The organism is Paenibacillus filicis, assembly GCF_038070315.1.
GTDB classification, from domain to species: domain Bacteria; phylum Bacillota; class Bacilli; order Paenibacillales; family NBRC-103111; genus Paenibacillus_G; species Paenibacillus_G filicis.
In genome coordinates, this window is record NZ_JBBPCC010000032.1 from 1 (window position 1) to 57,671 (window position 57,671).

The window sequence follows — 57,671 nt, forward strand, 5'->3', positions numbered from 1 at the left end:
AGCCCCCCTCAAGATGAGATTTCCCAGTATGTAAGACCCCTTGTAGACGACGAGGTAGATAGGTTCGGGGTGGAAGCGCGGTAACGTGTGGAGCTGACGAATACTAATCGGTCGAGGGCTTATCCAATAGGTTTATGAAGGTAACCACTTCGTAAGCAAGCAGTTAAACAGCATTCAGCATGCTAAGTTTCGTATCCAGTTTTCAGGGCACAAACTCTGACTATAGGCTTGGAGAGATACCCAAGTGGCTCAAGGGGACCCTCTGCTAAGGGGTTAGACTGCGCAAGTGGTGCGAGGGTTCGAATCCCTCTCTCTCCGTTGATTTCTTATAACATGGCGGCGTAGCTCAGCTGGCTAGAGCGTACGGTTCATACCCGTAAGGTCGGGGGTTCGATCCCCTCTGCCGCTACCATATCCTTATTTCAGGTAAGGATTTATTTTTATGAAGGTCTATAATGTGGAGGCTTAGCTCAGCTGGGAGAGCATCTGCCTTACAAGCAGAGGGTCGGCGGTTCGATCCCGTCAGCCTCCACCATCTAATTTCATATGCCGTTGTAGCTCAATTGGTAGAGCAACTGACTTGTAATCAGTAGGTTGGGGGTTCAAGTCCTCTCGACGGCACCATTTCATGAGGAGCCGTGGTGTAGAGGCCTAACATGCCTGCCTGTCACGCAGGAGACCGCGGGTTCGAATCCCGTCGGCTCCGCCATGAATTACTTCCTGTGTAAACGGGATGAGAACCCCATGGGTTCGTCGAAGCTTAAGCTTCGTTAGCATTACTACGCAGTCTCGGAGTATAACGGAGAGTATCCCGTCGGCTCCGCCATGAATTTACTTTGTCATATCTTACATACGGCTCGGTAGCTCAGTCGGTAGAGCAGAGGACTGAAAATCCTCGTGTCGGCGGTTCGATTCCGTCCCGAGCCACCATAGTATCACGGAGGCTTAGCGAAGTGGCCAAACGCAGCAGACTGTAAATCTGTTCTCTGACGAGTTCGGTGGTTCGAATCCATCAGCCTCCACCATGTTCTTCGAGCCATTAGCTCAGTTGGTAGAGCACCTGACTTTTAATCAGGGTGTCGTAGGTTCGAGTCCTACATGGCTCACCATATATGTAAATGACAAAAGTCCTTCTATAATGAAGGACTTTTTTTATTAGCTATATCCGTTACTGACTCCCAGCCTGTCCCGAACGTCTTGCATGAGTGCAGGGCGTTACGGGACAGGTTCTTTGTTTACCAGTTTGACTTCAATGCGTGTTGTTTGAGGTAATCTGCCGTTCTATGGGCCAGGGCCATGACGGTATTGGTCGGATTGCCGGCTCCTGAGGTGACAAACATGCTGGAGCCGCACAGGAAGAGGTTGGGGATGTCATGGGACTGGCCGTAGCTGTTGACCACAGAGGTGTCCGGATCGTCACCCATGCGGCATCCGCCCATCAGATGGGCCGTGTCGGGTACAACGAACGCTGGGCGGCCTCCAGCAGCCTCTAGGATGCTGCTCATTCGCCCGACCGCATGATCGATCAGGCGCTTATCATTGTCGCCATAGCTGAACGTCACCCGGGCTACGGGCATCCCACGGGAGTCTTTCTCGTCACTCAGCGTAATCCGGTTATTGGGATCGGGAAGAACCTCCCCTACCATGGTGATCCGTGCGTAATAATTGTAATCGAGCATGGCTTCCCGGAGCCGTCTTCCCCATACCGGGGCTTGTCCCGGTCCAGAGGACTTGGCAAGACCTTGAGCGAAGCTGACCGGCTTGGCACCGTGGGCATGAAGCGTGTAGCCTTTGATGAAGCCTCGGGACTCCGAGGTTGTGTAGTACTCCTGTGTGGACGCGAGCACCGGTGTTCCTTTGTACAGGCGGACCTCCTGATCGAAGCGCGCATAAACATCATGACTGCTGTGCGTCATGAACGAGCGGCCTACCCAGCCGTTGCGATTAGCGAGCCCGTCAGGAAATTGGGCATTGGCCGAATTCAGCAGCAGACGGGGTGTCTCGATGACATGGGCAGCCAGAATGACGATGCGGGCACGCTGCTCATACATATTACTTTGATGCTCGAAGGTGACGCCGGTAGCTTTGCCCGCTGCATCGGTATTCACGCGCAGTACTGTACAGTCTGCGAGGACTTCGGCTCCAGCCCGGATGGCCCTTGGAATATGGACGATCAGCGTACTGAACTTGGCATTGGGCATGCAGCCTTGCTGGCAGAACCCTCGGTTAATGCAAGGGGGCCGATCCTCGAAAGGTGCAGATAAAATAGCGAGCGGAGTTACCGTCCAGGGAATGCCCAACCGTTCACAGCCTTCTGCGAATAGCTGGGCGTTAGGGCTGATCGGATCCCGCTCGGGATAAGGGTAGGGCCCGCGAAATGGCCCCCAGGGGAAATGCTTCGGGCCTGAGACCGCTATTTCACGCTCTACCTTGTGATAATAAGGCTCCAGATCGGCATAAGTGATCGGCCAGTCCTCGCCATGGCCTTCCAGGGTACGGCCTTGAAAATCCGTTTCGTGGAAACGAAGGAATACGCCTGTGAAGTGAGTGGTCCCCCCTCCTACGCCCCAGCCTGAATTATTAACGCCCATCTCCAGGGGATCAGCACCGTCCACTATACGTGTGTCTTGCCAGCCCAGCGATTGCATCGACAGCTCATCACTGGCGAAATCCCGCTGGGGATCGCGGAAGGGGCCAGACTCCAGCACAACGACCTTCATGCCGGCTTCGCTGAGCTCCTTGGCCAGTACGCCTCCGGCCGCTCCGGCTCCTACAATGACCACGTCGACTTCCTGTCCTTCATAGTTACGCTTCATCGTCTACGGGCACCTTCCTTGGCTCTTTGGCCTCCCAGGGGTCCGGCTCGCCCGGATGCATCCTGACATAACCGCGGGGATAAGCAGGTCCGCCATGGCCGATTTCCGACCAGATTTCGGGATGTGAATAATACGCGTCGATCGTCAGGCCGAGCAGCTTGTTAAACCAGGCGAGCACAGGCACATCCTTCCACAGATCAAGAGGCACCGCCTCTCCCTTGCAGAGCTCCTCCAGCATCGCTTGCTGGCGCTCAGGTGTAAGATGGAAGTAACGCTTGGTATACAGCGTCTGACACGCTGTATCGAGCGCCAGGAGGCCGGCTCGTATCAGTTGAGGGGCAGCGGGGATACCGGGCTGCCGCTGACTCTCTTTCCCCTGATCCAAGGTCTGGTCGATATGGTCGAGCACGTACTGGCATACCTCCGGCCGGTCATCATCCATAATCAGGCAGCAGAGCGTGCGCAACATCTCGGCTTCCACCGGCGTCAGGAAGTTATAGGTGCCGGATGTAAGAAGCCTGTCCATGACAAGGCGGCGGGTATGCGGATCCCATTCGTCCCGTTGGCTCATGATATCGTAGGAAGGATAGCGGGTTAGACGCTTGATAGTCATCGCTAAAGCTTCACCTCCAGTAATAGGCCAGCAGACCAAGAACGCTGATCGCACTGTACAGGACGGGCATCACGATCGGGGGGCCGGACAGAAAGTTACGCAGGGTATACCCGCCTACGCGTACCCTGACTCCGTGTACGTGATAGTACAGGCCCGCAGAGCCGATAACGACTCCCACCCACATCAGCAGCGAGAAAAAGGTCAGCAGTTGAGCGCTGCGGGCGGAGGCGAGCCAGAGGCCCGCTAGACTGAATACGGGAGAGGCAAGGACGGGAGCCCACATGGATTTATGATGGAAATTTTGTCTGTAGTGGGAAAGCGTTACTTGAAGGCCTAAGGCCAGATAGGCCAGGCCGACGAATAAATAAACCAGTCGCTCTAAGGACCAATTGTCCCAGTTCATGCAGTGGCCTCCTATAAATCAAAGTACATCCGACCTTCTGGATAGCGGCAGCGGATGCTCGGGAAGAGAGAACCTTTGTATTTTTCCCAGCAAATCTGAAGTTTATCCTACATTTAGCACGGCCGCCAGGTAATACGGAAGTTTCCAATTCAGGGAATTGTTTTCGAACAGCAAAGGCAGGAATTTCTTGTTCGTTCTAGACGGCTGATTGTACAATTCGAATAAAAATAGGAGAAACTGCAGGCAGACCGCGAGTTTTCCCGCTCTGTAGCAGTAGCAAGGCCAAGATCTCACTCCGGCACCAAGCCGCGTGAATCTTGGCTATTTGTGGTCCGGTTGGAAGCAGAATACGAAGGCAGGAAGTTATTGAGCAGTGCGCTTGGTTTTTCTCCCATGGTAATCTGTGAGGGCAAGGGCAGAGTATGCCCGACATGGATAATACTTAACAATCTGGGAGGAACATCATGAAGATTCCATACCTCGCGATCCGCACCGCAGGCATGACAGCGGCAGTTGCCATTATGTTAACGGGAGCGCTTGCAAGTACCGTTTCCGCTGCGTATGACGACATGGATGCCGTATCCCTCGCTGAGAAAATGGTAGGGAAAGGCTATACGGCAAGCGGGGAAACGCCATCCGAAGGGTTTGATGCTTCCGGACTCACCACGTACATTTTCCAAACGCTTAACTACCAAATGCCACGCAATCTGGATGACCAGTTCACGATGAACAAGCCTCAGGTGAAGTCGATAGCCGATGCCGAGCCTGGCGATGTGCTGTTCTTCGGGAGCCATAACAAGCCTAGTTTCTCGGGCATCTATACGGGAGGCGGCAAGATGGTGCTGGCATTGAGCAGCAAGTCAGAGGTGGTCACGCGCAGCGTCAACGACTTCAAGAGCCAGTATCTGGGCGGGCGACGGATTTTGTCCGCGAAGGACCGGCTTCGTGTGAATTTGATTTTGACGGCTCAGCAATACCTGGGAGTGCCTTATGATTTCGGTGCGAAGTACGGTCAGACCAAGACCTTCGACTGCTCCTCCTTCATGAAGTGGATTTTCAACAAATACGACATCGACCTGCCTCGCGTCTCACGGGATCAGGCGAAGGAAGGGACCTTCGTCAGCCGCAGCAATCTGGCGGCAGGAGACTTGGTATTCTTCACGACCCGGGATTCGGGAGGCAAGATCGGACATGTCGGCATGTATGTCGGCAATGGCATGATGATTCATACGTTCGGAGAGGGCGGAGTCAAGTTCAGCACGATCGCCAGCGGGTGGTGGGACGATCATTACGTGACCGCACGCCGGGTCATCCGATAAGAGAAGCACGGAGAGCGAAAGGGAGCCGAGGCTCCCTTTTTTGTTGTCCGGCAGGGGGATTGTGCTACAATATAAAGAGGAAGCGCCTTCAAGCGCGCATCCGTAGAGAGAATGTATGCGGCAAGCAAGGATTATGCGACAGCCGCTGCAGCTAAGGAGAGGGAGCCTCAGGATGGATTGGGAACTCATACGACAGCAAATCGAAGGCGTATTAGGCATTGCCGTAAGCGTTGAAAAACGGTCCTCAGAGGATTGGTCGAAGCTGGTGAAGGAGCAGGGAGCTCCGGCCGCAGGTCTTGCAAGCTCTGGAATAGCGGCGGGCGAATTCGTTTATGTCCCGGTTCAAAAGGAAGGGCAGGACATGCTGCTGCTGAAGTTTCCGGCCGCAGGTATCACCGAGCGGGAGCGCCAACTGATCGCGCTGATGCTCGACTCCCGCAAGTCGCAAGAGAAGAAATCCATGGCTCCCAGCGGAGAAGAAGAGCGCAAGGCCGCCTTGATCCGTGAATGGTTCAAGGGCCAGCAGGAGCTCGGCTATGTGCAGGCGGAGCTGCCGGATACCCTGGTCTCTCAGTTGTCTCTATATTCCACTAAAATCCCGCTCTTGGTATACGTCGATCAGACGACATCGCGGCGGGTGCATTATACCGATCTCAAGAAGCTGCTCGAGTCGTTCTTCGACGCTTCGATCACTTTAATTCCTCTGACGGACAAGGAGTGGCTGGTGCTTGGGCCGGAAAAGATTCTAGCGATGGATCTCGGCGATGAACGCGCTGATTCGTCGGAAGAGACGCTGGAGGACCGGCTGGCCACACTGGGCTACGGACTCCATGAGATGCTCGAGAATGAGTGGGTCGGAGAATGTCACCTGGCTGTTCACTACCCGATGCTCCCGGCCAAGTCGCTGTACTCGGCTATTCTGCAGCTGCGCGAGACGATCATGCTGGGGAGGACCTATCATATTGGCAGCAATATGCATCTGCCGTGGGAGCTTCAACTGGAGAAGCTGGTTCATCTGATCCCTGACGGCGAGAAGGCGAATTTTCTCGAACGGGTGCTGAAAAGACTGGACCTCGCGTTTGATTCGGAGACGATGACAACGCTCGAGCATTTCTTCCAGTTGGACTGTAATGTCAGTGAAACGGCCAAGAAGCTGTACATTCACCGCAACACGCTGTTGTATCGGCTGGACAAGTTCAAGCAGGAGACCGGACTTGACGTGAGAACGTTTAATCACGCCGTGCTTGTGAAGATTGCCATGCTATTGTACAAAGTAACGAAAAGAAAGTGATTTTTTTGTGAAGATTGTGCATAGTCAGCGCTTAGCGCGTGAGGTATGATTTAAACATATTCAGATACCATCTCGTAGGGGGAATTAATCATGGCAGGTGTACGTTTGAACCACATCGTTAAAAAATATCCGGGTGCGACGGAATCGACAGTTAAAGATTTTCACTTGGACATCAAGGATAAAGAGTTTCTCGTACTTGTAGGAGCTTCCGGTTGTGGGAAATCGACGACACTTCGTATGATCGCTGGCCTTGAGGAAATCACGGAAGGCGAGCTGTACATCGGCGACCGCCTTGTAAACGACGTTGCTCCTAAAGACCGCGACATCGCGATGGTGTTCCAGTCTTACGCTTTGTATCCGCACATGAACGTTTATCAAAACATGGCTTTCGGTTTGAAGTTGCGTAAGTTCAAGAAAGCCGACATCGACGCTCGCGTTCGCGAAGCTGCGAAAATTCTCGACATCGAGCACTTGCTCGACCGTAAACCGAAGGCTCTCTCCGGTGGTCAGCGTCAACGTGTTGCCTTGGGCCGCGCTATCGTCCGTGAACCACAAGTGTTCCTGATGGATGAGCCGCTCTCCAACTTGGATGCCAAGCTGCGCGTACAGATGCGTGCTGAGATCACGAAGCTGGTTAAACGTCTTGAAACAACGACGGTTTATGTAACGCATGACCAAACAGAAGCCATGACGATGGGCGACCGTATCGTCGTTATGGATAAAGGAATCATCCAACAGGCAGCTACGCCTGAAGAAATTTATAACTTCCCGGTTAACATTTTCGTTGCCGGCTTCATCGGATCGCCTTCGATGAACTTCATTCACGGCAGCTTCACTGAGCAAGGCGGCAGCTTGTACTTCCGCGCTTCCGGTGTGAACCTGCAAGTTCCTGAAGGCAAAGCGAAAATTCTTCGCGATAAAGGGTATACTAACAAAGAAGTAACCCTGGGTGTTCGCCCGGAAGATCTTCATGAAGAAGCGATCTTCATCGAGGCATCCCCGAACTCCGTCGTGAACGCACACATCGAAGTGGCTGAAAACCTTGGTCACGAGTTGCAAATTCACTTGGCCGGACTCGGCACGAACAATATCGTAGCACGCGTAGACGGACGTTCGGGCTTCCACGAAGGACAAAACGTAAAGCTGGCTATCGATATGAACAAAGTTCACTTCTTCGACAAGGAAACAACGGCGTCCATCCTGCTGAACGCTTAATTAGATTCAACACCAAAACCAGCCTGTCACAGGCTGGTTTTTTGCTATGAGAAGGTTTGGGTGAGCGGTATCAACCGCACAACGCTTCCAGCGGTTGATTTATGCGCCCGATTCCGATACGATGAGCATATTGGGATAAAAAGGAGTCGAACCACTTGGGTAAAAAAGTCAGAGTAGCGGATATGGTGAAAGAGTTTCAGCTTGAAATCATTTGCGGCGAAGAAGGCTTGAAACGCCCGATTACGACCGCCGACCTATACCGGCCTGGCCTGGAGATGGCGGGCTATTATGAGTTTCATCCGCATGACCGCGTCCAAATTCTCGGGAAAACAGAGCTGACCTTTTTTGAGGGACTAACGCCTGAATTTCGTGTAGAGCGGATGAACTGGCTGTGCGCGCCTCAGGAGACGCCCTGCATCATCTTAAGTCGCGGCCTGGAGGCTCCGATTGAGCTGCTGCATGCGGCGAGCGAGCATCAGGTTGCCGTACTCCGCACCCCTATGGCTACGACGATTCTGGCCAGCCGCGTGACGAACTTCCTGGAGAACCGTCTAGCGCCGTCTACGACGATCCACGGGGTCTTGGTCGATGTTTATGGCATCGGTATGCTGATATCCGGCTCAAGTGGGATCGGGAAAAGCGAAACGGCACTGGAGCTTGTGAAGAGAGGACATCGGCTGATCGCGGATGATGCGGTTGAAATTCGGCAGACAGCGGATCATACGCTGATCGGGAATGCACCCGAGCTGATCCGGTATTTGCTCGAAATCCGCGGAATCGGCATTATTAATGTGATGACGTTATTCGGGGCGGGCGCTGTACGTACGGCTAAGAAAATCTCAGTGGTCTGCAAACTTGAGAACTGGCAGCAAGATAAGCAGTATGACCGTCTGGGTCTGGATGAAGAGACGACACGTATTATCGACACCGATATTCCGCTCGTGACCATACCTGTGCGGCCTGGGCGAAATCTGGCTGTTATCATCGAGGTTGCGGCGATGAATTACAGACTGAAGCGGATGGGCTATAACGCAGCGCTGCAATTTACGAATAAACTAACGGAATCCTTGAATGACGATATGGACGACTTGGAATAGAAGCTTCGAGATAAGGGAGACGAAAATATTATGTTTCTAGCTTTGAATCCAATTGCTTTTTCGCTCGGACCGATCAGCGTACATTGGTACGGCATCATTCTAGGTACTGCAGCCTTAATCGGACTTGTCCTGGCTATCCAAGAGGGCAAGCGTTTCGGCATTCCATCGGATTTTTTCATGGATCTGCTGCTGATTGGCGTACCTTCCGCGATTATCGGAGCGAGAATTTATTATGTGGCTTTCAAATGGGAGGATTACCGGGATAACTGGGTCGACGTCTTCAAGATCTGGAACGGCGGTATCGCGATCTATGGCGCTTTGATCGGGGCGATCATCGCGGCGCTGATCTATGTAAGGCGCAAGGGATATTCGTTCTGGCGAATTGCGGATATTTGTGCTCCAGGTTTGATCGTCGGACAAGCCATCGGCCGTTGGGGTAACTTTATCAATCAGGAAGCTCATGGCGGGCCGGTGCTGGAGTCCTTTTTACGCGATAATCTTCATCTGCCGAACTTTATCGTGAATCAGATGATGATTGAAGGCACGTTCTACCATCCGACCTACCTGTATGAATCGCTATGGAATTTGGTCGGGCTAGTGCTTCTGTTTATTTTGCGGAGACAAAAATTCTTGCGCTCCGGCGAGCTGTTCCTCAGCTACTTCATCTGGTATTCCATCGGTCGCTTCTTCATCGAAGCCTTCCGGACGGACAGTCTGGACTTTACCGGGCCTCAATGGCTGGCTTCATTGATGAACGGTCTGTGGTCGCCGATGCATGCATTCGGCTTCGAGCAAGGCGCCTTGACGTATGGCGGCAATGTGCGGATCTCCCAGCTGCTCGCTCTGCTGATTGTTGTAGCAGCGATAACGCTGATTGTGGTCAGAAGGCGTACCGGGGCATCGGCTGAGCGCTATGCGGATCCTATCGTGTCTACAATTGGCTTGGCTACCCAAGCTACCGAGCAGGTTAGCGGGGCGCCTGGTGCAAGCCAGGCAGACATGCACGGAGATACAGAGAAAGCGCATGACGATCAAAGCAGCGAAAACCCCAGTAACGATCAAGAAGAATCCCATAAAGAGCATGTTAAGAAAGAACCATCCAACAAAGAAGAGAGCAGCTAGGATGAATGAAAGCCTCGCTAGGCTTATAGCCGGAGCAGGCCGGAGCCGATGACACATAATCACCAACGGTCATCTCATCCGATGGACGGCTGCAAGCAGAAGGAGTGCATGAACATGATTTCAACGGTACTGTTTGACCTTGATGGAACGATTCTGGACACGAATGAACTTATTATTCAGTCGTTCTTGCATACCTTCACGGGTGTTACGCCAGAACCGGTAACGCGGGAGCATATTATACCGAATATGGGCCGCCCTCTGCATGAGCAGATGGTATTCTTCTCCGGCCGCGAAGAAGTAGAGGATCTGATCCTCAAGTACCGGGAGTACAACATCAGACGGCATGATGAGCTTGTGACGGCATTTCCCCATGTACCGGAGACGCTCGCTCGTCTCAAGGCAGCAGGGCTTAAGCTAGGAGTCGTCACAAGTAAAATCCGCAAAACCTCAGAAATGGGCCTTCGGTTGACGGGAATTTTCGAATATTTCGATACTATAGTGACGGTGGAAGAGGTTGAGAAGGCCAAGCCGGACCCCGAAGGAATTTTGAAGGCGCTGCAGGTGTTCGGCGCAGATATTTCCGAAGCTGTGATGGTGGGCGATAGCCACTATGACATCGAAGCTGCTCGTAATGCCGGCGTTCCATCGGTAGGCGTATCCTGGTCGCTGAAGGGGATCGAGTATTTGCAGGCTTACAGTCCGACTTACGTAATAGACGATATTCGCGAACTACTGCCGATCGTCGGCGTTGAAGGAGCAATCACGGTTGAGAGAGACGGAACGGTATCCGGTTGACGGTCCTAATTCTTTATGGCAGGTATACAGTACGATCAGCCGCTGGAAGGCTGTCCGTAACTTCGTGTTCATCCAGATTTCGAGGTATGCACCCTCTCTTCCCCTGAAACGGTGGATTTACCGCCGGATTCTTGGGATGAAGGTGGGGGAGCATGCTTCTTTTGCCTTGATGGTGATGGTGGATGTCTTCTTCCCGGAGAAAATTGAGGTCGGCGACAACACGATCATCGGCTATAACTCCACCATTCTGACGCATGAATACTTGATCAAGGAGTATCGGCTCGGGCGGGTGCGAATCGGTTCGCATGTGATGATCGGGGCCAATACGACGATTCTCCCCGGGGTGACGATCGGGGATCATGCCGTGGTTGCGGCGGGCTCAGTCGTATATAAGGACGTGGCTCCCTACAGCTTCGTCGGGGGAAACCCGATGAGGGTGATTCGGGAGGATGTCAGGCAGGAGACCGTCGCCGAGAGGTGAAAGCAAGTCCGGTCTGAGAGCGAGAAGACCTTCCTAGATGAACGCGTGAGGGCGAGGACATTGGGGACAGGTCATGAAGGGGCATGACACGCCTTGGAAATTCGCCATCAGGGCGATCTATAAGAGCCTCGGAGAGCCAGGGAATTAAGGCTTCAAAGGCCAAACGGGCCGTTCGTGCACCATTGACGGAGTATAAAATCCATGTTAGACTTACGAATACATTCTTTATTTTGGTAGTATGGTAGCACATTAGCGAACTAAAGTAAATAACTAACGATAGCAGGGTGAATGCCGGTGTCCAAACCTAAAGTATTTGAAAAGCCGATAGGTGTGAAGGATTACTTGCCCGAGGCCGCTGCCAAGCTGCGCAGCATCGAGCTGAAGGTGATGCAATGTATGGAGCGCTGGGGTTACCGAGAGATTATTACACCAACGCTGGAATACTACGACACGGTCGGGGTAGCTAGCTCGACAGAGGATAAGAAGCTATTTAAGCTGCTGGACCGCAATGGTACGACGCTGGTGCTGCGTTCCGACATCACAGCACCGATCGCACGGGTCGTATCGTCGCTGCTGCGGGAGCACCGGTTCCCGCTGCGGCTGTCTTACCATGCGAACGTATTCCGTGCGATTGAAGCGGAAGCTGGACGCGATGCGGAGTTCTTCCAGGCGGGCGTTGAGCTGGTCGGCGATGCGTCCAGCGAGTCGGATGCGGAGGTTATCGCGCTGGCAGTCGCTTGCTTGCAGGCAGCGGGCGTCCAGCAGTTCAAGATTGCGGTCGGCCATGTCGGCTTCTTGAACGGCTTGTTCCAGGAGACGCTGCAGGAACGCCAGGACGCACAGACCCAGCTCAAGGCTTGCCTGTTGAACCGCGACTATGTCGGCTATCGTGAGGCACTGAAGGGTCTGGGGCTGTCTGCCTCGGTACAGTCGGAGCTGGACGGCATTCTTCGTCTGCGTGGAGGTCAGGAGATTTGCGGTCAGGCGCTTCAATTGACCTCAGACCCTGTAGCGCAAGCGGCGATCGAGCATCTGTGCGAGGTTTGGGATGTGCTTGAAGCTTATGGCGTCAGCGAGCATGTACTGATCGATCTGACGATGATCGGGGATTTCTCTTACTATACGGGGATGACGTTCGAAGGCTACGCCTCCGACCTGGGCTTCCCGGTGTGCAGCGGAGGACGGTACGACAACTTGCTGGCGCAGTTTGGCCGGCCGGCTCCGGCAACGGGCTTTGCACTCAAAACCAACCGTATTCTCGAGGTGGTCAGCAAGAGAGCGGCCAGCGAGCCGGAAAGCCGCGTGCTGATCGTGTATACGGCGGACAATCGGTCTGCGGCGCTCGCGGAAGCGGGATCGCTAAGAGCGGAAGGCCACGCGGCAGTGGAGACGCTGCTCGTAGAGAATGCCGGGGGATATGAGAAGACCGCACAAGCGGACGGTACGGTTGTGGTGCGCGATGTCGTGTATCGCAGCGTGATTGAGTTTGTGAAGTAAAGGAGCGGGGAACTGATGCAGGAGTTATTGAAAGTGGCTATGCCCAAGGGGCGCATCTACAAGCAGGCCTCCAAGCTGTTCCGCCAAGCGGGGCTGACGATACCGGAGGAGACGGATGAGTCGCGCAAGCTGATTATCGCTGTGCCCGAGGCCAATATGGAATTCATCATGGCGAAGCCGGTGGACGTACCTACTTATGTAGAGTACGGCGTAGCGGATATCGGCGTCGTCGGCAAGGATGTTCTGATGGAGGAGAACCGCGATGTCTACGAGCTGCTGGATCTGGGCATCGCCCGCTGCCGGATGTCGGTCATCGGTCTGCCGGACTGGAAGCCGGTGTTGAATCCGCGTGTGGCGACCAAGTATCCTAATGTAGCTTCCCAATATTTCCGGGAGCGGGGTCAGCAGGTAGAGGTTATTAAGCTGAACGGGTCCATCGAGCTGGCGCCTCTGATCGGGCTGGCTGACCGGATCGTCGATATGGTCGAAACTGGCAGTACGATCCGGGAGAACGGACTGGCCGAGCATGAGGAAATTTTCTCGATCACCAGCCGTCTGATTGCCAACCGAGTCAGTTACCGGATGAAGAACAATGCAATCCAGGCGTTGTGTGATCGACTGCAGCCCGTTATCTCGGCTGTACTTGCGGCGAAGAAATAACTAGCTATATGCAGAAAGGAGGCTCCTGGCTTATGAAAGTGATTCCGGCGTCTGAATTTTCATTAAAGCGCGAGGTCGAGTACGGCTCCCCCGAGCAAAATGAGCGCGTGCGATTCATTATAGAGGAAGTGCGTCAGCACGGAGATGAGGCCCTGCGCCGTTTTGCCAAGGAGTTCGACCGCGTCGAGCTGCAGGAGCTGCGCGTGAAGGATAGTGAAATCCAGGATGCCTACGGCAAGGTAGACCAGGAATTTCTGGAGGCGATCCGTGAGGCTGCGGTTAACATCCGCCGCTTCCACGAGAAGCAGCTTCGTTCGTCCTGGATGGATCTGCAGCCAGATGGCACGATTCTTGGCCAAGTCATGCGTCCTCTGCGCCGGGTAGGCTTGTATGTCCCAGGTGGCAAGGCGGCGTATCCATCCTCTGTGTTGATGAATGCGATCCCGGCCCAGGTGGCAGGGGTGCCGGAGATCGTGATGGTGACGCCTCCTGCGACGGCTGGCGTCGAGGGGATCGACCCCCATATTCTCGTAGCAGCGGCCGAGGCTGGCGTGCGCGAGATTTACCGGGTCGGCGGCGCTCAGGCGGTCGCTGCACTCGCCTATGGTACGGAGTCGATCGCTCCGGCCGATAAGGTCGTCGGGCCGGGCAATATTTACGTGGCGCTGGCCAAGCGCTACGTGTTCGGCGTCGTCGATATCGACAGCATCGCAGGTCCCAGCGAGATCGTCGTGCTGGCCGATGAGTTCGCGGACGCTTCATACATTGCGGCCGATCTGCTGTCACAGGCGGAGCATGACGAGATGGCGTCGGCCATCCTGGTTACGCCGTCGGAGACGCTGGCGCAGGCCGTGAAGCTGGAGGTGGAGCGCCAACTGGCTGAGCTGCCGCGGCGTGAGATCGCGGAGCAGTCGATCCGCGACTACGGGGCGATCCTGACGGTGTCTACGCTGGAGGAAGGTATCGATATCGTCAACCGTCTGGCACCGGAGCATCTGGAGATTCTGGTGCAGGAACCGTTCGCCTATATCGGCAAGATCGAGAATGCCGGGGCGATTTTCCTCGGTCCATACAGCTCGGAGCCGGTGGGCGACTACTTCGCCGGTCCGAACCATGTACTGCCGACCAATGGCACGGCAAGATTCTCATCACCGCTGAACGTGGACCACTTTATGAAAAAATCGAGCGTGATCTATTACAGCAAGGAAGCGCTGCTGCGCGACGGCGGCAAGATTATGTCGCTCGCCCGGCACGAAGGGCTGGAGGCGCATGCGCGCGCCATTGAAATCCGTTTGGAGAAAGAAGGGGACTCTCGTGGCTGAGTTGGAACAAGGAACAGGAGCGGCTTCGCAGCCTGTACGCCGGGCGGAAGTATCGCGCCGGACGAATGAAACCGATATTCAATTGGCATTTCAAGTAGATGGTACCGGGGTGTCCGAGATTGAAACGGATGTACCGTTCCTCAATCATATGCTGGATCTGTTCACCAAGCATGGACAGTTCAACCTGAAGGTGGACGCCAGAGGCGATGTGGAGATCGACGATCACCACACGGTCGAGGATATCGGCATCTGTCTCGGACAGACGCTGCGCGAGGCGCTAGGCGACAAGCGGGGCATCAAACGGTATGCGAGCGTATTTATTCCGATGGATGAAGCGCTGGCTCAAGTGGTCATCGACATCAGCAACCGGCCTCACTTCGAATACCGGGCGGAGTATCCTTCGGCGACCGTAGGCAGCTTCACGACGGAGCTTGTGCATGAGTTTCTATGGAAGTTCGCGCTGGAGGCGCGCATCACGCTGCATGTGATCGTGCATTACGGCCATAACACACACCACATGATCGAGGCAATATTCAAGGCGCTCGGACGCGCCCTTGACGAAGCGACGAGCATCGATCCCCGCGTCCAGGGAGTTCCGTCGACGAAAGGGGTTCTGTAGCCATGATCGCCATCATCGATTACGGCATGGGCAATCTGCACAGCGTGAGCTCTGCGGTGGAGCGGCTCGGCTATGAGGTGCGCATCACGTCGGATGAGCGCGAGCTGCTTGAGGCGGACGGCGCGATTCTGCCGGGCGTCGGCGCATTCGGCGACGCGATGGAGCATCTGCGTGCGTCGAAGCTCGATGAGGCGACCAAGGCGTATGCGGCGAGCGGCAAGCCGCTGCTGGGCATTTGCCTGGGCATGCAGCTGCTGTTCTCGCGAAGTGAGGAGCACGGCTTGAACGACGGGCTGAACCTGCTGCCGGGCGAGGTGGTCCGCTTCCAGGGCGAATACAAGGTGCCGCATATGGGCTGGAACCGGCTGGCTTTTCACCAGGAGAGTCCGCTGTTCGCAGGCTTGGAGGAGGGACATGTGTACTTCGTCCACTCCTACCATGTCCGGCCGGAGCAGGCAAGCGATCTGCTGGCGACGACGGATTACTACCAGCAGGTGACGGCCATCGTCGGCCGCGGCCATGTGTACGGCATGCAGTTCCATCCCGAGAAAAGCGGCAGCGTCGGCATGAAGCTGCTCGATAACTTTTTGAGATTATGCGACATCAAACCCAAGGGCTAACCCCTGACGCTGTGGAGGAATCGAAACCATGTCTTCATTCATCATTTACCCCGCGATCGATATCCGGGGCGGCAAGTGCGTTCGTCTGATCCAAGGTGATTATAAGCAGGAAACGGTATATAACGAAAACCCGCTCGAGGTTGCGAAGGCTTGGGAAGCTCAAGGTGGCAAATGGATCCATCTGGTCGATCTGGACGGCGCGAAGGCCGGCAAGCCGGTTAATGACAAGCTGATCGGCGATATCGCCCAAGCGGTAGGTGTACCGGTACAGGTAGGCGGCGGCATCCGGACGGAGGCTGACGTCGATTATCTGCTGTCGCTGGGTGTGTCCCGCTTGATCCTGGGGACGGCGGCCATTGAGGACCGCGCGTTCGTTAGTCGGGTGCTGCAGAAGCACGGCGAGAAGATTGCGATCGGGCTGGATGCGCGCGACGGTTATGTGGCGACACGCGGCTGGCTGGAGACGTCGGCGGTCAAGGCCGATGAGCTGGCTGTAGAGTTAGCGCGGGAAGGCGCACGCACCTTCATCTTCACCGACATCTCCCGCGACGGGATGATGCAGGGGCCGAATGTGGAAGCGATCGTAAGCCTCGCGAAGGTATCGGGGCAGACGGTCATCGCCTCCGGCGGCGTGAGCCAGTACGAGGATCTGCAGAAGCTGGCTGAGCATGCGGAGGAAGGCGTCGGCGGTGCGATCGTCGGCAAGGCGCTGTACACCGGCAGCATTCAACTGGCGGAGGCTCACGCGCTGGTATAGCAGCAGGCATAGCCGCCGCAGCCCAGGACAGCGTCTTGCGTTGCGTGCGGCTCGACTGATAGAAAGGGGTACAGCGATGCTGACCAAACGGATTATTCCTTGTCTCGATGTGAAGGACGGCCGGGTCGTGAAGGGCGTGAATTTCGTCAATCTGCGCGATGCGGGCGATCCCGTCGAGCTGGCGGCGCTCTATGACCGCGAAGGAGCCGATGAGCTCACGTTCCTCGACATCTCGGCTTCGCATGAAGGTCGCGCGACGATGATCGAGGTCGTGCAGAAGACGGCCGAGCAGATCACGATCCCCTTCACGGTCGGCGGAGGCATCGCCACCGTGGACGATATGAAGCGGCTGCTGCGCGCAGGCGCGGACAAGATCGGGATCAATACAGCGGCCGTACGCAACCCGCAGCTCGTGTCGGACGGTGCGCGCCGCTTCGGCTCGCAGTGCATCGTGGTCGCCGTGGATGCCCGCTTTAACCAGGCCTGGGGCGAGTGGGAAGTATTCACGCATGGTGGCCGGAACGGAACCGGCATCAAGGCGCTGGAATGGGTGAAGGAGATCGAGCGCCTCGGCGGGGGCGAGATTCTGCTCACCAGCATGGATGCGGATGGGACGAAGGACGGCTTCGATCTGGCGCTGACCAAGGCGGTATCGGAATCGGTGTCGATTCCTGTCATCGCCTCCGGTGGAGCGGGTAAGAAGGAGCATTTCTACGACGTGTTCGCAGAGGCGAAGGCGGACGCGGGACTAGCTGCTACAATTTTCCATTACAAAGAAATGACGATCCAGGAAGTTAAGGATGACCTGAGGGAAAAAGGAGTGGAAGTGCGATGAGCGGCAATAGCGTAACGGCAACGAGCCTGGAAGAGCTCGTGAGCACCATCAAGTGGGATGCGCACGGTCTGGTGCCTGCAATCGTGCAGGACGCGGCCAGCAAGGAAGTACTGATGATGGCTTATATGAACAGTGAATCGCTGGGCAAAACGCTGGAATCGGGCGAGACCTGGTTTTGGAGCCGGTCCCGCAGCGAGCTGTGGCATAAGGGCGCGACAAGCGGGCATATCCAGAAGGTGAAGTCGCTCCGGTATGATTGCGATGGCGATACGCTGCTGGTATTGGTCGATCAGGCCGGCCCGGCCTGCCACACCGGCAGCTACAGCTGCTTCTTCCATGACGTGAAGCTCGGGGCGCTCGCCGGCGAGCAGGCACCGGAAGGCATCAAGGATACGGTAGGAGCTGACCGCTTCGCGATCCTGAATACGCTGGAAGCGACGATCGCCCAGCGCGATGCGGAGCGTCCGGAGGGTGCTTACACGACCTATCTGTTCGAGAAGGGCGTCGACAAAATTCTTAAGAAGGTCGGCGAGGAATCGGCTGAGGTCATCATCGCTGCCAAGAATCGCGATCCGGTCGAGCTGCGCTGTGAGGCCAGCGACTTGATCTTCCATCTGATGGTGCTGCTGCGCGAGCAGAAGCTGCCGCTGGATCATGTCCTGCAGGAGCTGGATCACCGTCACAATAAAAAGAAATAGGAGCTAACAGCTATGCGCATCGATTATCACACGCATCATGTGCGTTGCGGTCATGCGTCGGGTGAGCTCGAGGAGTACGTGTTGAAGGGCATTGAGCTCGGACTGGTCCAACTGGGCCTCTCCGATCACATGCCCTTGCTCCATGTAGACCCAGCGACATACCTGCCGGGCATGGCCATGCCGATGGAGGAATTGCCGAATTATGTCGAAGAAGCGTTCCGGCTGCAGGAGAAGTATAAGGACCGCATCGACATCCGCGTCGGCCTGGAAGGCGACTATATCGAAGGGTACGAAGCGGAGATCGGGCAGATTGTCCAGGCCTACCCTTGGGATTATGTGATCGGCTCGGTGCATTTCCTGGGCGAATGGGACATTACCGATTACCGGCAGACCGACGGTTGGAAGGAACGGGATGCCTATGAGGTATACAGCCAATACTATGACGCGGTCAAGAAGGCTTGCCAGACGGGCTTCTACGATTATATCGGGCATATCGATGTGATCAAGCGGTTCGGCTTCAAGCCGGAGCAAAGTGTGGAGCATCTGGAGAGGGAAGCGCTGGAAGCGGTGAAGGCGGCAGGTCTCGCGATCGAGCTGAATGCTTCCGGTCTGCGAATGCCCGTAGAGGAAATGTTCCCCAGTCGCCGGATGCTGGAGTACGCGCTGGAGCTGGGAATTCCGGTCACGATCGGGTCTGATGCCCATCAACCGGAGCGGCTTACTCAGTATTTGGATCAGGCGATCATTTTGTTGAAAAATGTCGGTTTTAACGAATTAGCCACATTTAGGTGCCGGAAACGGACAATGTTGCCTATTGGATTCGACACTTTTGATGTATAATGAATGAGGGACATTCTAAAGATTATGTGAAGAGCCTAGTGCTCGTACTGCTCAAGACTACCGGATCTGAGCGCGTCAAACGAACCATGTACCAAAGAAGAAAGCGGAGGTAACCATGTACAGCGACAAAATGAAGATTTTCTCGGGTTCGTCCAACCCGAAACTAGCGGAGCGCATCTGTGCGGAACTCGAGGTGCCGCTGGGTCAAATTCAGCTTTCCCGATTCAAGAGTGGTGAAATCTACTGTCTCTATGAGGAAAGCATCCGCAACTGCGACGTTTTCCTCGTGCAAACGTTCTCTCATCCGATCAACGAGAACTTTATGGAGCTGCTCGTCATGATGGATGCGGCCAAACGTGCATCAGCGAGAACGATCAACCTTGTCGTTCCATACTATGGTTATTCCCGCCAAGAACGTAAAGCCGCACCGCGGGAGCCGATTTCGGCCAAGCTCGTAGCGGACCTGCTGACGGCTGCAGGGGCCGACCGTGTCATTACGATCGACCTGCATGCTCCGGCGATTCAAGGCTTCTTCAACATCCCAGTGGATCATTTGACAGCGCTGGATTTGGTTTCCGATTATATTAAGCGTCTGAACATCGTTAATCCGATCATCGTGTCTCCGGACGCAGGACGCGCCACGACGGCCGAGAAGATGGCTAACATCCTCGATGCTCCGTTCGCAATGATGATCAAGAAGCGTCCGGCTCACAATGAATCCGTCATTACCCATGTTATCGGTGAAGTCGCAGGCTGTACGCCGATCATCATCGAGGATCTGATTGATACGGGTACGACGATCGTCAATGTCGTCGAAGGTCTGAAGGAACGCGGCGCCCATGACGCTTATGTCTGCGCGACGCATCCAGTGTTCTCCGGCCCGGCGCTGCAGCGGCTGGACCATCCGAACATCAAGGAAGTCGTCATCACGGATTCGATCGCGATTCCGGATACTTGTTCCTCGCGCTTCAAGGTGCTGTCCGTCTCCCATCTGCTGGCCGATGCCATCAACATCATCCAGGTCGGCGGCTCGCTGAGCTCTCTGTTCAAATACGGCGGCGTGTAAAAAGGAATGTCTGGCTAGGCTCAAGTACGCCCATATAATTACCACTGGAATCCGGCCCGCAAACCCTACGGTTTTGGGCCGGTTTGTGTTATACTTTAGGAATCATTAGGTTTCCGGAAAGCAAGAGACGATAGCTACCTACCGCGTATTCCGCAGTTATCTCTTCCGGACGGGTCACGGAGGTGCCTTATACCATGGAGAAGAAAAAACGTGTGCTGCCCCACACCAGCACCAATGTCGTTTCGATGAAAATGGACGCCACGTTCTTTTTCGAGAAAGCCGTCCAGTCAATGGACCGGTTTCACTACGATAAGGCATTGAAGTATTTTCGCCGGGCGGCTGAATATGAACCGGAGAATCCGGTCAATCATTGCAATCTGGCAGGGTTGTTGTCCGAGATGGGCAATTACGAGGAGTCCAACCTCATCCTGCAGCATGTGCTCGATCAAATCGATCCGTCGATGACGGAATGTTATTTTTATATGGCTAATAACTTCGCCAATATGGAGAATTACGAATCGGCCGAGACGGCCATTGTCCATTATCTGGAGAACGATCCCGCAGGACAGTTTCTCGAGGAATCCGAAGAGATGATGGAGCTGCTCCGGATTGAGCTGGATCGTCCGACCAAGCTGACAACGATCAAGAGCCGGGAAGGCATGTTCGAGCATGACCGTGCACGCAGCATGCTGGAGGAGGGCAAGTTCTCCGAAGCGGTGCGCATTCTGGAGAATTTGATCCGCAACCATCCGGATTTTATGGCCGCGCGTAATAATTTGGCGCTTGCTTATTATTACATGGGTCATTTCGAGCGCTCGGTGCATATGATCCGTGAGGTGCTGGAGCTGGAGCCGGGCAATCTTCACGCGCTGTGCAACCTGGCCATTTTCTACCAGCATTTCGGCGACACGGAGAAGCTGTCGGGCCTACTGGAAGTGCTGCGCAAGACTTATCCGTTCCATCAGGATCACGTGTTCAAGCTGGCCACCACGATGGGGATATTAAGCGAGCATGACAAGGCGTACCGTCTATTCAAGCGGCTGCTTAAGACCGGCGAAGCCGGACTTGACCCTTGTTTGTTCCACTATGCGGCCGTAGCCGCTTACAATACCGGACGTATGATCGAGGCTGAGCGCCTGTGGCGGCAGACGGAGAAGTTTGACCCGGGATCGGAAATTCCCAAGTTTTATTTGAATGTCATGTCCAGAATCGTGGAGAATGAGCCGAAGCCGCAGGTGAGCTATCACTACCACCTGCCGTTCGAGGAGCAGTTCCGCGGGCTGGAGAAGGTCGAGGGCGGATTGCCGGACCATCTGAAGAAAGACCCGCTCGTGCGTTCATCCTTCTTCTGGGCGCTGCGTCATGGTGACACGGATACGAAGCTTCAAGTGATTCAGGCATTCGGCCTGATCGGTGACGATGAGGTGCGCGATGCATTGACCGCCTTCATCCAGGAGCCGGACGAGGACGATTATCTGAAGAAAATGGCAGTCTTCGTGCTGCGCAGCATCGGGGTGAAGGAACCGCTGGCCGCCGTGCTGGAGGGCAAGGCGACGACGGTAGCGCCGTCCCCGCCATCGCCGAATCTGCCCGTATGGGACCGCAAATGGCAGTCCGTGATGGAGCTGGCGCTAAGCCAGATGTCCAAACGGTACGATATGGTGCAGCAGTACGATCTGCAGACGCTTTGGGTCGAATATTTATCAAGGGTATTTCCGTCGGTTCCCAAGCTCACCAAGCTGGAGGGCTGGGCTGCCGCACTGGAATACTGGGTAGCGAAGATGCACCGCAGACCCGTGAGCTTCCAGGAGACCGCCGAGCGTTATGGTGTATCGGTCGTCACGGTCAGCAAGAATGCCAAGCTCATTGACGAGGCTTGCGGCTTGCGGGAGAAGATGGATTCCATCTTCCGAAAGCTGCCGGGGCTGGATTCCCCTTCATAAATTCATAGTCGCACAGACTGGGTGGAGAAGGGTTCTTCCTATCGCTCTAATCTCGGGTACGGGCGGACGTGGAGCACAGGGTGTTCCGCGTTTTTTCCGTTGGGGTCGTCTTGACCTCCCGGCAGCGTTGCCTTATAGTTGGAACAGGAGCGTTGGTTTCTGTGGAACCATGCCTTACATCCCTTTATCAGGGAGAGGTAATCACGCCATATAAGGAATGGTGGCGCCTGTCAGGCCTGATGAAGGTTATGCAGCGGCGTCATCTTGGGCTGTGTAAATCAGCGGGTTATATGGATTCGAATAATCATGCACTATTTTATGAGGTGAGAAGCGGGTATGGGAGAGCAAGTGTATTTGGGAGTCGATTTGGGCGGTACCACGATTAAGGTTGGCATTTGCGACGTGGAAGGCAATCTGCTCACGACGTATGAAGGACCGACCGGTACCGAGCATGGTGCAGACGTCGTACTGGAGAATATCGCACAATATGCGCGCAAGATTGTGTCGGAATCGGCATACACATGGGAACAGGTAGCCGGGATCGGTGCGGGAATCGCGGGATTCATGGATATCCCTGAGGGCTTTATCAAGCTGTCTCCTAACCTGGGCTGGCGCAATGTGCCGGTGAAGAAGATTCTCGAGGAGAAGCTCGGCAAGCCGGTTAAGATCGATAACGATGCGAATGTAGCTGCGCTGGGCGAGGCTTGGGCCGGAGCAGGCAAAGGCATCTCCAATCTGGTATGCTACACGCTGGGCACCGGAGTAGGCGGCGGACTCATCATCAGAGACCGCATCTATCAAGGCTTCAGCGGCATGGCCGGCGAACTGGGGCACATCCCGCTTGTTCCCGATCTCGAAGCGATCGATTGCGGCTGCGGCAAGAAGGGCTGTCTGGAGACGGTCTCATCGGCAACAGGCATCATCCGCATGGCGAAGGAAGCTGTCGAGCGCGGCGAGCATACATCGCTGGCACTGGTCGAGCATATCATGGCCAAGGACGTATTCGATGCAGCCAAGACCGGCGATGAAACGGCACTCCGGATCATTAACCGGGCAGCGCTCTATCTGGCCAAATCGATGGCTGTCGTCTCGGTTATCGTCAATCCGCAGCGCTTCGTCGTAGGCGGCGGTGTATCCAAGGCCGGAGATATCTTGTTCGATGCGATCCGGAAATATTACTACGAATGCGCGCAGGAAACCGCGCAAGAGGGTGTAGACATTGTCCCGGCTATTCTGGGCAATGACGCAGGTATTGTAGGTGCAGCAGGTCTGAATCTGCGCAGCTAAGCAGGCGGGAAGTGCGGTCCGTGCAGGTATGCACGGACCGGTCGTTATAGAGAGGGCTTCTGCACGCGGCGCTAGGGCCGCTGCATAAGCACTCATGAAGAAATCCGAGCAAAGGAGCTATGTCCCCATGGAGGAGTTGCATAGTTTAGGCAAGCTGGTCATCATTACCGGCATGTCCGGAGCGGGTAAGACGATCGCCGTGCAGAGCTTGGAGGATTTGGGCTTTTTTTGCGTGGATAATCTTCCTCCTGTACTGATCCCCAAGTTTGCCGAGCTGATCGAGCAGTCCAAAGGCCGGATCGGCAAGGTAGCGCTTGTGATCGATTTGCGCGGTCGGGAGTTTTTCAATACGTTATCGGAATCGCTTCGTTATCTTCATGACAACCATACGCTGACGTATGAGATTCTATTCCTGGATGCGACGGATAGCGCTCTGGTTCAGCGCTACAAGGAAAGCCGCCGGAAGCATCCGCTGGCTCCGACAGGAGCTCCGCTCGAAGGCATTCACCAGGAGCGCAAGCTGCTGGAGGAGCTGAAGGGATTGGCGACGCAGGTGATCGATACAAGCAGCCTGAAGCCAGCACAGCTCAAGGAAAGGATCGTCTCCCGGTTTACGAACCTGGAGAAGGGAAGCATCTCGATCAATGTCATCTCCTTTGGCTTCAAGTACGGTATCCCCATTGATGCCGACCTCATCTTCGACGTCAGATTCCTCCCCAACCCGCATTATATCGAGACGCTGCGCCCGAACACGGGGCAGGACCCGGAAGTGTACGAGTATGTGATGAAGTGGGGCGAGACGCAGGAGTTTCTGATCAAGCTGCTGGATATGCTCCATTTTCTCGTGCCTCAGTACAAGAAAGAGGGCAAAAGCCAGATCGTCATCGGTATCGGCTGTACGGGCGGCAAGCACCGTTCGGTAGCTATCGCTGAATATTTGGGTAAGGTAATGGGGAATAGTGAAACGGAAATTGTACGCGTAAGCCATCGGGACTCCGAGCGCGATCGCGTCGAGGTGAAGCGATGAGCACAACTCCCCCAACGGAGCCTTATCTGCCGCGTATCGTGGTGCTGGGCGGAGGGACCGGGCTGTCGGTGATGCTGCGCGGCTTGAAGCAAAAGCCGATGGATATTACTGCCATCGTGACTGTAGCCGATGACGGGGGCAGCTCCGGTATCCTGCGGTCCGAGCTGGAGATCATTCCTCCGGGGGACATCCGCAATGTGCTCAGCGCGCTTGCAGACGTGGAGCCGTTGCTGGGCGAGCTGCTGGATTACCGGTTCGACAAAGGCACAGGGCTGGCGGGACATAGTCTCGGGAATCTGATGCTGGCTGCGATGCGGGATATTACTGGTGATTTCGTCAGCGGCGTCAGGGAACTGAGCAAGGTGCTGGCCGTGCGCGGCCGGGTGCTGCCATCGGCCGACCATGCACTGGTGCTGCGTGCGGAGATGGAGGACGGCACCCTCGTAGAAGGCGAGTCCAAGATTCCGAAGGCGGGCGGAGTGATTCGCCGGGTCAGTATCGAGCCTGCGGATGTCCGGGCGCTGCCTGAAGCGCTGGAAGCCTTGCGGCAAGCCGATGCGATCCTGGTGGGACCTGGCAGCTTGTACACCAGTATCCTGCCCAATCTGCTCGTCCCGGAGATTGCACAAACGATAGTTCAATCGTCCGCTCTCAAGATGTATATTTGCAACGTGATGACCCAGCCCGGAGAAACGGACGATTACAAGGTGAGCGATCACCTGAAGGCAGTTCGCGACCATGTAGGGGAAGATCTGTTCGACTATGTGATCGTCAATAATGGCGAGATTCCCGAGCAGGTCCAGTCCAGGTATGCGGAGAAGGGTGCCAAAGTCGTTCATCTCGATCTGGATGAGGTAACCCGACAGGGCTACAAGGTCATTGCGGATCAGTTGGTATTGTTCCGCACCTATCTGCGCCACGATGCTGAGAAGCTGAGCCAGCATATTTATCAACTGGTGGAGAGCTGGATGTTCAAGAAGAGGTGATGTTTCATGTCCTTCGCCGCTCAGACGAAGAAAGAGCTGACGTTGATGGAATCCGATGCCTGCTGCGAGCGGGCGGAGCTGTCTTCGCTCATTCGCATGAACGGTTCCGTTCAACTGTCCAGCCAGAAGATTGTGCTGGATATCTCTACGGAGAACGCCGCAATCGCCAGACGCATTTATTCGCTGCTGAAGAAAACGTTTCAGGTGCATACAGAGCTTCTTGTCCGCAAGAAGATGCGGTTGAAGAAAAATAATGTCTACATCGTACGGGTGCCTGCGCAGGTTCAGCATATTCTCAAGGGGCTGGAGCTTGTCTCAGAGGGCTTTCTGTTCACGGATGGGATCGATGAGTCGATCATCAAGAAGGATTGCTGCAAGCGCGCATACCTGCGGGGAGCTTTCCTGGCCGGCGGCTCCGTCAACAACCCGGAGGGCTCGTCGTATCATCTGGAGATTTACTCGATGTATGAGGAGCACTGCAAGGCGCTCTGCAAGCTCGCCAATGAGTTCGACCTGAACGCGCGCTGCATCGAGCGCAAGAAAGGGTTCGTGCTGTACATCAAGGAAGGCGAGAAAATTATCGAGTTCCTGAGTTTGATCGGAGCCCATCAGGCACTGCTGAGGTTTGAGGATGTCCGGATTATGAAGGACATGCGCAACTCGGTCAACCGGCTGGTGAACTGCGAGACGGCCAACCTGAACAAAACCATCGGTGCCGCGGTCCGTCAGATTGACAACATTCGGCTGCTGCAGAAGGAAGTCGGGTTGGAGAACCTGCCCGAGAAACTGAGGGAAGTAGCCGAAATTCGGCTGAGACACCCGGATATGAACTTGAAGGAAGTCGGCGATATGCTGAAGGGCAGCGTCAGCAAGTCGGGCGTGAACCATAGGCTGCGTAAAATCGACGAATTGGCAGAGAAGCTGAGAAAGTAAAGCGAAATGGCGTCAAATATAGAATTTTTGTGTAAATCATCAAAAATTCTAGTGCATATCGCCGAAAAATGCTATACTAGTTGAAAACCGCTTTTTAGCCGATGTTAGCATTTCATGACGTACGTTCACGTATTTATTTAGGAGGAGCACCTTGGTGGCGACCCTTAGCCGGGTAGCAGGCGAGGTGCTGCATCTGAACTTTATCTATAGGGCCAGCGCCTTCATGGATGAGCAATTAAAAGTAGGGGGTATTGGTTGCATGTCGAGACGCCCAGTAGTCGTCAAGTTGAAAACAGGCCTTCATGCCAGACCGGCGGCACTTTTCGTGCAGGAAGCCAACAAGTTTTCTTCCGAGATCTTCGTGGAGAAGGACGAGAAAAAGGTCAATGCCAAGAGTATCATGGGGATTATGAGCCTTGCGATCAGTACAGGGACAGAGGTCCACATAAGTGCGGAGGGTTCGGATGCCGAGCAGGCTGTAAACGCTTTAGTCACCCTTGTCAGCAAAGAGGAACTCGAGAACCAATAATGGTCCGGTAAGCAAGCTTCCGCTAAGGAAGCTTGTTGTCATTGGAACATAAGCCTGGCCGCAATGAAGACCATCGCGAACTCGGCAATCCGTCTGCTGTGAGGAGGATTGCTGGCAGCGACCCGAACAGATTGTACGCGCTTACAGATAAGGAGACGCTGACCTGGAACCCGACGGTGAGAACCGTTCGGGTTTTTGGTTTGTCCGGATTTGGGCATCGGGCACATGGGGCGGGCTGAACATGTGTATATTCCGTGAACGTGGGCATGGGTAGACCTGAGCTGGTACAATCTGGCGCCGAGACGGACCGCAACCTTTCATCCCCTTCAAGCGTCTAAACCTTCGTTGTTATTGGAATATGGGAAACAAGTAGAAAGAAGGAGCAGAGAAATCATGAAGCGGATGAAAAAAGAATGGGCGATCGTGCTGGTAATCAGCTTGCTGCTGGCATCCTTCGGACAGGGAACAACCGGGAACGCCGCTGACAAGGAGGCTCCGATGTCCTCGGGTACTGTGCATGTGCTCTTATATCTGAACAAGGCTGAGGCTTTCCTCAACGGAGAACAACAAACACTGGATGCTCCGGCCACGATCATCAAGGATAAAATGTATGTGCCGGCGAAGTTTCTGGGCGATGCCTTCGGCATGAAGGTAGAGTGGAATGCAGCGACCCGTATGATCGAAATGGTGACGCCGAAGGCGAAAATTACGCTGGATAGCGACAACAAGTCGGTATGGATCAACGGCTATTGGATGCGCTTTGACGAAGCGGCTGCTATCGTCAATGGCCGCCTGATGGTTAAGCTCACTTGGCTGGCGGATTATATGGGCGCCAAATATACATACAACGACGAGCTGCGGCGGGTCGAGGTGCTGTATACGAAGACGCCGGAGGGTATCTACATTCCGGAGAATGGAAATTCAAAGCCTGTGGCGAAGTTCAGCCTAGGCAAAACGAGCTACCGGATCGGCGAGCCGGTCAAGTTCGTGGACTTGAGCTATGACCCGGACGCGGAAGGGATTGTGAAGTTCGATTGGCAGGGCAAGCAGGAGGTATATTTCTCCGCAGGTACTTATCCTGTCACGCTGACCGTGCAAGACCGCCATGGCAACAAGAGCGAGCCATACACCCGCAATGTGGTGATCACGAACGAAACTTATCTGAACGAAGTTGAATACCCGATCTACATGAAGCCGGTCGGCGGATTCATCAAGACGAATTGGTCCGTCCTCTGGGGCAACTTCTATGACCTTCCCGAGCTGCCAAAGCAGGTGAAGGAAGATACATCGCGTAAGCTGCTGGTCAGCGATAGCCCGGAGACCTTCACACAGAAGGGTATCCTGTATCAGGATACGGTTGAAGGCAAGGGACGGCTCTACGCCGATCATGTCAATGGCATGCAGGAGAAGGTCACCATGGCCATCCTGGCTAAAAATATGAGCTCCAAGCCGATCACCATCAAGACGACGAATAAAGGAGAAGTATGGCCTTCGGTATACGCGAATCTGATCGGCAATGAGGCCACCGTTGACTTCCTGCTCGGCGATCCGCTGAACGAAAAGATCACGATCCCGGCCAACCAGACGTTTATCTATAAGCAGATGCCTGACTTCTATCCGGGGCAAGGCGTCAATCTGTTCTACGATGTGGAGACGGATGGTCCGGTCCAGTTTTCGTTCATCGCGGCCAGTGAGATCTCAGCTAATTCGCTGTCTCTTCCTCAACTGCCGTTCGAGGGACATGTGCGTGGCACTTTCCCGGTATCGCAGCTGGATTGGACAATCGATGCCACCAACTTTGATAAGCCGTCCAGGCTGGTGATCGGGGATGGGAAAAGCGATCCGTTCCTGCCGGGCTATGATGTGTTCCGCAAGCAGGAAGTCAAGAACGACGGTAACTATGGCGTCGTCTATAAGATTCACGCCGACAAGCCGCGCAAGATGGCGGTCATGATCCTGCCGAAGGGCGGCGTCTTCAAGGGGCCGTTCAAAATCAACGGCGAGATGAGACTGGTGCCGGAGTCCGGAGTAATGACGGCCTTCGACGGCCTGCAGATTATCGCCAAGACGACGGGAACTGAGGATTCGCTGGATATCGAATTCAGTCCTCCAGCGGGCTCCGCCTTCCCAATCGACCTGGTGTTCTACCCGCTCGATGGCCGGGAGAGCAAGTGACGTTTCGTTGTTCAAGCCATAAGGCCCCCAAGATCTGCGTGAGCAGAGCTTGGGGGCTTTTTTCTTGATCTGTACGGTCTTAGGCGGGTGCCTTCCTGCAGCTTTCCTTCCATCATGCGTTCGTCATTCATCCGTCATTGTGAAATGCGCAACTTTCCTGAAAGTAAAACGTTTGGATAATTAGGATTTAAATGGGAAGGGTGGTGATTAGGATGGAGGCTGGTCGATGGCTGGATCCAAGCAGATGGATGGCTTGGACGGGCTGGAGCTTACTTGTCGTCGGAATTCTGTACGTTCCGTCCTTGCCCTGGTATATCCTGGGGCAGGTACAGGAGGCGGAGATTCGGATTTGGGGCCTGAGCGCCATCTCTGGTGGTGCATTAGCCCTTACGGGGAGGCTCGCATATATGCGGAGCCCCGAGGGTGTGAGAAGATGGCTGCTGCTCGTCGGCATTGTAGGTATGCTGGTAATTGGGCTAGCGCAGGTTCCCGCACTTTTCAGCTGGCTGCTGTACGGTGGTGTATTTACCGGAGAGTGGATGCCCTCAGAGCGAGCAGGCTTCGTGATCGGGATGGGTCTCCATCTGTGGTTAACTGCGCTCGCTGCAGGCACGATCGTGTCCGCGATCGTCGCCTTGTCAGGACGGTTGCGCAAGGGCCTAAAGCTCCCTGGAAAGCAGCTTGCCCAATTTGTGGCATTGCTACTGGCGATTGCCGGAGGCTGGTGGGGCTGGGAGCTGTATCAGAGCAGCCGCTGGGTGGCCTTCACCTATCCGGAGCATGGAGCGGTCGATGTCCCGCTGAATGCCCAGGTAAACGTGGTATTCTCAGGGACGCACAGTTCCATGGGCATGAGAATCCGCTACGTGGAGCAGCCAGAGCGAGTAGTTCCGGGGATGACAGGCGGGGGTCCTTCCGGTATGACGTTCGAGCCCGAAGGCGGCTTCGCGCCGGGAAGCCGGGTTCAAGTGATAGTAGATGCAGGACGGCGCAGTCATACCTTTGAATTTACGACGGCTTCCGGAGCGCCATAGCGTCTCAGCGGACGCTCCCAGCTTCGGGGCGGGGGCTACTAGTAGGGCCGTGACGCCTGCGGGCAAAAAAAAGCCCTGACCGGTCCTCCCCTTATGGGGAGGGAGCCGGTCAGGGCTTCCTGCTCTAGCACTCGCTGTACACCGTTTGACGAATTAGATGCGCTCGATGACCTTGTCGATCAGGCCGTACGTTTGCGCTTCGGCAGCGGACATGAAGTTGTCGCGGTCGGTATCGCGCTCGATTTTCTCGAACGACTGGCCTGTACGCTCGGCGAGGATCGTGTTCAGCTTGTCACGCATCTTGAGAATGCGTCTAGCGCGGATCTCGATATCGCTGGCCTGGCCTTCGGCACCGCCGAGCGGCTGGTGGATCATAACCTCGCTGTTAGGCAGGGCATAACGCTTGCCTTTGGCGCCTGCGGCGAGCAGGAAGGCTCCCATCGAAGCGGCCATACCGACGCAGATCGTCGAAACATCCGGCTTGATGAACTGCATGGTATCATAAATCGCCATGCCGGACGTGATGGAGCCGCCGGGGCTGTTGATATAGATACTGATGTCTTTATCCGGATCCTGTGCGGTCAAGAACAACAATTGCGCAATGATCGAGTTGGCTACAACGTCGTTGATTCCGCTACCGAGAAAAATAATCCGGTCCTTCAAGAGCCGCGAGTAAATATCGTATGCGCGTTCTCCTCTTGCATCAGGTTCGACAACCATTGGAATAAAACTCATGAGCTGCAGCCTCCTTTAATAAAACCTCAATATCAAGCTATACCCATCATAACGGAAATTCAAACTAAGGTCAAGGAAGGTCAAACGAAGACATAAAAAAATCAGTCTTCATGAAGATCAGGACTGATTGTTGGTTTGTATAAATGGCGCGCCCGTAAGGAATCGAACCTTAATCTCAGGCTCCGGAGGCCTACGTCATATCCATTGGACCACGGGCGCATATGAAGCTGTACTTGCAGACAAGCAACAGTGACAGCAGAAGTTATTGTACCTCATCTTTTCTAATAATGCAAGGGGGTTTTACGTCTTGATCTTGAACCGGCTTTGATCTATAATGAAATCAGCTAAGTGATGAGCTTAGCACTTTTTTCGAAGTGTGTGGGACCGAAAAAGTATCACCGGGACGAAATGAGTCCCAATGTGGAAGAGATGTGAATGCCATGCGGGATATGCTAGACATCCAAAAGCTACTGGTGCCGGATTTGCTCGACTCGATGAAGAAGCGCTATACGGTTCTTCAGCATATTCTTGTGTCGGGTGTTGTCGGCCGCCGGACGCTGGCTGCTTCGATCGGATCCACGGAGCGCGTGCTGCGTGGCGAGGTTGAATTCCTCAAGGAGCAGGGATTGCTTCAGATCGATGCTTCGGGGATGCGGATTACCGAGGACGGCAGACTTCTGCTGGAGCAGATCGAACCACTGGTGAAGGACTTGTTCGGGCTTACCGACTGGGAGGAGCGCATACGCTCCAGATTTGGCCTCAAGCAGGTTGTGATCGTGCCCGGGGATTCGGAGGCTTCTCCGCATACGAAGAAGGAGCTGGGGCGCGCAGGCGCTTCGGTGATGAGAAAGCTGGTTAAGGAAGAAGAGGTCATCGCCGTCACGGGAGGATCTACGATGGCTGAGGTCGCCAATCAGCTGAACGCTACGGCTTCCATGAAGAGCTGCTGGTTCGTACCGGCACGCGGCGGATTGGGCGAGAGCGTGGATCTTCAGGCGAACACGATCGCGGCAACGATGGCGAAGAAGGCAGGCGGGCGTTACCGGCTGCTGCATGTACCCGATCATCTGAACGATGAGGCGTACCAGTCGCTGCTGCAGGATGATCATATTACGGAAGTGTTCCATTTCATCCGCAAAGCGAGAATGGTCGTACATGGCATGGGAGATGCTATGGTGATGGCTAGACGGCGGAAGGTCGATCCCGAGACGACGGCAAGTCTGCAGCGCGAAGGCGCTTTGGCTGAGGCGTTCGGATATTACTTTGACCGCAGCGGGCGTATCTTGCACAAGATGCCAACGGTAGGCTTGCGCATCGAGGACATTCACGATATGGACACGGTCATCGGCATCGCCGGAGGCCGGGGTAAGGGCGAAGCGATTCTGGCTGTGCTCCGGTACGGGCACGAGGACGTACTGGTCACTGATGAGGCTGCGGCTGCCGAGATTGTACAGCTTTTGTCATCTTGACGGGCTAACCCCCGTCTTGACTATATACAAACCATTCTTAGGAGGAAACCTCTCATGGCAACGAAAATTGGTATTAACGGATTTGGTCGTATCGGTCGTAACGTATTCCGCGCAGCGCTGAACAACCCGAATGTCGAAGTTGTTGCAATCAACGACCTGACAGACGTGAAAACACTGGCTCACCTGCTGAAATACGACACGACGCATGGCGTGCTCGATGCTAAAGTCGAATCGACTGAAGGCGCACTGATCGTGGACGGCAAAACGGTTAAAGTATTCGCCGAGCGCAATCCGGAAAACCTCCCTTGGGCAGAAGCTGGTGCTGAAATCGTGGTTGAATCCACAGGTATCTTCACTTCCAAAGAAAAAGCTGAGCTTCACCTGAAGGGCGGCGCTAAGAAGGTTATCATCTCCGCACCTGCAACAAACGAAGATATCACAATCGTACTGGGCGTTAACGAAGACAAATACGATCCAGCTGCACATACAATCATCTCCAACGCTTCTTGCACAACCAACTGCTTGGCGCCTTTCGCTAAAGTATTGAACGACAAGTTCGGTATCGAAAAAGGCCTGATGACGACTGTTCACTCCTACACGAACGACCAATCCGTTCTGGACGTTCCTCACAAGGACCTGCGTCGTGCTCGCGCTGCTGCCGAGAACATCATTCCTTCGACAACAGGCGCAGCGAAAGCTGTTTCCCTGGTACTGCCTGAGCTGAAAGGCAAGCTGAACGGCTTCTCCCTGCGTGTTCCTACGCCTAACGTTTCCGTAACGGACCTGGTTGCTGAGCTGAAGCAAAACGTAACGGTTGACGAAGTCAACGCAGCCCTGAAAGAAGCAGCTGAAGGCCCGCTGAAAGGCATCCTGGGCTACTCCGAAGAGCCGCTCGTATCCAGCGACTACAACGGCAACGCAGCTTCCTCCACGATCGATGCACTGTCGACGATGCTTGTCGGCGATAACCTGGTGAAGGTTGTTTCCTGGTACGACAACGAGTGGGGCTACTCCAACCGCGTTGTAGACCTCGTAAGCTTCATCGCGTCCAAAGGCCTGTAAGCAACAACCTCATTGTGGTGATGAACTGAAACTCAAGTCATAGAAGTGCGTCCGGCTATCCGGGCATCCTCAGAGGCGTCGTCTGAATAAGGCGGCGTCCGGGTGTTCGGCTTGGCCGGGCTGCGCTTTTGGGCGTGACGCAGATCATGACCACAATTTTTATGTACGGACCTTGAGATATAGCTAGCTAGCATTCGGATCGGATCGAGAGAAAACCTAAGAACAGTTCGGGAGGCCACGGATATGAGTAAAAAAAGCGTACGTGACGTCGAGGTTAGCGGGAAACGGGTATTTGTACGGGTGGATTTCAACGTACCTTTGGAGAACGGACAAATTACGGATGATACGCGGATTCGCGAGACACTGCCAACCATCCAATACTTAACGGAGCGCGGAGCGAAAGTCATCCTGGCGAGCCATCTGGGCCGTCCTAAGGGCGAAGTCGTCGAAGAGCTGCGTCTGACGCCTGCGGCTGTTCGCTTGTCCGAGCTGCTCGGCAAGCCGGTAGTTAAAGCCGACGAAGCAATCGGCGAAGCTGTCAAAGCACAAATCGCTGCATTGAACGAAGGCGATGTGCTGTTGCTTGAGAACGTGCGCTTCTATGCGGGCGAAGAGAAAAACGATGCCGAGCTGGCGAAATCCTTTGCCGAGCTGGCTGATCTGTATGTCAACGACGCATTCGGCGCTGCTCACCGCGCTCATGCTTCCACGGAAGGCATCGCGCACCACCTGCCAGCCGTATCCGGTCTGCTGATGGAGAAAGAACTGGACGTACTTGGCAAAGCGCTGAACAACCCAGAGCGTCCTTTCACGGCGATCGTTGGCGGTGCTAAGGTTAAGGACAAGATCGATGTGATCGAAAACCTGCTGAACCTGGCTGACAACATCATCATCGGCGGCGGACTGTCCTATACGTTCCTGAAAGCTCTGGGCAACGAAATCGGCAAATCGCTCGTGGATAACGAGAAGATCGACCTGGCACTGAGCTTCATCAACAAGGCGAAGGAGAAAGGCGTTAACTTCTTGCTGCCTGAAGATATCGTGGTAACCGACGATTTCAGCCCTACCGCGAACACCAAGATTGTGCCGATCAACGAAATCCCGGCTGACTGGGAAGGTATCGACATCGGACCGAAGACTCGCGAGAAGTATGCGAAGGTTATCGCAGAATCCAAGCTGGTTGTCTGGAACGGACCGATGGGCGTATTCGAAATCGAGCCATTCTCCCACGGCACACGTGCCGTTGCTGAAGCTTGCTCGACGACTTCCGCTTACACGGTTATCGGCGGCGGCGACTCTGCGGCAGCAGCTGAGAAGTTCCACCTCGCCGACAAGATGGACCACATCTCCACCGGTGGGGGAGCGTCTCTCGAATTCATGGAAGGCAAGGCGCTTCCTGGCGTCGTAGCCCTGAACGATAAGTAGTCTGTACTGTAACGGATCGGATCAAGCGAAGCGTCTTCTTATAGCCCGGCCTCGGCTGGGCTTAAGGGACGACTAGGACGGAAAAGAGGGGTTATCCATATGCGTAAACCTATTATCGCGGGCAACTGGAAAATGTTCAAAACCGTTAGCGAAGCGACGGCTTTCATCAACGAGGTTAAAGGCAAAGCAGAAGTAGACGGCGTGGAGAGCGTCATCTGCGCTCCATTCACGAACCTGCCTGCTTTGGTTGAAGCGGTGAAGGGCACGACGCTGAAGATCGGCGCACAAAACCTTCATTTTGAAGACAACGGCGCGTTCACAGGCGAGATCAGCGGCGTGATGCTGAAGGAGCTGGGCGTGGAGTATGTCATCATCGGGCACTCCGAGCGCCGCGCTTACTTCGCAGAGTCCGACGAGATCGTGAACAAGAAGGTGCTGGCGGCATTCAAGCACGATCTGACGCCGATCCTGTGTGTGGGCGAGAAGCTCGAAGAGCGCGAAGCGGGTCAAACGAAGGACGTGTGCAAGGTGCAAACAGAAGCGGCTTTTGCCGGTCTGAGCGCCGAGCAAGCGGCACAAGTCGTGATCGCGTACGAGCCTATCTGGGCGATCGGAACGGGCAAGTCTTCCACGGCTGCTGACGCTCAAGACGTCATCGGCTACATTCGCGGCATCGTCGCAGGCCTGTACGGCGCAGACACAGCGAATGCTGTTCGTATCCAGTACGGCGGCAGCGTGAAGCCGAACAACATCGCCGAATACCTCGGCGAAGCGGATATCGACGGTGCGCTTGTAGGCGGCGCTAGCTTGGAGCCGGCTTCTTACATCGCGCTGGTGGAAGGAGCTAAGTAAGATGGCGACGAGACCGAAACCGGTAGCGCTCATTATCTTGGACGGCTTCGGCCTGCGCGGCGACGTGCAAGGCAATGCCGTAGCTCAAGCGAAAAAGCCGAATTACGATAAATATTGGAACCAGTTCCCTCACACGACGCTAACCGCTTGCGGCGAAGCCGTCGGTCTTCCGGAAGGCCAGATGGGCAACTCGGAAGTGGGCCATCTGAACATCGGTGCTGGCCGGATTGTGTATCAGGACCTGACGAGAATCTCCAAGTCGATTCGCGACGGAGAATTCTTCGACAACGAGACGATTCTCGGAGCAATCCGTCATGCGAAGGATAACGGCAAGAAGCTGCATCTGTACGGTCTGCTGTCCGATGGCGGCGTACACAGCCACATCTCTCATTTGTTCGCCCTGCTTGAGGTGTGTAAGAAGGAGCAGTTCGAGGACGTTTACATCCATGCTTTCCTGGATGGACGGGACGTAGCGCCGGATAGCGCCGCCAAGTATATGGAGCAATTGCTTGCGAAGATCGCCGAAGTGGGCGTCGGACGCATCGCCACCGTACAAGGCCGCTATTATGCGATGGACCGCGACAAGCGCTGGGAACGTGTAGAGAAGTCGTACCGTGCGATGGTATACGGCGACGGCCCAACGTTCGAAGATCCGATGAAGGCTATCACTGAATCATATACCCGCTCGGTTTTCGACGAATTCGTCATGCCGACGGTGATCGTGAAGCCGGACGGAACGCCTGTAGGGCTGGTCGATTCCGGGGATTCGGTCATATTCTTCAACTTCCGTCCTGACCGTGCGATTCAATTGTCTCAAGTGTTCACGAACAGCGATTTCCAAGGCTTCGACCGTGGGGACAAGGCTCCGTCCGAGCTGTACTATGTGTGTCTGACGCTGTTCAGCGAGACGGTAGGCGGCTATGTCGCATACAAGCCGAAGAACCTGGACAACACGCTTGGCGAGGTGCTCGTTCAGAACAACCTGAAGCAGCTTCGTATCGCTGAGACAGAGAAGTATCCGCATGTTACGTTCTTCTTCAGCGGCGGACGCGATGTCGAACTGCCTGGCGAAACACGCATTCTGATCAAGTCGCCGGCCGTAGCAACCTACGACTTGAAGCCTGAGATGAGCGCTTATGAAGTAGCTGCTGCTGCTGTCGCCGAGATCGAAGCGGAACGTCAGGATGTCATCATCTTGAACTTCGCGAATCCCGACATGGTCGGTCACTCCGGCCTGCTGCAGCCGACGATCGAAGCGATCGAAGCAACGGACAACTGCCTCGGTCAAGTGGTCGATGCGATTCTCGCCAAGGGCGGCGTTGCACTGATCACAGCGGACCATGGTAATGCGGATGTGGTCACGAATCCGGACGGTTCTAGAAATACTGCACATACGACCAACCCGGTCCCTTTCATTATGACCGACAGTCATGTTACACTAAGAAACGATGGTATTCTGGCTGATATCGCTCCGACGATTCTGTCGGTGCTCGGCCTCAACAAGCCGGAAGAAATGACCGGAACGACGCTTGCTGAACCACGCGTCTAAAGCTCGTCCGGGCATGAGCCCGGAAAGAAATGACTTGATTAAAACAAAGAATAAGGAGTGTTCTCGAATCATGACGATTATCTCTAACGTATACGCTCGCGAAGTACTTGACTCCCGCGGTAACCCAACGGTAGAAGTGGAAGTTCACCTGGAATCCGGCGCTCGCGGCCGCGCTATCGTACCATCCGGCGCATCCACAGGCGCACACGAAGCTGTAGAGCTTCGCGACGGAGACAAATCCCGTTACCTCGGCAAAGGCGTCCTGAAGGCCGTTGAGAACGTGAACGATATCATCGCTCCTGAAGTCATCGGCATGAACGCTCTGGACCAAGTCGGCATCGACCAACGCATGATCCAGCTCGACGGCACAGCTAACAAAGGCAAGCTCGGCGCGAACGCAATCCTCGCGGTATCGATGGCGGTTGCCCGCGCAGCAGCTGAAGCTCTGGATGTTCCGCTGTACACGTACCTCGGCGGATTCAATGCCAAGGTGCTGCCAGTTCCGATGATGAACATCATCAACGGCGGCGCGCATGCGGACAACAACGTAGACGTGCAAGAGTTCATGGTTCTGCCGGTTGGCGTTCCTACCTTCAAAGAAGCTGTTCGCGCAGGCGCTGAGATCTTCCACAGCCTCAAGAACGTTCTGAAGGAAAAAGGCCTGAACACGGCTGTCGGCGACGAAGGCGGCTTCGCACCGAACCTGGGCTCCAACGAAGAAGCGATCCAAACGATCATCGTCGCGATCGAGCGCGCAGGCTACAAGCCAGGCGTAGACGTGTTCCTGGGTATGGACGTAGCGTCCACCGAGTTCTTCAAGGATGGCAAGTACCACCTCGAAGGCGAAGGCAAATCCTTCACTTCCGCTGAGTGGGTTGACTTCCTGGCAGCTTGGGTTGACAAGTATCCGATCATCACGATCGAAGACGGCTGCTCCGAAGACGACTGGGATGGCTGGAAGCTGCTGACTGACAAGCTCGGCTCCAAGGTTCAACTGGTTGGTGATGACCTGTTCGTAACGAATACGGAGCGCCTGTCCCAAGGTATCGACCAAGACATCGCAAACTCCATCCTGATCAAAGTGAACCAAATCGGTACCCTGACCGAAACGTTCGACGCGATCGAAATGGCTAAGCGTGCAGGCTACACGGCTGTTATCTCCCACCGTTCCGGTGAGAGCGAAGACAGCACGATCGCTGACATCGCTGCAGCTACCAATGCTGGCCAAATCAAAACCGGTGCTCCGTCCCGTACGGACCGCGTAGCGAAGTACAACCAATTGCTCCGCATCGAGGATCAACTGGGTCAAGTTGCTCAATACGCTGGCAAATCGGCGTTCTACAACCTCAAGAACTTCAAGTAATCAGTTATCAATTATAGTTGTACCCTATCCCTCGCCAGCGCCTGCCGGCGAGGGTCTTTTATACAATAAACCGTCAGGTGAAACGCGGTTGGTAAAAAGTAGACTTAAGCTGGGAGGCGGAAAGTCGCATATGGGCCGGAGAGTTTACGTGCCGCCTTTAAAATCGGATGACATCCACAGTTTATTCGAATCCAGTCATCCGATTTTAACAAAGGCCGGAGGCGCATATAGCGACTTGGAGCCGGTTATCGGCAAAGTTTAGTCTTTTGACCTACAGGCGTTTCCACCTGACAACCCCCGGAGGGAATCCTATGGGTAATCTGATAAAGACCGTGCTGTTTCTGGGTATATCGGCTTTTCTTACACATCTGGTTCCCTTCAGCGATTACTTCCGCAGCCTCGACACGATGATCCACGAATTCGGTCATGCACTGGTAACGCTGCTGCTGTCGGGCAAGGTGATGTATATCGAGCTGTACGCCAACCACAGCGGAGTGACGTACTCCCAGGTGTCGAGCCGGTGGAGCCTGATCCCGATCTCGCTGGCGGGCTATATGATCGCCTCGCTGTTCGCGCTGCTGCTGTTCCAGCTGCGTGCAGCGGGCAAGGAGCGTCTAGGACTGCAGCTTATGACGGTAGTGGCGGGCCTATCACTGATCCTGTTCGTCCGCAATCAGACAGGGATCATCTGGCTGCTGGGCTTCCTCGCGCTGACGATTATGATGCTGGCGCTCGCACCGCGCTGGCTGCGCGATGTGTACTACCTGCTGCTGGCGTTTCTGACGCTGGAGGAATCGGTCTTCGGTCCGTTCTCGCTGCTATTGTACGCTTGGCAGGATGCCACGAAGGCTGGAGATGCCAGCAATCTCGCTTCGGTAACTCCGGTGCCGGCCATCGGTTGGGCGCTGCTGTTTACCTTATTCTCACTTTGGTGTGCTGCTCAGGCGCTCAAGGCTTTCATGCGAGGGAGGAAATCGAGCGTGGAGCGCAAGTCGAGCCCAGCTGCGAAATTTGACCGTACGGGGTCTGGTGTCTAAGGAAAATTAATTTTATAAAAGGCATGCTGGCAGTCCAAACAGGATTTGTCAGCAGGCTTTTTTTGTGCTATACTATGCATGCTGTCTATTAACGGACAAGTTCGATGGATCGCTGCTCGTAGGAGGTGTGAAGATGGAAATTGCACTGAAAATTGTTTTGGTGATTGCGTCTATTGGATTAATTTTGGCGGTGTTGCTGCAACCAGGCAAGAGCGCTGGGTTATCCGGTGCCATCTCCGGGGGTGCGGAGCACTTGTTCGGTAAGCAAAAGGCGCGCGGGATGGAATTGTTCCTCCAGCGTTTGACAATGGCACTCGCTGTCATTTTCTTTGTACTGACGATTATCGTAGCTTACTTTGTCAGATCCGTCTAAACATAAAAAGCGACAGCAGGGGGAATATTACTCCTGCTGTTTTTTTATCCAATCGGAACGTATAGCGGGCTTCTAAGCTGAGCGGGGCAGGTCAGATCGCTCCCCGGGGTTACGTACCGGCAAGCCTTCAGTTTACATAGATAGCACGTTAGGAGTCCGAAATGCTCCTGAACGGCAGATTATTGCTTGATGTGATGTTGAATCGGGTATTTAGGTAGAATATGAGGTTTTTTGGGGAATGCTTGACCTATAAGGGACAGGGGAACAGGCGCCTCCCGAAACCTGCTGCATAAGATAGAAAGACAAGGGGTGACTCGCAAATGGTGACAAAAGATATACTGCTTGATTTTATGAAAGAAACGGCTTATAAGCCGATGACTTATCAGGAGCTGGAGCAGCAATTCGAGCTGGAGGACGCGTTGGCCTTCAAGGAATTTCTCAAGCTGCTGAATGATCTGGAGAATGAAGGGCTTGTCCTGCGGACCCGCAATGACCGGTATGGCATACCGGAGCGGATGAATCTGCTGCGCGGCCGACTCCAGGCACATGCCAAGGGGTTCGGGTTCTTGATTCCGGAGGATCGTGAACTGCCGGACGTGTATATTCATGCCAACGACATGGGAACGGCCATGAACGGAGATATTGTCCTCGTACGGGTCAACTCGAAGGGGGCCTCCGGCGGAAGAATGGAAGGCGAGGTCGTACGCGTCGTCAGCCGGAGCAATACGCGGATCGTCGGACTTTTTCAGGCTCATGAGGATTATGCCTTCGTGGTGCCGGATGACAAGCGGGTGGTCCGGGATATATTTATACCTAAGGAAGCGTTTAACGGTGCCATGGACGGGCATAAGGTCGTCGTGAATATCGTGACGTATCCGGAAGGACGAGCTGCAGCCCAAGGCGAGGTTATTGAAATACTGGGGCACCGCAACGATCCCGGCATCGATATTCTCTCCATCATCCGCAAGCATGGCTTGCCGGAGACGTTCCCGGATGATGTGATGGCAGAAGCCACAGATGCGCCGGAATCGATCTCGGAGGAAGAGATCCGCAGCCAGGGGCGGCGGGATTTGCGCAACAAGCGCATTGTAACGATTGATGGTGAGGATGCCAAGGATCTGGACGATGCCGTCAATGTCGAGCGTCTGGAGAACGGAAACTACGTGCTGGGCGTTCACATCGCGGACGTTAGCTACTATGTTCGGGAAGGCTCTACACTCGACCAGGAGGCGTATAACCGTGGCTGCAGCGTGTACCTGGTAGATCGGGTAATACCGATGCTTCCTCACCGGCTGTCTAACGGCATCTGCTCGCTGAATCCGCAGGTGGACCGGCTGACGATGTCCTGTGAGATGGAGTTTGATGAGAATGCGAATGTTGTCCGCCACGATATCTTCACCAGTGTGATCCGGACCAGCGAGCGGATGACGTACAAGAACGTCCGGACGCTGCTGACCGAGGAAGAGCCTGAGCCGGAGCTGCTGGAGAAGTATGGCTACCTGATGGACGACTTCCGCTTAATGCAGGAGCTGGCCAATAAGCTTCGCGGCAGACGGATGAGGCGCGGAGCGATTGATTTCGACTTCCAAGAGTCTAAGATTCTCGTGGATGCCGAAGGCAAGCCGACGGACATTATCAAGCGCGACCGGACTATCGCGGAGATGATCATCGAGGAGTTCATGCTGGCGGCCAACGAGACGGTGGCGGAGCATTTCTACTGGCTGAAGGTACCATTCCTATACCGGATTCACGAAGACCCGGACGGCGAGAAGCTGCAGCATTTCATGGAGTTCATCACGAACTTTGGTTATGTGGTCCGGGGCAAAGGCAATACGATCCATCCACGCGCGCTGCAGACGCTGCTGGAGGAGATTAAGGGCACGAAGGAAGAAACGGTCATCAGCACCGTCATGCTCCGCTCGATGAAGCAGGCGCGCTATGACGCGAACAGCATGGGTCACTACGGTCTGGCAGCGGAGTATTACTCGCACTTTACATCTCCTATCCGCCGGTACCCCGATTTGATCATTCACCGGGTGATCCGCGAGGTGCTGGAGAGTGGCGGGGCACTGACTGACAAGCGGCATGAATATCTGTCCTCCCGGATGGAGGACATCGCGCGGCAGTCGTCCGAGCGTGAACGCGTGGCGGTCGATGCAGAGCGCGAGACGGAAGCCCTGAAGAAAGCGGAATTCATGCTGGATAAGGTCGGCGAGGAATTCGACGGCATGATCAGCAGCGTGACGAGCTTTGGCATCTTCATCGAGCTGGACAATACCGTCGAGGGCCTGATCCGTCTCTCGGATATGTCCGATGACTACTATCATTACCATGAAGCCCAGCATGCGCTGATCGGCGAGCGGACTTCGAAGATATACCGGCTAGGTGACGAAGTCCGGGTGCGTGTGTCGCGGGTTAACATGGACGAGAAGACCGTGGACTTCGGTCTGGTCGATATGAAGCCGAGGCAGAAGAAAATCAGCCTCGTAGATGCTTTGACCGCTGTGCGCAAGGATAAGCGCAAGGGCGGCCCTGGCGCACGCGGCGGCTTCGGCGGCGGGCGCAGCGCATCCGGCGGCCGTGGCGGCCGGACTGCGGGGAAAAGCGGCGGCGGAGGCCGTCCGGGCCGCAGTGAGCGCGCAGCCAGCAGCGAGCGTGCCGGGGCCGAGCGCAGCGCCCGTAGCGGTGACGCTGCGCCGGCGCCAGGCGTTGGCCGCGGAGGCGAAGGCGCGGCCGCAGGCTCCGGCGGCACGGGCAAGCGCAGCGGCGGTGGCCGCGGCAAAGGCGCAGCAGCCGCGAAGTCCCGCGCGCTGGAGGCCGTCGGCCGCAGCGGCGGCAGCGAAGCCGGCGGCAAACGCGGCAGCCGCTCGTCCGGCGCAGCGGGCGGGAGCGGGCCGGGCATCGGCTTTGCCAAGAAGAAGCGCAAGAAGACCGTCAAGCGCTAAATGCTTGATTTCCGGGGATGGAGTTGGTACAATCAATTCCATCCCTATGTTATTAGATTGATTAGGCTTAAAGGGAAGGAGCTAGGGTGCCCATGACCAAGAAGAGCGACGGTAAGCTGCTGGCGCAGAACAAGAAAGCGTCGCATGATTATTTTATCGAAGATACATATGAATGCGGGTTGGTACTGACAGGAACGGAGATCAAGTCTCTGCGTCTGGGAAGGTCCAATATCGGCGATGCGTTCGCTACGATCCGGAACGGCGAAGCCTTCATACATAACATGCATATCAGTCCCTTCGAGCAGGGCAATCGTCACAACCCCAGTGATCCGACCCGAGCGCGCAAGCTTCTGCTGAAGAAGGTGCAGATTGCCAAGCTGATCGGCCACGTCAAGCGTGACGGCTACACGCTCGTTCCGTTGAAGGTCTATATCCGTAACGGATATGCCAAGCTTCTGATCGGCCTCGGCCGAGGAAAGAAGCAGTATGACAAGCGTGAGAGCGATGCGAAGCGTGATGCGCAGCGGGATATACAACGCGCGCTCCGCGAGAAGCAGAAGGTCGCACGGTAAGCCGGATATTGGTGAGGTTTCCAACAAGTCGGCCTGTATTTCTTGCAGACTTGTGTTATACTAATAGAGCGCCGAAGGAAGTCAGCCTAGGCGCAAGTCAGCAACTTGTTTTACCATTGCCAAAGCCAGACAGTACGATCTGAGGATCAGATCGGGCTGGTAAGTTTTTCATTGTAACCTTGTGGTTTATCTTTTGGGGCCTTAGCGGGCCCCTCCTATGCGGGGACGTTCTTGGATTCGACGGGGATAGTTCGAGCATGGGTTGCGGGTAGTGGGGAGCGTCCGCTTTATCAACGCTAACGCCTATTAAATGGCAAACAACAACAACAACTCGCTTTCGCAGCTTAATAACCTGTGATGCGGCTTCTACCCTGCATCGCCCATGTGCCGGGATAGGGGCTCAACCTTAGTGGGATACGCTGTCTCATCTCCGCCTGCGGTGAGCTGAAGAAGACAATCAGGCTGACCCGAAGGAGAGCCGGTTACGGGGCGCTTCTAGGGTGACATCAAAACTGTGACTACACCCGTAGATGCCTGTGTGGCGTTATCTTCGGACAGGGGTTCGACTCCCCTCGTCTCCATAAAACAAAATCCACAACCTCATCCGGTTGTGGATTTTGCTTTTTTATCGGCAGGGCCATCATTTTTTTCTATAGAAAAACCTCAAACGATGAACTCTAGTGAATTTTTCCATTTAATTAACTCCTCATGTAGGCATCGTCGCTATCAGCAATAAAATCCTCCATTAATTTGTTATCGAAATAGCCACCCTTCAACTTGCCGCCTGCAGTTGCATCAGGTCATTTCACCACATCGGAAATGATGGATAACTATCATGATATGGAATTTTTATTCCGGATCGGGAAGGTGCGCGTGTCTTGCACCGCCGTTCGATGTTCATGCAACGAGCTTGTTTTCCTGAAATCGATGATGAACTGGAAGAAAAAATGATAGTTTCCCATTTCCATGGTTGCGGACTGTCCTTGTCGTGTCATAAAATGGCAAGTAAGTGTATGATCTGGTGGAAACGCATGGTGGCGACCTCTCATGGAATGAGAGGAACGTCTTCAGCCGCAGCTTCGCGATCCACCTTATATTATGTTATGACGAGGAGCCTATGAAAAAACCATGGTTATACCGCCAGTTGTTGTATTATCTCCCGGTTTTTTTTATCATATTTATTTTGCTTTCGTTATTGATGGCCTATATGCTGAACCACCAGTCCAAAGCTTCGGCCCGCAGTGCCAACGAGGTATTTGCCAAGCATGTGCTGCAGGCGATTGATTATGATTTGCAAAATATCGAAAAAATGCTCGTCAACGAAATGTACAACAATCATAAGCTGAGCCAGTTTATTTACGACGCACCTTCGATGAATGACCATTTTGTCGAATACGAAGTGACCAATGAAATCAAGCGGATGCACAACAGCAGCTCGCTGATCGATTCGATCTACATCTTCCGTCCGGAGGAGCGCAAGGTCTTCTCAGACAATTTTATTCGTCCGGTTGAGCAGTTCGGGGACGGGGCGTTTGCGATGGAGGCGGCCAGGCCAGAATATCACGCGATGCACGAGCATCCGTGGACGTCCAAGCGCATCTACAAGGAAATACCGGGGTCGGACGCTGCCGTGCCCGTCATTACCCTCTTGCGGAAAATCCCGATGCGCACTGGGGTAGAAACGGTCTTTGTCGTCAATGTCAAAACGAAAAAGCTGCACGAGCTGGTCATGGAAATGTCGAATGCGAACGTCAGCTATGCCGAAATTAGCGGTATGGACGGGCAAATGCTGCTGGACACACCCGAGGTGAAGAGCGGCGTTGAGTTGATACGGCTTACGTCGGAGTACAGCGGCTTTACGATTCATACGGGTCTCATTAACGGCAACTGGTACGAAGCGGGCAATGCGGTCTACAATACGGCCCTTATCGTCGCCGTCCTGTTCTTTATCGCCGGTGCGTTCTGGATTGTTTTCATCACCCGGCGAAACTATCGGCCGATCGAATCGATATTGAGCAGACTGAATTCGTATTCCAAGAAGAAAAACCAGCTGATTTGGAGCGAATTCGGTAAGGATGCGCTCAAATTCATCGAGCATGCAATCGACATGCTGATCGAGCAGGCCAATGAGCTCCGGCAAGGCTCCGAGGAGGGGCTGCTTTATAAGAGGCGGCTATTTTTTACAGATCTTGTCGAAGGCAACCGGGTGTACTCCCGCGAGCAATGGCAGCTGGAGATGGAGCGTCTTCAACTGCCGCACCACGGCGGACGGATCGGATTGGCCGTGCTGGAAATCGACAAGTACCCGGATTTTTGCCAAACTTATTCGACGAGGGATCAATATTTGCTCAGATTTGTGCTCAGTAGCGTGATCCATGAACTGGGGGAAACGCATGGTCTAACCCCGTGGGCGGAATGGACATCGGGACACCGACTCGGGGTGCTGCTGCAGTACCGGGAGGAATTCGAATCCGACGATCCGGTCTCTGGCTTGTGCAGTCAGGTGATCGGCTGGGTGCGGGAACATCTTGATTTTACGGTTACCATCGGTATCGGCTTCACGATGGAGGAGCCGTCGGATATCGTACAGAGCTATCAGTCCGCATTGGAAGCGCTGAGCTATAAGACGATGCTGGGCACCGGCCGGGTGATCGAACGCGGGCATACTCCGCTGCAGCAGGGAGTGGCTTATAAAAGTTTGAATTCCGTCCACTCTCTCGCACATGCGTTCAGGGTAGGCGACGAGAAATGGAAGGAGCATGCGGACGAATTTTTCGAGGAAATTGCCAACGGCTTGTATAAGCGCGAAGAAATCCAGCATTTGCTCAATTATTTGCTCTACAATCTATACAAGGAAATGATGGAGCTGCAGCCCGAGCTGCAGGAGCTGTGGAAAGCGGAAGCGATTCCGGCGCTGAACGAGTTGCTCGACAGCTTCGAAACCATCGGGGAGCTGGAGCTGCGGGTGTTCGGCGTTTTGGATGATACGTGGCGCAAGCTATCCCGGGCTCGGGAACATAGCAGCCATCACGATTTTATCCAAGGCGTTCGCAAGTATATCGAGGCGAATTATAATAACCCCGAATTGTCCTTGTCGCATCTGGAGGATGCCTTCAAGGTCAACGGGAAATATATTAGCCAGCTGTTCCGCGACGAGATGGGCGAGAAGTTCATTGATTATTTGGCGAATGTCCGTTTGAACAGGGCGAAAGAGCTGTTGAAGCAGTCTGCGCTGCCGGTTCAGGATGTGGCTCTACATGTCGGATATACCAACGCCATGACCTTCATCCGTGCTTTTAAAAAAACGACCGGAACGACTCCCGGCGAATACCGCAAAGTATAAGTTTTCCCGAGAAAACCCGTTCCATGGCGCTGCGCCGCCAGAGGAGCGGGTTTTTCCGTATGGAGCGGACCACTGCAGAATTCTATCAATTGCCGGATTTTTGTATATTCCAGGTTGTCCTGCCGAATTCGGAAATTTGCGGATCGAATGAAACATGACGATTGCTCGCTAGGCCGTTCAGCCCTATAGTTAAGGCCATCCAGAGTGCGCACAATTCATGGATTGAAAGGAGCTCATATGAACACTGCAGGAGATACGGGACTTCATTCGCAATCGCCGGAGGTTTATCGTTTGAATGCAAGACGAAGGTTCAAGCAGAACCTTCCGCTCCTACTTATGTTCGTGCCCGTTGTGGCCTATTACGCAATCTTCAAATACGCTCCGATGCTCGGAGCCGTGATGGCTTTCAAAAGCTATAACTTTGCGGATGGAATTTGGCATAGCCCTTGGGTAGGATTCAAAAACTTTCAAATCTTGTTCAGCAATCCGCAGACATTGAACATTATCCGCAATACGCTAATGCTGAGCTTGCTCAGCATCGTTGCCGGGTTTCCGGTTCCGATCGTGCTGGCGATTTTATTGAATGAGGCGCGTAAGCAGTGGTTTAAAAAGGCGGTTCAAACGCTAGTCTATTTGCCGCATTTTTTCTCCTGGGTCATTGTAGGAGGGCTGGTTGTGGCGCTGTTCGCCGAGCAGTCCGGAGCGGTCAATTTTATGATCCAGAAGCTGGGCGGAACCACGTTCAGTTTTCTTTATGACGAATTTTCCTGGGTCGCCATTTTCGTAGGGTCGGGCATCTGGAAGGAGGCGGGCTTCAGCACCATTATTTTTTTGGCGGCGATGAGTTCAATCGATCCGTCGTTGTACGAGGCAGCTAGCATGGACGGTTCGAGCAAGTTCAGACAAATTTGGAACATTACGCTGCCGGGCATCAGCTCAACGATCGTCGTCGTATTTATTCTTTCGCTCGGCCGGATTCTGGAAGTCGGCTTCGATCAAATTTATGTGCTGCAAAATGCGAGCGTTCTCAACATAGCGGAGGTCATCAGCACGTACATTTACCGGGTAGGTGTGCAGGGCGGGCAGTTCAGTCTGACCTCGGCGATGGGGCTGTTCGAATCGTTTGTCGGCTTCATTCTGGTATTTACGGCAAACAGGGTGGCCCGGCGGTTTAATCAAAGTTTATGGTAAGGAGGAGCCAAAGTGAAAGCTTCAAGGAGCGAAAGACTATTCTACTTCTGCAACTATGCCATTCTTGCGTTTGCGGGTCTAAGCTGTCTTGTGCCGCTGATTCATCTGTTTTCGTTGTCGTTCAGCGATCCGCATGCGGTCATGTCGGGAGATGTGACGCTATGGCCCATCGGGTTTACATGGGAAACCTACGGCGTGCTGTTTAACGGGACGCGAGTGCTGGGAGCATTTTGGAACAGCGTTGTCATTACCGTGGTGGGCGTCGCCTTAAGCATGCTGTTTACCGTAATGGCGGCATATCCGCTCTCCCGCAGCCATTTCTACGCACGTCGTCCCTGGACGCTGGTGATTGTGTTCACGATGCTGTTCAGCGGAGGACTTATCCCGACGTTTCTTGTCGTCAAATCGCTGGGACTGTTGAATACATACGGAGCGCTTTGGCTGCCGGGATTGATCAGCACGTTCAATATGCTCATTATGAAAACTTTTTTTGAAAATATTCCGGAAGAACTCATCGAAGCTGCGAAAATGGACGGCTGTAGCGAGCTGAGACTGTTGGTTCAAGTTGTTATCCCGTTGTCTTTGCCGGTTATGGCGACACTGACTCTTTTTTATGGCGTCGGCTATTGGAACTCGTTTTTCAGCCTCATGATTTATATTCAGGATACAACCAAGCTGAATCTGGCGGTGCTTGTGCAGCAAATGATTCAGAGCCAGACCATTTTACAGGAAATCAACAATGTGCAGCCGGACGACATCAAGGATGTTACGCCGGAAACGATAAAAGCCGCGGGCGTAATCGTCATGCTGCTCCCTATGTTAGCCGTATATCCGTTTTTGCAAAGATTTTTCGTCAAGGGTGTTATGATCGGCGCGATCAAGGGGTAGCTCGGTCGGGGCTTCAAGGCTTGATTGGACAAAGAATATATTAAAGGGAGAGGTTAACGAATGAAACGTACATCTATTCATACAACGGTGTATACCAGTCTTGCCGTAATGCTTGGGGCAGGAGTTCTGCTCGTAGGCTGCGCCGGCGGTGGAGACGCGGCCAAGGGCGGCGACGATTCCAAAGGCGAAGGCAAGCGTGGAAGCATTTCCTCCTCCATATATGATAGGGGGAATGTACCCGCCGAGGAAGGTACGGTGGACAATAACCGCTGGACGAAATGGCTGAATGAGCAAGGTCCGGTCGATGTGAAGTTTGTACCGATTACGAGAGCGGAGTCTAAGCAGAAATTCAACGTCCTGTTCGCATCGGCCGGGGCACCCGACCTGGTGTTCGATTACGACGCCGGCCTGATGAACGACTTATACGCGCAGAAGCAGCTGCTGCCGCTGGACGATTTGATTCAAAACAGCAGTACGGGGTACAAGAAGCTGGCCGATCAATATCCGATATTGAAGGAAATGGGCAGGAAGCCGGACGGCAAGATTTATCAGTTCGGCCGTCTGCTCGGGATGAAGACCAACGACCTGCTGTTTATCCGCAAAGACTGGCTGAAGAAGCTGAATCTGGAAGTCCCTAAAACGACAGAGGAGCTGTATGCGGTGGCCAAAGCTTTCCGCGAGCAGGACCCGGACGGCAACGGCGTCAAGGATACTTACGCCATTAACCTCAGCTATACGGCTGAAAATGTAGTCAACGCCATGTTTCAAAATACGGGGCTGTTTTCCAAGGACGGAAAGCTGGAGAAGACGTGGGAACAGGCCAGGGAGGCCGCGGCATTCAAAAAACGGCTGTTCTCTGAAGGATTGGTGGATAAAGACTTCCTGACAGACAAGAATGGAGAGAAGGCCAAGCAGGACTGGATTACCGGCAAGCTGGGCATGTATGCACAGAGCAGCGGCGCGGATCAGGTTGCGACCTTCGCCATATACCAATCGTTGAAGAAAAATGTGCCGGACGCCGAGGTGATTCCGATCGAGCTTCCGAAAGGGCCGTACGGTCAGTTCAATCCGAACTCCAAATTCCCGGTTCAGATGACGGCTGCTATTAATGCGAACACGAAGGACCCGAAGGCCGCGATGAAATATATCGATTTCCTTGTGTCCAAGCCGACGATGAATGCACTCAAGAACGGGATGGAGGGCCAGCATTACCAGACGGATAAAGACGGCTGCGCCCAACCGATCGATAAAGAAAAAAACAAGAAAGAAATGGCGATGACTAACGACATTGCGATGTTGAGCTCGATGGCGCTGATGGGCAAATGCGAGAAATACGAAATTAAGCTGAATCCCGACGTTCCGGAGGAGAAAGAGTTCCTTACTATTATAGAAACGGCGGATAAAATATATTTGAACCCGAATCTTCCGTTCTCGACCGAATACGATGCGACGATTCTGCCTTCGCTTCCGGCCGATCTGTTCGTCATTAACAAAAATACGGATACGATCAACGATCTATGGAAAAAAGCGATTGTAAGCGGCGATAAATATACGCCGGATCAGGCACTGGCGGAAGCGAAATCCATTTGGGAGAAGTCGGGCGGCAAGCAAATCGAAGACTTCTACAATAAATGGTATCAAGAAAATAAAGACAAGCCTCTGCGCAATAACGATTTCTTGAAATTGAAATTCGACTAACCTGTCGCGACCGCAAGTAAGCACGTGTCTTCTCAGGCATATCGTTTTGCGGGATATTATACGTCTTAAAAAGAAAAGGAGCTTTGCCACTGAAGTACGGTGGCAGGCTCCCTTTGTGCTACACGGCGTCGCCGCAGAGAAACAACTCCTTCTAGCTGATGTCACAGTCAAAGTTGGCTTCCAGCTCTACCATTAAAAAAGCAGCCTTGTAGGTTGCTTTTTTACGTTTTTGCAGAACATATAGTGAAATTGATTGTATTGTATGCTACAGAACATGCTTCTATGAATAGTTTTTTTATTAAAATAAAGTGATCTTTTAATTGTTATGTTACTTAATATATGTTAACCTTAAATTAAGTAACATTATTCGGAGGGATTCTCTGTGCAATTTGTTAATCCGATTCGGGACGTGAAGACCATACAAGCGATGAAAGAGGAGCTCCGAAAACACTCTGTAAGGGATCTGTTGCTATTTGTATTGGGAATTAACACCGGGATTAGTCTTCTTGATTTACTCAATCTTACTGTAGAGGACGTTTGGGATGGCCAGAATGCTAAACAGTTTCTTTACATTAAGGATGAAAAGACAGGAGAAGAAAAGGCTCATTACTTAAACAGCAAGATCGGGGAGATACTGAGCGAGTATTTATCTAACATCGATTGGAAAGCTGAAGATTATTTATTTAAGTCCAAGAAGGATTGTCGTCCGATTACCCGTCAGCAGGCGTATCGAATTATTAACCACTCGGCAAGGGAGGTGGGAATATCGGAGAAAATCGGAACCCATACGCTGAGAAAGACGTTTGGTTACCATGCGTATTATAGGGGAGTTGCGATCTCTATCTTAAAGTCGATTTTGCATCATCATTCTACGGCAGAAACGCTAAAGTATTTGGGAATTGACAGGACCGAGAAGAAACCAATTAAAGTCGATGTCAATTTGTAAATATCGATGTATCGAAAAGATAAAAAAATTCCGCATGGAGCATGCGGAAAAGGTAGTTTTTTATTAACTTTTATTGGGCAGAGTCGTCCAGACCCAATGCTGTATGAATATCTACGTTTGTTAGTTCGGTGACAATCCCGTCATTTACGAGAACATGTAAGGTTGAAGCGTCCTTCATAAAACGGAAAATGCCGTTATCAAAGTCTGTATCCACTTCTTTGAAGAAAATGCCTTCATATTCAGTTTCTTTTTCGTGACTGAAGCTTAGCTTGTATTGCTCCCCAGCTTTAATCAAATAAGCACGAATTCCTTTTTGATAATTGCCTTCTTCATCCCGAATATAACGGGCAACGGAAACGATATGCAGATCGACAAAGGGAATCTCGCGTACCAAAGAATTAATGATAGACCCCTTCGTAATTTGTTCCCATCGGCTGTGAGCTGTCTGGCCAAGAATGATCTGTGTAATGTTGTTATCTCTAGCTACTTCTGCAATAACCTTATAAACAGGGCGGCTTTCATTATCCTTCATGATAAATTGGGCCGTTGTATGAGAGTGGGCATATTGTTTCCATTGCTCGATATAGAATAATTTCTCGGCATCTAGTTCGTCGAATGGCTTTGGATCAATGGTCAATATATAAAGCGGAGCTTTCATGATATTAGCGATTGCACAGCCACGTTTGATTAATCTTTCGCTATTGGGACCATAATAAACGCAAACAAGAATGCTCTCATTATATACGCTAATCATTTTAAGTATTTCACCTCAATGCTAGTAGTAGGACTCGCATAAACTATGTAAGACTATAGTTGATGTTACGACAAGAGTCAATATGTAGATACGGAAGCAGAAGTCATGAATAAGGAGGAGTACGCTTGACTATGTTCTATACCTATATGTTTCTCCCGTTGATCAGTGCCATGTTTGTTCCCTTATTATATAAGTATTTCAACCGCCTTGTACATACGGGCTGGTTCGTTTTACTTGTACCTTTATCTATTTTTATCTATTTACTACAGTATATACCTGGTGTAGCGGCTGGTGACACTTATAAATACACATTGTCTTGGATTCCGTCCCTGGATATGAATGTGATCGCCTATGTGGATGGGCTCAGCCTGTTATTTGGTCTGCTCATCAGCGGTGTCGGTAGCTTGGTCATTATTTACTCCATATTTTATATGTCTAAGGTTCGAGAAGCTCTCCATAACTTCTATATTTATTTGCTCATGTTCATGGGCGCTATGCTGGGGGTCGTATTCTCGGATCACCTCTTAGTCCTCTACGGGTTCTGGGAGTTAACCAGCGTTTCTTCCTTCTTATTAATCTCCTACTGGTACGAGCGTAAGAGCTCTCGCCAAGGCGCCTTAAAGGCGCTACTGATTACTGTCCTTGGCGGATTCGGCATGTTAGCCGGATTTATTATGCTGATCATGATGGCGGAAACCTACAGCATCCGGGAAATGATTGCGAACCTGGAAGTCATACAAAGCCATGTATTGTTTATTCCTACGATGCTATGTGTTTTGTTAGGTGCATTTACGAAATCCGCGCAATTTCCGTTCGGTATTTGGTTGCCAGATGCGATGGAGGCACCAACTCCGGTGAGTAGTTACCTCCACTCGGCTACCATGGTCAAGGCTGGCATTTATTTAGTGGCGCGTATGACTCTGATATTCGGGGGGAGCCCCGTGTGGTTCTGGCTTGTGGCCGGTATTGGTATCATTACGCTGCTTTATGGTTCTTTGACGGCTATAAGACAGACGGATCTCAAGGCGATGTTAGCGTATTCTACGATTAGTCAATTGGGATTGATCATGTGCCTGCTTGGAGTCGGTTCTTTAGCCGTCTATTTTGGGCCTAGTGAGAGTGGCACGATCTTTACGGTAGCTACATTTGCCGCGCTATTCCATCTATTTAATCATTCGACCTTTAAAGGAAGCTTGTTTATGGTTGTCGGTATTATTGACCATGAGACAGGTCGGCGAGATATTCGCTACTTAGGCGGTTTGATGCAAGTCATGCCGATTACGTTCACGATCGCTTTGATTGGTGGCTTATCTATGGCGGGATTACCGCCGTTTAACGGTTTTTTGAGTAAGGAAATGTTTTTTGCAGCAGTGAATGATGTATCACAAGCCGGTATTTTCGGTTTGGGCCACGTGGGTATCCTGTTCCCGATCATTGCTTGGGTAGCCAGCATATTTACCTTTGTTTATTGCATGATCTTTGTGTTCAAAACCTTTGGAGGACCCTATCGTCCTGAAAAATTGACAAGGAAAGTGCATGAAGCGCCTTGGGGGATGCTGCTTTCACCAGCGATATTGGCATTATTCGTTATATTCATTTTCTTCTTCCCCAATGTATTGGGTAAGTATATGCTCACCCCGGCATTAACCGCGATTTTGCCGATGATGCCGATGTCTCCCTACGATCTGAAAATCAGTGCATGGCATGGAATCAATATGGAGCTCGTGATGACCATCGGTGTCATTGTTGTTGGTCTTCTTCTCTTCAAAACAGCAAAGCGATGGGTCCAGGTCATGCGTAATTATCCGCAGGGATTAACCTTGAATCATGGGTACAATCAGGGCTTAGCAGGCGCAGAGAGGCTATCGTCATCCCTAACGAATCGGTATATGACAGGCTCACTGAGACATTACCTGATCTACATTTTTTCTTTCTTTGTCATTGTATTGGTAAGTTCGCTTCTGCTGCTCCATGGTATCCAGTTCGATTTCGCAAGGAATGCAGCTATTAGTATGTTTGATGTGGGACTTGTGCTCGGGATGATAATCTCCGCATGCACAGTCTTATTTGCCAGCAATCGAATCGTGGCTATTGTTGCACTAGGCGCCTTAGGTTATATGGTTTCTATGTTCTTTGTTATCTTTAGAGCTCCTGACCTGGCATTGACGCAAATGGTGGTGGAGACTGTGACAACGGTTCTGTTCTTGCTGTGCTTCTATCATTTACCGAAGCTGAAGAAAAGCATCGAGCGGATTCCTTTCAAACTGACGAATCTGGTCATATCGATCGCGATGGGTCTAACGGTGACCCTGCTCGCATTGTCTGCTAATGGACATAAATTATTTAAACCCATAACATCATTTTTTGAAAATGCCTTTGAGCTGGCGGGCGCTAAAAATATTGTCAACGCTATATTAGTGGACTTCCGCGGATTCGATACGATGCTGGAAATATCCGTGTTGGTCATTGCTGGGCTAGGTGTATATGTATTCGTTCATCAGCGTTCCAAAAGGAGGGAACAACATGAAGTCGAATGATGTGATATTGAAAAGTGTAACTCGAGTGGCTGCCGTGATCATATTGACCTTCTCGATCTATTTATTTATGAACGGTCACCATCATCCGGGGGGAGGATTCATTGGGGGGCTGAGTATGGCCTCATCTATTGTCCTACTGTATCTTTCTTTTGGAGTCGAGAAGGTAAGGGAGAATATTCGAGTTGATTTCAAGAAGCTTTCAGCGATTGGTGTGTTGATTGCAGTTGGGACCGGAATGGCGAGTGTTGTCTATGGTCAATCTTTTTTAACCCAGACCTTCGGTCATGTTGATTTACCGATCTTTGGAGATACGGAGCTCGCGTCTGCTTTGATTTTTGATACCGGAGTGGCTTTGGCTGTCATAGGCACCGCAGTCAATATTATTCTAAGCATAAGTGAGGATCGTTAATATGGAGACACTAATGGTCATACTGGTCGGTATTTTAATATCCATTGGAACCTATTTGATTCTATCTAAACAACTGCTGCGAATTGTGCTCGGAACATCGATTGTGGGCCATGCGGTTAATTTATTGCTCATCACTTCGGGTGGGCTGAAGACGGGGAGCGCCCCTCTGCTAGGAGAGAAAGTTGCGAGCTTTACCGATGCTATTCCTCAAGCATTAATATTAACTGCGATCGTCATTAACTTTGCCGTGACAGCGCTAGTACTGGTTTTATGTTACCGCTCCTATCAAAGCTTCGGGACGGATGACATGGAGCAATTAAGGGGAAATGAGCAATGAATAATTTGTTGATCACGCCGGTTATCATTCCTCTGTTGACGGGGATGCTCCTCATCATATTCCAGAAAAACGTAAAGCTTCAGCGGATTCTTAGTCTGGTTGCATTGTTAGCCACCAGTGTCATGTCCGTTCTATTGATGAATCAGATCCGAGATGGCGGTATTCAAACCTTACAGTTGGGGGGTTGGGAAGCGCCTTACGGCATTAGTCTCGTGGGTGACATGTTCAGTGCTTTGCTGCTTTTGGCTACCTCCATTGTCTCGGTATGCTGCTTAATATATGCTTTTTCATCGATTGGCCGAAAACAAGAAAAACTGTATTTTTATCCTCTATTTTTGTTTTTGATTACAGGTGTCAATGGTTCGTTCTTGACCGGGGATTTATTCAATTTATATGTCTTTTTTGAAATGTTTCTGGTTGCTTCCTATGTACTGATCACCTTGGGGGGAGCCCAGAGGCAGCTTCGGGAGTCGTTGAAATATATTTTTACGAACATTGTTGCATCGGCGTTCTTTTTGATCGGAGTTGCCTATTTATATGCGATGACCGGCACATTGAACCTCGCTCATTTATCGATGCGGATTGCAGAGGTGGGTCAGGATGGGTTAATTACCACCGTCGCATTATTATTCCTGATCGTTTTCGCCATGAAGGCGGGATTATTGCTTTATTTCTGGCTACCCGGATCCTATAGCGTACCGCCAACGGCAATCGCTGCTATTTTCGCGGCGTTACTCACTAAGGTCGGGATATACGCCACTTTCAGAATGTTTACGCTCATCTTTTATCATGAACCGCAGATTACCCATCTGTTTATCGGGATATTAGCCGCTATAACCATGCTACTGGGCGGACTCGGAGCGATCGGTTATTGGGATTTGAGAAAAATATTAACCTACAATGTGGTCATAAGCGTTGGATTTATTATGGCTGGACTCGTCTCTTTGACAACCACCGGCATAGCGGGTTCTATTTATTACTTGATTCACGACATGCTGATTAAGGGGCTTGTATTTATGATCGGGGGAACGATTGTTCACCTCACGGGAACCAGTAATTTGAAGAATATTAGCGGCTTGATTCGTCTCCATCCTGGGTTAGGTTGGATGTTCTTCATCGCGGCGCTGTCGATGGTTGGAATTCCTCCGTTAAGCGGTTTTCTTGGTAAAGTATTTACGACGCAAGGCGTCTTTGAAGCCGGTTATTATTGGCTTGGAGGAATCGGGCTGCTGGCCAGCTTGTTCATTCTGTATTCGATGATCAAATTGTTTATGAACGCATTTTGGGGTGAAACGATTCTGAGCGTAGAGGAGGAGAAAGGGACAACGAAAGGCCTATTGCTTCCTATCGCTCTATTGACGCTGGCTAGCGTTGCCCTGGGAGTCGGTGCTGAGGCGATTACGGGTTATGTAGACCAAGCTGCGGAGGAATTGTTGAATCCAAGTTTATATATTCAGGCCGTGTTTGATTAAAGGGGGAAACCGTCATGCCCGTTCAGGTGTTACTCAATATATTCATTGCCTACTTGTGGATGTTTCTGCAAGAGGAGATGAGCATATTAAACTTTATCAGCGGTTATTTGGTTGGTTTGTTTATTTTACTGTGCATCCGCCGTTTCTTTAAAAAACCGTTTTATCTATTCACGCTAGTCGCAATCGGTAAGCTGTTCGTTCTGTTTATCCATGAGTTGAATATTTCTGCGCTGGCGGTCATGAAGCATGTACTCCGTCCTAAAATCGATGTCAAGCCAGGAATCTTCAAGGTAGAAACGGATTTGGAGGGAGATTTGGAAATCACGCTCCTATCCTTATTAATTTGTTTAACGCCAGGCTCGGTCATCATGGAGGTAAGTCCTGATTCGAAGGTGCTGTACATCCACGGTCTGAACATGCCGGAATCCAGGGATTCTGTATTGAAATCAAAATCTGTATTTGAAAAAGCGATCAAGGATGTGACGAGAAAATGATATTTGAGACGGTGTTGATCACGGCATTATGTATATTAATGCTGGCCATACTAGCCAATTTATATCGGGTTGTAAAAGGACCTTCCAGTGCAGACCGTGTTCAGGCGCTAGATTCCGTCGGTATTAATCTGATCGCCAGTACGGCCGTGTTCTCTGTGCTGCTGCACACGCATGCCTTTTTTGATCTCATATTACTGATCGGGATTCTTTCATTTATTGGGACTGTTGCCTTTGCCAGAT

The 57,671-nt window shown here is 53.0% G+C and carries 53 protein-coding genes, 9 tRNA genes, 1 rRNA gene and 1 other RNA gene (2 of these 64 only partly in view); 58 read left to right on the forward strand and 6 right to left on the reverse strand.

The window, feature by feature from the left end; genetic code table 11:
• The 9 genes from WMW72_RS32085 to WMW72_RS32125 all read left to right on the forward strand — a co-directional run.
• Positions 1-127 (forward strand): 23S ribosomal RNA (locus tag WMW72_RS32085); the annotation flags it as partial.
• Positions 128-230: 103 nt separating this feature from the next.
• Positions 231-318, forward strand: a tRNA-Ser gene (locus tag WMW72_RS32090).
• Positions 319-335: 17 nt separating this feature from the next.
• Positions 336-412 (forward strand) — tRNA-Met (locus tag WMW72_RS32095).
• A gap of 47 nt (positions 413-459) precedes the next feature.
• Positions 460-535: transfer RNA gene (locus WMW72_RS32100), tRNA-Val, on the forward strand.
• A 13-nt stretch (positions 536-548) separates the two neighbouring features.
• Positions 549-624: transfer RNA gene (locus tag WMW72_RS32105), tRNA-Thr, on the forward strand.
• An 8-nt stretch (positions 625-632) separates the two neighbouring features.
• Positions 633-709 (forward strand) — tRNA-Asp (locus WMW72_RS32110).
• A 145-nt stretch (positions 710-854) separates the two neighbouring features.
• Positions 855-930: transfer RNA gene (locus WMW72_RS32115), tRNA-Phe, on the forward strand.
• Between the two features lie 9 nt (positions 931-939).
• Positions 940-1,025 (forward strand) — tRNA-Tyr (locus tag WMW72_RS32120).
• 8 nt (positions 1,026-1,033) lie between these two features.
• Positions 1,034-1,109: transfer RNA gene (locus WMW72_RS32125), tRNA-Lys, on the forward strand.
• A gap of 126 nt (positions 1,110-1,235) precedes the next feature.
• Here WMW72_RS32125 and WMW72_RS32130 read toward each other — a convergent pair.
• Genes WMW72_RS32130 through WMW72_RS32140 form a run of 3 tightly spaced genes read right to left on the reverse strand, consistent with a single transcriptional unit; the run spans position 1,236 to position 3,832 of the window.
• Positions 1,236-2,816 carry a GMC family oxidoreductase gene (locus WMW72_RS32130; RefSeq protein WP_341419678.1) on the reverse strand — a complete coding sequence of 527 codons (1,581 nt, stop codon included), beginning with the start codon at positions 2,814-2,816 and terminating at the stop codon, positions 1,236-1,238.
• Entirely contained in the window at positions 2,806-3,429 is a 624-nt protein-coding gene (locus tag WMW72_RS32135) for a gluconate 2-dehydrogenase subunit 3 family protein (RefSeq protein WP_341419679.1), read from the reverse strand. The genes WMW72_RS32130 and WMW72_RS32135 overlap by 11 nt, the downstream gene beginning before the upstream one ends.
• Before the next feature lie 10 nt (positions 3,430-3,439).
• Positions 3,440-3,832: a hypothetical protein gene (locus WMW72_RS32140; RefSeq protein WP_341419680.1), complete on the reverse strand. Its 393-nt coding sequence runs from the start codon at positions 3,830-3,832 to the stop codon at positions 3,440-3,442.
• A gap of 464 nt (positions 3,833-4,296) precedes the next feature.
• Between WMW72_RS32140 and WMW72_RS32145 the strand changes: the two genes are divergently transcribed.
• From WMW72_RS32145 to WMW72_RS32270, 26 genes are all read left to right on the forward strand, one after another.
• The gene (locus WMW72_RS32145) at positions 4,297-5,151 is read left to right on the forward strand and encodes a C40 family peptidase (protein WP_341419681.1); all 855 of its coding nucleotides are present in this window, start codon (positions 4,297-4,299) and stop codon (positions 5,149-5,151) included.
• Between the two features lie 172 nt (positions 5,152-5,323).
• Positions 5,324-6,442, forward strand: coding sequence for a PucR family transcriptional regulator (locus tag WMW72_RS32150; protein WP_341419682.1), 1,119 nt, complete (start codon positions 5,324-5,326; stop codon positions 6,440-6,442).
• A 90-nt stretch (positions 6,443-6,532) separates the two neighbouring features.
• Positions 6,533-7,657 carry an ABC transporter ATP-binding protein gene (locus WMW72_RS32155; RefSeq protein WP_341419683.1) on the forward strand — a complete coding sequence of 375 codons (1,125 nt, stop codon included), beginning with the start codon at positions 6,533-6,535 and terminating at the stop codon, positions 7,655-7,657.
• 155 nt (positions 7,658-7,812) lie between these two features.
• A complete protein-coding gene (gene hprK, locus WMW72_RS32160) occupies positions 7,813-8,754 on the forward strand; it encodes an HPr(Ser) kinase/phosphatase (RefSeq protein WP_341419684.1) in 942 nt (313 codons plus the stop codon).
• Positions 8,755-8,784: 30 nt separating this feature from the next.
• A complete protein-coding gene (lgt, locus tag WMW72_RS32165) occupies positions 8,785-9,876 on the forward strand; it encodes a prolipoprotein diacylglyceryl transferase (RefSeq protein ID WP_341419685.1) in 1,092 nt (363 codons plus the stop codon).
• Positions 9,877-9,990: 114 nt separating this feature from the next.
• Positions 9,991-10,671 (forward strand): pyrophosphatase PpaX, encoded by a 681-nt coding sequence (ppaX, locus tag WMW72_RS32170; RefSeq protein WP_341419686.1) that lies wholly within the window; start codon positions 9,991-9,993, stop codon positions 10,669-10,671.
• Entirely contained in the window at positions 10,643-11,152 is a 510-nt protein-coding gene (locus WMW72_RS32175) for an acyltransferase (RefSeq protein WP_341419687.1), read from the forward strand. Before ppaX ends, WMW72_RS32175 begins: the two co-directional genes overlap by 29 nt.
• Before the next feature lie 294 nt (positions 11,153-11,446).
• Complete coding sequence (locus WMW72_RS32180; RefSeq protein WP_341419688.1) at positions 11,447-12,649, forward strand: ATP phosphoribosyltransferase regulatory subunit; 1,203 nt, start codon at positions 11,447-11,449, stop codon at positions 12,647-12,649.
• 15 nt (positions 12,650-12,664) lie between these two features.
• Complete coding sequence (hisG, locus tag WMW72_RS32185) at positions 12,665-13,309, forward strand: ATP phosphoribosyltransferase (RefSeq protein WP_341419689.1); 645 nt, start codon at positions 12,665-12,667, stop codon at positions 13,307-13,309.
• A gap of 32 nt (positions 13,310-13,341) precedes the next feature.
• Entirely contained in the window at positions 13,342-14,631 is a 1,290-nt protein-coding gene (hisD, locus tag WMW72_RS32190; RefSeq protein WP_341419690.1) for a histidinol dehydrogenase, read from the forward strand.
• Complete coding sequence (gene hisB / locus WMW72_RS32195) at positions 14,624-15,250, forward strand: imidazoleglycerol-phosphate dehydratase HisB (RefSeq protein WP_341419691.1); 627 nt, start codon at positions 14,624-14,626, stop codon at positions 15,248-15,250. Before hisD ends, hisB begins: the two co-directional genes overlap by 8 nt.
• A 2-nt stretch (positions 15,251-15,252) precedes the next feature.
• The gene (gene hisH, locus WMW72_RS32200; protein WP_341419692.1) at positions 15,253-15,870 is read left to right on the forward strand and encodes an imidazole glycerol phosphate synthase subunit HisH; all 618 of its coding nucleotides are present in this window, start codon (positions 15,253-15,255) and stop codon (positions 15,868-15,870) included.
• A 28-nt stretch (positions 15,871-15,898) separates the two neighbouring features.
• Positions 15,899-16,627, forward strand: a complete 729-nt coding sequence (hisA, locus tag WMW72_RS32205; RefSeq protein ID WP_341419693.1) for a 1-(5-phosphoribosyl)-5-[(5-phosphoribosylamino)methylideneamino]imidazole-4-carboxamide isomerase — start codon at positions 15,899-15,901, stop codon at positions 16,625-16,627.
• A 76-nt stretch (positions 16,628-16,703) separates the two neighbouring features.
• Entirely contained in the window at positions 16,704-17,462 is a 759-nt protein-coding gene (gene hisF / locus WMW72_RS32210; RefSeq protein WP_341419694.1) for an imidazole glycerol phosphate synthase subunit HisF, read from the forward strand.
• Complete coding sequence (hisIE, locus tag WMW72_RS32215; protein WP_341419695.1) at positions 17,459-18,160, forward strand: bifunctional phosphoribosyl-AMP cyclohydrolase/phosphoribosyl-ATP diphosphatase HisIE; 702 nt, start codon at positions 17,459-17,461, stop codon at positions 18,158-18,160. Before hisF ends, hisIE begins: the two co-directional genes overlap by 4 nt.
• 12 nt (positions 18,161-18,172) lie before the next feature.
• The gene (gene hisJ / locus WMW72_RS32220) at positions 18,173-19,000 is read left to right on the forward strand and encodes a histidinol-phosphatase HisJ (RefSeq protein ID WP_341419696.1); all 828 of its coding nucleotides are present in this window, start codon (positions 18,173-18,175) and stop codon (positions 18,998-19,000) included.
• 115 nt (positions 19,001-19,115) lie between these two features.
• A complete protein-coding gene (locus WMW72_RS32225; RefSeq protein ID WP_341419697.1) occupies positions 19,116-20,066 on the forward strand; it encodes a ribose-phosphate diphosphokinase in 951 nt (316 codons plus the stop codon).
• 194 nt (positions 20,067-20,260) lie between these two features.
• The gene (locus WMW72_RS32230) at positions 20,261-22,009 is read left to right on the forward strand and encodes a tetratricopeptide repeat protein (protein WP_341419698.1); all 1,749 of its coding nucleotides are present in this window, start codon (positions 20,261-20,263) and stop codon (positions 22,007-22,009) included.
• A gap of 336 nt (positions 22,010-22,345) precedes the next feature.
• Positions 22,346-23,296: an ROK family glucokinase gene (locus tag WMW72_RS32235; protein WP_341419699.1), complete on the forward strand. Its 951-nt coding sequence runs from the start codon at positions 22,346-22,348 to the stop codon at positions 23,294-23,296.
• A gap of 127 nt (positions 23,297-23,423) precedes the next feature.
• Positions 23,424-24,323: an RNase adapter RapZ gene (gene rapZ, locus WMW72_RS32240; RefSeq protein ID WP_341419700.1), complete on the forward strand. Its 900-nt coding sequence runs from the start codon at positions 23,424-23,426 to the stop codon at positions 24,321-24,323.
• Entirely contained in the window at positions 24,320-25,309 is a 990-nt protein-coding gene (locus WMW72_RS32245; RefSeq protein WP_341419701.1) for a gluconeogenesis factor YvcK family protein, read from the forward strand. The genes rapZ and WMW72_RS32245 overlap by 4 nt, the downstream gene beginning before the upstream one ends.
• A gap of 6 nt (positions 25,310-25,315) precedes the next feature.
• Positions 25,316-26,242 (forward strand): DNA-binding protein WhiA, encoded by a 927-nt coding sequence (gene whiA / locus WMW72_RS32250; RefSeq protein WP_341419702.1) that lies wholly within the window; start codon positions 25,316-25,318, stop codon positions 26,240-26,242.
• A 259-nt stretch (positions 26,243-26,501) separates the two neighbouring features.
• A complete protein-coding gene (locus WMW72_RS32255) occupies positions 26,502-26,771 on the forward strand; it encodes an HPr family phosphocarrier protein (protein ID WP_010500412.1) in 270 nt (89 codons plus the stop codon).
• A gap of 41 nt (positions 26,772-26,812) precedes the next feature.
• Complete coding sequence (locus WMW72_RS32260; protein ID WP_341419703.1) at positions 26,813-27,010, forward strand: hypothetical protein; 198 nt, start codon at positions 26,813-26,815, stop codon at positions 27,008-27,010.
• 154 nt (positions 27,011-27,164) lie between these two features.
• Complete coding sequence (locus tag WMW72_RS32265) at positions 27,165-28,946, forward strand: stalk domain-containing protein (protein WP_341419704.1); 1,782 nt, start codon at positions 27,165-27,167, stop codon at positions 28,944-28,946.
• A 248-nt stretch (positions 28,947-29,194) separates the two neighbouring features.
• Positions 29,195-29,980, forward strand: a complete 786-nt coding sequence (locus WMW72_RS32270; protein WP_341419705.1) for an Ig-like domain-containing domain — start codon at positions 29,195-29,197, stop codon at positions 29,978-29,980.
• 153 nt (positions 29,981-30,133) lie between these two features.
• Here WMW72_RS32270 and clpP read toward each other — a convergent pair whose 3' ends face one another.
• Positions 30,134-30,715 carry an ATP-dependent Clp endopeptidase proteolytic subunit ClpP gene (gene clpP, locus WMW72_RS32275; protein WP_341419706.1) on the reverse strand — a complete coding sequence of 194 codons (582 nt, stop codon included), beginning with the start codon at positions 30,713-30,715 and terminating at the stop codon, positions 30,134-30,136.
• A 144-nt stretch (positions 30,716-30,859) separates the two neighbouring features.
• Positions 30,860-30,934: transfer RNA gene (locus WMW72_RS32280), tRNA-Arg, on the reverse strand.
• A 221-nt stretch (positions 30,935-31,155) separates the two neighbouring features.
• Between WMW72_RS32280 and WMW72_RS32285 the strand changes: the two genes are divergently transcribed.
• The 16 genes from WMW72_RS32285 (at position 31,156) to WMW72_RS32360 (ending at position 51,428) form a co-directional block, all read left to right on the forward strand.
• Positions 31,156-32,184, forward strand: coding sequence for a sugar-binding transcriptional regulator (locus WMW72_RS32285; RefSeq protein ID WP_341419707.1), 1,029 nt, complete (start codon positions 31,156-31,158; stop codon positions 32,182-32,184).
• Positions 32,185-32,238: 54 nt separating this feature from the next.
• Positions 32,239-33,246, forward strand: a complete 1,008-nt coding sequence (gene gap, locus WMW72_RS32290; RefSeq protein ID WP_341419708.1) for a type I glyceraldehyde-3-phosphate dehydrogenase — start codon at positions 32,239-32,241, stop codon at positions 33,244-33,246.
• Positions 33,247-33,489: 243 nt separating this feature from the next.
• Positions 33,490-34,671, forward strand: a complete 1,182-nt coding sequence (locus WMW72_RS32295; protein WP_341419709.1) for a phosphoglycerate kinase — start codon at positions 33,490-33,492, stop codon at positions 34,669-34,671.
• A 99-nt stretch (positions 34,672-34,770) separates the two neighbouring features.
• Positions 34,771-35,523 carry a triose-phosphate isomerase gene (gene tpiA, locus WMW72_RS32300; RefSeq protein WP_341419710.1) on the forward strand — a complete coding sequence of 251 codons (753 nt, stop codon included), beginning with the start codon at positions 34,771-34,773 and terminating at the stop codon, positions 35,521-35,523.
• Between the two features lies 1 nt (position 35,524).
• Positions 35,525-37,072, forward strand: coding sequence for a 2,3-bisphosphoglycerate-independent phosphoglycerate mutase (gene gpmI / locus WMW72_RS32305; RefSeq protein ID WP_341419711.1), 1,548 nt, complete (start codon positions 35,525-35,527; stop codon positions 37,070-37,072).
• Between the two features lie 70 nt (positions 37,073-37,142).
• A complete protein-coding gene (gene eno, locus WMW72_RS32310; RefSeq protein ID WP_341419712.1) occupies positions 37,143-38,435 on the forward strand; it encodes a phosphopyruvate hydratase in 1,293 nt (430 codons plus the stop codon).
• Between the two features lie 311 nt (positions 38,436-38,746).
• Complete coding sequence (locus tag WMW72_RS32315) at positions 38,747-39,472, forward strand: M50 family metallopeptidase (RefSeq protein WP_341419713.1); 726 nt, start codon at positions 38,747-38,749, stop codon at positions 39,470-39,472.
• Positions 39,473-39,605: 133 nt separating this feature from the next.
• Positions 39,606-39,845 carry a preprotein translocase subunit SecG gene (gene secG, locus WMW72_RS32320; RefSeq protein ID WP_341419714.1) on the forward strand — a complete coding sequence of 80 codons (240 nt, stop codon included), beginning with the start codon at positions 39,606-39,608 and terminating at the stop codon, positions 39,843-39,845.
• Positions 39,846-40,165: 320 nt separating this feature from the next.
• On the forward strand, positions 40,166-42,790 hold the full coding sequence (rnr, locus tag WMW72_RS32325) for a ribonuclease R (RefSeq protein WP_341419715.1): 2,625 nt from the start codon (positions 40,166-40,168) through the stop codon (positions 42,788-42,790).
• Positions 42,791-42,882: 92 nt separating this feature from the next.
• Complete coding sequence (gene smpB / locus WMW72_RS32330; protein ID WP_341419716.1) at positions 42,883-43,362, forward strand: SsrA-binding protein SmpB; 480 nt, start codon at positions 42,883-42,885, stop codon at positions 43,360-43,362.
• A 221-nt stretch (positions 43,363-43,583) separates the two neighbouring features.
• Positions 43,584-43,946, forward strand: a transfer-messenger RNA (tmRNA) gene (gene ssrA, locus WMW72_RS32335).
• 533 nt (positions 43,947-44,479) lie between these two features.
• Positions 44,480-46,705, forward strand: a complete 2,226-nt coding sequence (locus tag WMW72_RS32340) for a helix-turn-helix domain-containing protein (protein ID WP_341419717.1) — start codon at positions 44,480-44,482, stop codon at positions 46,703-46,705.
• Positions 46,706-47,041: 336 nt separating this feature from the next.
• Positions 47,042-47,896: an ABC transporter permease gene (locus WMW72_RS32345; protein WP_341419746.1), complete on the forward strand. Its 855-nt coding sequence runs from the start codon at positions 47,042-47,044 to the stop codon at positions 47,894-47,896.
• A gap of 12 nt (positions 47,897-47,908) precedes the next feature.
• Entirely contained in the window at positions 47,909-48,784 is an 876-nt protein-coding gene (locus WMW72_RS32350) for a carbohydrate ABC transporter permease (protein ID WP_341419718.1), read from the forward strand.
• Between the two features lie 60 nt (positions 48,785-48,844).
• Positions 48,845-50,482, forward strand: coding sequence for an extracellular solute-binding protein (locus WMW72_RS32355; RefSeq protein WP_341419719.1), 1,638 nt, complete (start codon positions 48,845-48,847; stop codon positions 50,480-50,482).
• Positions 50,483-50,864: 382 nt separating this feature from the next.
• Entirely contained in the window at positions 50,865-51,428 is a 564-nt protein-coding gene (locus WMW72_RS32360) for a tyrosine-type recombinase/integrase (protein ID WP_341419720.1), read from the forward strand.
• Positions 51,429-51,498: 70 nt separating this feature from the next.
• Here the strand turns inward: WMW72_RS32360 and WMW72_RS32365 are convergent, their stop codons facing one another.
• Positions 51,499-52,182, reverse strand: coding sequence for a universal stress protein (locus tag WMW72_RS32365; RefSeq protein ID WP_341419721.1), 684 nt, complete (start codon positions 52,180-52,182; stop codon positions 51,499-51,501).
• 131 nt (positions 52,183-52,313) lie between these two features.
• On the opposite strand from WMW72_RS32365, the gene WMW72_RS32370 reads away from it, so the two are divergent.
• Entirely contained in the window at positions 52,314-54,719 is a 2,406-nt protein-coding gene (locus WMW72_RS32370) for a Na+/H+ antiporter subunit A (protein WP_341419747.1), read from the forward strand.
• Positions 54,706-55,128, forward strand: coding sequence for a Na(+)/H(+) antiporter subunit B (locus WMW72_RS32375; protein WP_341419722.1), 423 nt, complete (start codon positions 54,706-54,708; stop codon positions 55,126-55,128). The genes WMW72_RS32370 and WMW72_RS32375 overlap by 14 nt, the downstream gene beginning before the upstream one ends.
• A 1-nt stretch (position 55,129) precedes the next feature.
• Complete coding sequence (locus WMW72_RS32380) at positions 55,130-55,465, forward strand: Na(+)/H(+) antiporter subunit C (RefSeq protein WP_341419724.1); 336 nt, start codon at positions 55,130-55,132, stop codon at positions 55,463-55,465.
• The gene (locus WMW72_RS32385) at positions 55,462-56,937 is read left to right on the forward strand and encodes a Na+/H+ antiporter subunit D (protein WP_341419726.1); all 1,476 of its coding nucleotides are present in this window, start codon (positions 55,462-55,464) and stop codon (positions 56,935-56,937) included. The genes WMW72_RS32380 and WMW72_RS32385 overlap by 4 nt, the downstream gene beginning before the upstream one ends.
• A 14-nt stretch (positions 56,938-56,951) precedes the next feature.
• Complete coding sequence (locus tag WMW72_RS32390; RefSeq protein ID WP_341419728.1) at positions 56,952-57,431, forward strand: Na+/H+ antiporter subunit E; 480 nt, start codon at positions 56,952-56,954, stop codon at positions 57,429-57,431.
• Positions 57,428-57,671, forward strand: partial view of a Na(+)/H(+) antiporter subunit F1 gene (locus WMW72_RS32395; RefSeq protein WP_341419730.1) — the 5' portion only. It continues 38 nt past the right edge of the window; 244 of the gene's 282 nt are visible here — the first part of the coding sequence; it begins with the start codon at positions 57,428-57,430; the stop codon falls past the right edge of the window. Before WMW72_RS32390 ends, WMW72_RS32395 begins: the two co-directional genes overlap by 4 nt.
• Positions 57,663-57,671, forward strand: partial view of a Na+/H+ antiporter subunit G gene (locus tag WMW72_RS32400; RefSeq protein WP_341419731.1) — the 5' portion only. 420 nt of this gene lie beyond the right edge of the window; only the first 9 of its 429 coding nucleotides appear in the window; its start codon is at positions 57,663-57,665; its stop codon lies off the right edge, out of view. The genes WMW72_RS32395 and WMW72_RS32400 overlap by 47 nt, the downstream gene beginning before the upstream one ends.

Coding starts and splice junctions, on each gene's coding strand:
- ppaX (WP_341419686.1), top strand. CDS start 9,991: ATGATTTCAACGGTACTGTTTGACCTTGATGGAACGATTCTGGACACG.
- hisF (WP_341419694.1), top strand. CDS start 16,704: ATGCTGACCAAACGGATTATTCCTTGTCTCGATGTGAAGGACGGCCGG.
- WMW72_RS32285 (WP_341419707.1), top strand. CDS start 31,156: ATGCGGGATATGCTAGACATCCAAAAGCTACTGGTGCCGGATTTGCTC.
- WMW72_RS32295 (WP_341419709.1), top strand. CDS start 33,490: ATGAGTAAAAAAAGCGTACGTGACGTCGAGGTTAGCGGGAAACGGGTA.
- smpB (WP_341419716.1), top strand. CDS start 42,883: ATGACCAAGAAGAGCGACGGTAAGCTGCTGGCGCAGAACAAGAAAGCG.
- hisA (WP_341419693.1), top strand. CDS start 15,899: ATGTCTTCATTCATCATTTACCCCGCGATCGATATCCGGGGCGGCAAG.
- hisD (WP_341419690.1), top strand. CDS start 13,342: ATGAAAGTGATTCCGGCGTCTGAATTTTCATTAAAGCGCGAGGTCGAG.
- WMW72_RS32315 (WP_341419713.1), top strand. CDS start 38,747: ATGGGTAATCTGATAAAGACCGTGCTGTTTCTGGGTATATCGGCTTTT.
- WMW72_RS32380 (WP_341419724.1), top strand. CDS start 55,130: ATGGAGACACTAATGGTCATACTGGTCGGTATTTTAATATCCATTGGA.
- WMW72_RS32265 (WP_341419704.1), top strand. CDS start 27,165: ATGAAGCGGATGAAAAAAGAATGGGCGATCGTGCTGGTAATCAGCTTG.
- whiA (WP_341419702.1), top strand. CDS start 25,316: ATGTCCTTCGCCGCTCAGACGAAGAAAGAGCTGACGTTGATGGAATCC.
- hisJ (WP_341419696.1), top strand. CDS start 18,173: ATGCGCATCGATTATCACACGCATCATGTGCGTTGCGGTCATGCGTCG.
- WMW72_RS32155 (WP_341419683.1), top strand. CDS start 6,533: ATGGCAGGTGTACGTTTGAACCACATCGTTAAAAAATATCCGGGTGCG.
- WMW72_RS32390 (WP_341419728.1), top strand. CDS start 56,952: ATGCCCGTTCAGGTGTTACTCAATATATTCATTGCCTACTTGTGGATG.
- lgt (WP_341419685.1), top strand. CDS start 8,785: ATGTTTCTAGCTTTGAATCCAATTGCTTTTTCGCTCGGACCGATCAGC.
- WMW72_RS32140 (WP_341419680.1), bottom strand. CDS start 3,832: ATGAACTGGGACAATTGGTCCTTAGAGCGACTGGTTTATTTATTCGTC.
- WMW72_RS32355 (WP_341419719.1), top strand. CDS start 48,845: ATGAAACGTACATCTATTCATACAACGGTGTATACCAGTCTTGCCGTA.
- tpiA (WP_341419710.1), top strand. CDS start 34,771: ATGCGTAAACCTATTATCGCGGGCAACTGGAAAATGTTCAAAACCGTT.
- WMW72_RS32245 (WP_341419701.1), top strand. CDS start 24,320: ATGAGCACAACTCCCCCAACGGAGCCTTATCTGCCGCGTATCGTGGTG.
- rapZ (WP_341419700.1), top strand. CDS start 23,424: ATGGAGGAGTTGCATAGTTTAGGCAAGCTGGTCATCATTACCGGCATG.
- rnr (WP_341419715.1), top strand. CDS start 40,166: ATGGTGACAAAAGATATACTGCTTGATTTTATGAAAGAAACGGCTTAT.
- hisG (WP_341419689.1), top strand. CDS start 12,665: ATGCAGGAGTTATTGAAAGTGGCTATGCCCAAGGGGCGCATCTACAAG.
- WMW72_RS32130 (WP_341419678.1), bottom strand. CDS start 2,816: ATGAAGCGTAACTATGAAGGACAGGAAGTCGACGTGGTCATTGTAGGA.
- WMW72_RS32370 (WP_341419747.1), top strand. CDS start 52,314: ATGTTCTATACCTATATGTTTCTCCCGTTGATCAGTGCCATGTTTGTT.
- WMW72_RS32135 (WP_341419679.1), bottom strand. CDS start 3,429: ATGACTATCAAGCGTCTAACCCGCTATCCTTCCTACGATATCATGAGC.
- hisIE (WP_341419695.1), top strand. CDS start 17,459: ATGAGCGGCAATAGCGTAACGGCAACGAGCCTGGAAGAGCTCGTGAGC.
- WMW72_RS32150 (WP_341419682.1), top strand. CDS start 5,324: ATGGATTGGGAACTCATACGACAGCAAATCGAAGGCGTATTAGGCATT.
- clpP (WP_341419706.1), bottom strand. CDS start 30,715: ATGAGTTTTATTCCAATGGTTGTCGAACCTGATGCAAGAGGAGAACGC.
- secG (WP_341419714.1), top strand. CDS start 39,606: ATGGAAATTGCACTGAAAATTGTTTTGGTGATTGCGTCTATTGGATTA.
- WMW72_RS32270 (WP_341419705.1), top strand. CDS start 29,195: ATGGCTTGGACGGGCTGGAGCTTACTTGTCGTCGGAATTCTGTACGTT.
- gap (WP_341419708.1), top strand. CDS start 32,239: ATGGCAACGAAAATTGGTATTAACGGATTTGGTCGTATCGGTCGTAAC.
- WMW72_RS32345 (WP_341419746.1), top strand. CDS start 47,042: ATGTTCGTGCCCGTTGTGGCCTATTACGCAATCTTCAAATACGCTCCG.
- hisH (WP_341419692.1), top strand. CDS start 15,253: ATGATCGCCATCATCGATTACGGCATGGGCAATCTGCACAGCGTGAGC.
- WMW72_RS32235 (WP_341419699.1), top strand. CDS start 22,346: ATGGGAGAGCAAGTGTATTTGGGAGTCGATTTGGGCGGTACCACGATT.
- WMW72_RS32225 (WP_341419697.1), top strand. CDS start 19,116: ATGTACAGCGACAAAATGAAGATTTTCTCGGGTTCGTCCAACCCGAAA.
- WMW72_RS32230 (WP_341419698.1), top strand. CDS start 20,261: ATGGAGAAGAAAAAACGTGTGCTGCCCCACACCAGCACCAATGTCGTT.
- WMW72_RS32365 (WP_341419721.1), bottom strand. CDS start 52,182: ATGATTAGCGTATATAATGAGAGCATTCTTGTTTGCGTTTATTATGGT.
- WMW72_RS32255 (WP_010500412.1), top strand. CDS start 26,502: ATGTCGAGACGCCCAGTAGTCGTCAAGTTGAAAACAGGCCTTCATGCC.
- WMW72_RS32385 (WP_341419726.1), top strand. CDS start 55,462: ATGAATAATTTGTTGATCACGCCGGTTATCATTCCTCTGTTGACGGGG.
- WMW72_RS32375 (WP_341419722.1), top strand. CDS start 54,706: ATGAAGTCGAATGATGTGATATTGAAAAGTGTAACTCGAGTGGCTGCC.
- eno (WP_341419712.1), top strand. CDS start 37,143: ATGACGATTATCTCTAACGTATACGCTCGCGAAGTACTTGACTCCCGC.
- WMW72_RS32145 (WP_341419681.1), top strand. CDS start 4,297: ATGAAGATTCCATACCTCGCGATCCGCACCGCAGGCATGACAGCGGCA.
- gpmI (WP_341419711.1), top strand. CDS start 35,525: ATGGCGACGAGACCGAAACCGGTAGCGCTCATTATCTTGGACGGCTTC.
- WMW72_RS32340 (WP_341419717.1), top strand. CDS start 44,480: ATGAAAAAACCATGGTTATACCGCCAGTTGTTGTATTATCTCCCGGTT.